General features: G+C 49.7%; 67 protein-coding genes, 1 tRNA gene and 1 riboswitch. Of the genes, 55 read left to right on the plus strand and 13 right to left on the minus strand.

What is annotated here, in order from left to right; genetic code table 11:
• Window positions 1-56 precede the first annotated feature (56 nt).
• Entirely contained in the window at window positions 57-605 is a 549-nt protein-coding gene (orn, locus tag NSCA4_RS0100200) for an oligoribonuclease (protein ID WP_003742860.1), read from the minus strand.
• Window positions 606-807: 202 nt separating this feature from the next.
• On the opposite strand from orn, the gene fabI reads away from it, so the two are divergent.
• On the plus strand, window positions 808-1,596 hold the full coding sequence (gene fabI, locus NSCA4_RS0100205) for an enoyl-ACP reductase FabI (RefSeq protein ID WP_016686291.1): 789 nt from the start codon (window positions 808-810) through the stop codon (window positions 1,594-1,596).
• A 281-nt stretch (window positions 1,597-1,877) separates the two neighbouring features.
• Window positions 1,878-2,330 (plus strand): large conductance mechanosensitive channel protein MscL, encoded by a 453-nt coding sequence (gene mscL, locus NSCA4_RS0100210; RefSeq protein ID WP_016686292.1) that lies wholly within the window; start codon window positions 1,878-1,880, stop codon window positions 2,328-2,330.
• Between the two features lie 233 nt (window positions 2,331-2,563).
• On the opposite strand, the gene hslO is transcribed toward mscL, so the two are convergent.
• Both hslO and NSCA4_RS0100220 read right to left on the minus strand, forming a co-directional pair.
• Window positions 2,564-3,469 (minus strand): Hsp33 family molecular chaperone HslO, encoded by a 906-nt coding sequence (gene hslO / locus NSCA4_RS0100215; protein ID WP_016686293.1) that lies wholly within the window; start codon window positions 3,467-3,469, stop codon window positions 2,564-2,566.
• Window positions 3,470-3,628: 159 nt separating this feature from the next.
• A complete protein-coding gene (locus NSCA4_RS0100220; protein ID WP_016686294.1) occupies window positions 3,629-5,272 on the minus strand; it encodes an ABC1 kinase family protein in 1,644 nt (547 codons plus the stop codon).
• Between the two features lie 169 nt (window positions 5,273-5,441).
• Here NSCA4_RS0100220 and NSCA4_RS0100225 point away from each other — a divergent pair, with 169 nt between their 5' ends.
• The 3 genes from NSCA4_RS0100225 (at window position 5,442) to NSCA4_RS0100240 (ending at window position 8,094) form a co-directional block, all read left to right on the plus strand.
• The gene (locus NSCA4_RS0100225; protein WP_016686295.1) at window positions 5,442-6,101 is read left to right on the plus strand and encodes a C40 family peptidase; all 660 of its coding nucleotides are present in this window, start codon (window positions 5,442-5,444) and stop codon (window positions 6,099-6,101) included.
• Window positions 6,102-6,119: 18 nt separating this feature from the next.
• Window positions 6,120-6,338 carry a hypothetical protein gene (locus NSCA4_RS0100230; protein WP_029609416.1) on the plus strand — a complete coding sequence of 73 codons (219 nt, stop codon included), beginning with the start codon at window positions 6,120-6,122 and terminating at the stop codon, window positions 6,336-6,338.
• A gap of 331 nt (window positions 6,339-6,669) precedes the next feature.
• Entirely contained in the window at window positions 6,670-8,094 is a 1,425-nt protein-coding gene (locus tag NSCA4_RS0100240; RefSeq protein WP_016686296.1) for an alanine/glycine:cation symporter family protein, read from the plus strand.
• 138 nt (window positions 8,095-8,232) lie between these two features.
• On the opposite strand, the gene rsmG is transcribed toward NSCA4_RS0100240, so the two are convergent.
• Both rsmG and NSCA4_RS0100250 read right to left on the minus strand, forming a co-directional pair.
• Window positions 8,233-8,856 (minus strand): 16S rRNA (guanine(527)-N(7))-methyltransferase RsmG, encoded by a 624-nt coding sequence (gene rsmG, locus NSCA4_RS0100245; RefSeq protein ID WP_016686297.1) that lies wholly within the window; start codon window positions 8,854-8,856, stop codon window positions 8,233-8,235.
• Between the two features lie 393 nt (window positions 8,857-9,249).
• Window positions 9,250-10,248 (minus strand): RluA family pseudouridine synthase, encoded by a 999-nt coding sequence (locus tag NSCA4_RS0100250; RefSeq protein ID WP_016686298.1) that lies wholly within the window; start codon window positions 10,246-10,248, stop codon window positions 9,250-9,252.
• 406 nt (window positions 10,249-10,654) lie between these two features.
• Between NSCA4_RS0100250 and NSCA4_RS15385 the strand changes: the two genes are divergently transcribed.
• Both NSCA4_RS15385 and NSCA4_RS0100255 read left to right on the plus strand, forming a co-directional pair.
• Window positions 10,655-10,807: a hypothetical protein gene (locus NSCA4_RS15385; RefSeq protein ID WP_218015735.1), complete on the plus strand. Its 153-nt coding sequence runs from the start codon at window positions 10,655-10,657 to the stop codon at window positions 10,805-10,807.
• Window positions 10,808-10,812: 5 nt separating this feature from the next.
• Window positions 10,813-13,836 (plus strand): Rne/Rng family ribonuclease, encoded by a 3,024-nt coding sequence (locus NSCA4_RS0100255; protein WP_029609417.1) that lies wholly within the window; start codon window positions 10,813-10,815, stop codon window positions 13,834-13,836.
• A gap of 105 nt (window positions 13,837-13,941) precedes the next feature.
• Here NSCA4_RS0100255 and NSCA4_RS0100260 read toward each other — a convergent pair whose 3' ends face one another.
• Window positions 13,942-14,148, minus strand: coding sequence for a hypothetical protein (locus NSCA4_RS0100260; protein WP_016686300.1), 207 nt, complete (start codon window positions 14,146-14,148; stop codon window positions 13,942-13,944).
• A gap of 315 nt (window positions 14,149-14,463) precedes the next feature.
• Between NSCA4_RS0100260 and NSCA4_RS0100265 the strand changes: the two genes are divergently transcribed.
• The 34 genes from NSCA4_RS0100265 (at window position 14,464) to thiE (ending at window position 34,410) form a co-directional block, all read left to right on the plus strand.
• Window positions 14,464-15,678 carry an MFS transporter gene (locus NSCA4_RS0100265; protein WP_016686301.1) on the plus strand — a complete coding sequence of 405 codons (1,215 nt, stop codon included), beginning with the start codon at window positions 14,464-14,466 and terminating at the stop codon, window positions 15,676-15,678.
• Between the two features lie 147 nt (window positions 15,679-15,825).
• The gene (locus tag NSCA4_RS0100270) at window positions 15,826-17,109 is read left to right on the plus strand and encodes an AmpG family muropeptide MFS transporter (protein WP_438284935.1); all 1,284 of its coding nucleotides are present in this window, start codon (window positions 15,826-15,828) and stop codon (window positions 17,107-17,109) included.
• A gap of 301 nt (window positions 17,110-17,410) precedes the next feature.
• Window positions 17,411-18,055 carry a 50S ribosomal protein L3 gene (gene rplC / locus NSCA4_RS0100275; protein ID WP_029609418.1) on the plus strand — a complete coding sequence of 215 codons (645 nt, stop codon included), beginning with the start codon at window positions 17,411-17,413 and terminating at the stop codon, window positions 18,053-18,055.
• Window positions 18,055-18,675: a 50S ribosomal protein L4 gene (gene rplD / locus NSCA4_RS0100280; protein WP_016686304.1), complete on the plus strand. Its 621-nt coding sequence runs from the start codon at window positions 18,055-18,057 to the stop codon at window positions 18,673-18,675. Before rplC ends, rplD begins: the two co-directional genes overlap by 1 nt.
• On the plus strand, window positions 18,672-18,986 hold the full coding sequence (gene rplW / locus NSCA4_RS0100285) for a 50S ribosomal protein L23 (RefSeq protein ID WP_002231529.1): 315 nt from the start codon (window positions 18,672-18,674) through the stop codon (window positions 18,984-18,986). The genes rplD and rplW overlap by 4 nt, the downstream gene beginning before the upstream one ends.
• Window positions 18,987-18,991: 5 nt before the next feature.
• Window positions 18,992-19,825 (plus strand): 50S ribosomal protein L2, encoded by an 834-nt coding sequence (gene rplB, locus NSCA4_RS0100290; protein ID WP_016686305.1) that lies wholly within the window; start codon window positions 18,992-18,994, stop codon window positions 19,823-19,825.
• Between the two features lie 5 nt (window positions 19,826-19,830).
• Window positions 19,831-20,109, plus strand: coding sequence for a 30S ribosomal protein S19 (gene rpsS / locus NSCA4_RS0100295; RefSeq protein ID WP_002215422.1), 279 nt, complete (start codon window positions 19,831-19,833; stop codon window positions 20,107-20,109).
• An 8-nt stretch (window positions 20,110-20,117) separates the two neighbouring features.
• Window positions 20,118-20,447 carry a 50S ribosomal protein L22 gene (gene rplV / locus NSCA4_RS0100300; RefSeq protein ID WP_003675877.1) on the plus strand — a complete coding sequence of 110 codons (330 nt, stop codon included), beginning with the start codon at window positions 20,118-20,120 and terminating at the stop codon, window positions 20,445-20,447.
• Window positions 20,448-20,456: 9 nt separating this feature from the next.
• Complete coding sequence (gene rpsC / locus NSCA4_RS0100305) at window positions 20,457-21,152, plus strand: 30S ribosomal protein S3 (protein WP_016686306.1); 696 nt, start codon at window positions 20,457-20,459, stop codon at window positions 21,150-21,152.
• On the plus strand, window positions 21,136-21,552 hold the full coding sequence (rplP, locus tag NSCA4_RS0100310) for a 50S ribosomal protein L16 (protein ID WP_016686307.1): 417 nt from the start codon (window positions 21,136-21,138) through the stop codon (window positions 21,550-21,552). The genes rpsC and rplP overlap by 17 nt, the downstream gene beginning before the upstream one ends.
• Window positions 21,552-21,743, plus strand: coding sequence for a 50S ribosomal protein L29 (gene rpmC / locus NSCA4_RS0100315; protein ID WP_016686308.1), 192 nt, complete (start codon window positions 21,552-21,554; stop codon window positions 21,741-21,743). The genes rplP and rpmC overlap by 1 nt, the downstream gene beginning before the upstream one ends.
• Entirely contained in the window at window positions 21,743-22,006 is a 264-nt protein-coding gene (gene rpsQ, locus NSCA4_RS0100320; protein ID WP_003707145.1) for a 30S ribosomal protein S17, read from the plus strand. The genes rpmC and rpsQ overlap by 1 nt, the downstream gene beginning before the upstream one ends.
• A 225-nt stretch (window positions 22,007-22,231) precedes the next feature.
• Window positions 22,232-22,600 carry a 50S ribosomal protein L14 gene (rplN, locus tag NSCA4_RS0100325; protein ID WP_002215434.1) on the plus strand — a complete coding sequence of 123 codons (369 nt, stop codon included), beginning with the start codon at window positions 22,232-22,234 and terminating at the stop codon, window positions 22,598-22,600.
• Window positions 22,601-22,611: 11 nt separating this feature from the next.
• Window positions 22,612-22,935: a 50S ribosomal protein L24 gene (gene rplX, locus NSCA4_RS0100330; RefSeq protein ID WP_016686309.1), complete on the plus strand. Its 324-nt coding sequence runs from the start codon at window positions 22,612-22,614 to the stop codon at window positions 22,933-22,935.
• Window positions 22,936-22,944: 9 nt separating this feature from the next.
• Complete coding sequence (gene rplE / locus NSCA4_RS0100335) at window positions 22,945-23,484, plus strand: 50S ribosomal protein L5 (protein ID WP_003684750.1); 540 nt, start codon at window positions 22,945-22,947, stop codon at window positions 23,482-23,484.
• A 2-nt stretch (window positions 23,485-23,486) separates the two neighbouring features.
• Window positions 23,487-23,792, plus strand: coding sequence for a 30S ribosomal protein S14 (gene rpsN, locus NSCA4_RS0100340; protein ID WP_003684736.1), 306 nt, complete (start codon window positions 23,487-23,489; stop codon window positions 23,790-23,792).
• 14 nt (window positions 23,793-23,806) lie between these two features.
• Window positions 23,807-24,199: a 30S ribosomal protein S8 gene (gene rpsH / locus NSCA4_RS0100345; protein ID WP_003742898.1), complete on the plus strand. Its 393-nt coding sequence runs from the start codon at window positions 23,807-23,809 to the stop codon at window positions 24,197-24,199.
• 13 nt (window positions 24,200-24,212) lie between these two features.
• On the plus strand, window positions 24,213-24,749 hold the full coding sequence (rplF, locus tag NSCA4_RS0100350) for a 50S ribosomal protein L6 (RefSeq protein ID WP_003772575.1): 537 nt from the start codon (window positions 24,213-24,215) through the stop codon (window positions 24,747-24,749).
• Window positions 24,750-24,758: 9 nt separating this feature from the next.
• Window positions 24,759-25,112 carry a 50S ribosomal protein L18 gene (gene rplR, locus NSCA4_RS0100355; RefSeq protein WP_009175230.1) on the plus strand — a complete coding sequence of 118 codons (354 nt, stop codon included), beginning with the start codon at window positions 24,759-24,761 and terminating at the stop codon, window positions 25,110-25,112.
• A gap of 17 nt (window positions 25,113-25,129) precedes the next feature.
• The gene (gene rpsE, locus NSCA4_RS0100360) at window positions 25,130-25,648 is read left to right on the plus strand and encodes a 30S ribosomal protein S5 (RefSeq protein WP_003742903.1); all 519 of its coding nucleotides are present in this window, start codon (window positions 25,130-25,132) and stop codon (window positions 25,646-25,648) included.
• A complete protein-coding gene (gene rpmD, locus NSCA4_RS0100365) occupies window positions 25,641-25,826 on the plus strand; it encodes a 50S ribosomal protein L30 (protein WP_003759717.1) in 186 nt (61 codons plus the stop codon). Before rpsE ends, rpmD begins: the two co-directional genes overlap by 8 nt.
• 1 nt (window position 25,827) lies before the next feature.
• On the plus strand, window positions 25,828-26,262 hold the full coding sequence (gene rplO / locus NSCA4_RS0100370; RefSeq protein ID WP_016686310.1) for a 50S ribosomal protein L15: 435 nt from the start codon (window positions 25,828-25,830) through the stop codon (window positions 26,260-26,262).
• A 13-nt stretch (window positions 26,263-26,275) separates the two neighbouring features.
• Window positions 26,276-27,589: a preprotein translocase subunit SecY gene (secY, locus tag NSCA4_RS0100375; RefSeq protein WP_029609419.1), complete on the plus strand. Its 1,314-nt coding sequence runs from the start codon at window positions 26,276-26,278 to the stop codon at window positions 27,587-27,589.
• 4 nt (window positions 27,590-27,593) lie between these two features.
• A complete protein-coding gene (gene infA, locus NSCA4_RS0100380) occupies window positions 27,594-27,812 on the plus strand; it encodes a translation initiation factor IF-1 (protein WP_003684714.1) in 219 nt (72 codons plus the stop codon).
• A gap of 19 nt (window positions 27,813-27,831) precedes the next feature.
• Entirely contained in the window at window positions 27,832-27,945 is a 114-nt protein-coding gene (rpmJ, locus tag NSCA4_RS13375) for a 50S ribosomal protein L36 (RefSeq protein ID WP_003697674.1), read from the plus strand.
• Between the two features lie 65 nt (window positions 27,946-28,010).
• Complete coding sequence (gene rpsM / locus NSCA4_RS0100385; protein WP_003749295.1) at window positions 28,011-28,373, plus strand: 30S ribosomal protein S13; 363 nt, start codon at window positions 28,011-28,013, stop codon at window positions 28,371-28,373.
• Window positions 28,374-28,392: 19 nt separating this feature from the next.
• Entirely contained in the window at window positions 28,393-28,788 is a 396-nt protein-coding gene (gene rpsK / locus NSCA4_RS0100390; protein ID WP_002216249.1) for a 30S ribosomal protein S11, read from the plus strand.
• A gap of 15 nt (window positions 28,789-28,803) precedes the next feature.
• On the plus strand, window positions 28,804-29,424 hold the full coding sequence (gene rpsD, locus NSCA4_RS0100395; protein ID WP_003742907.1) for a 30S ribosomal protein S4: 621 nt from the start codon (window positions 28,804-28,806) through the stop codon (window positions 29,422-29,424).
• Window positions 29,425-29,449: 25 nt separating this feature from the next.
• Window positions 29,450-30,436: a DNA-directed RNA polymerase subunit alpha gene (locus NSCA4_RS0100400; protein WP_016686312.1), complete on the plus strand. Its 987-nt coding sequence runs from the start codon at window positions 29,450-29,452 to the stop codon at window positions 30,434-30,436.
• A 24-nt stretch (window positions 30,437-30,460) separates the two neighbouring features.
• Window positions 30,461-30,838: a 50S ribosomal protein L17 gene (rplQ, locus tag NSCA4_RS0100405; RefSeq protein WP_016686313.1), complete on the plus strand. Its 378-nt coding sequence runs from the start codon at window positions 30,461-30,463 to the stop codon at window positions 30,836-30,838.
• 309 nt (window positions 30,839-31,147) lie between these two features.
• A riboswitch (TPP riboswitch) is annotated at window positions 31,148-31,257 on the plus strand.
• Between the two features lie 107 nt (window positions 31,258-31,364).
• Complete coding sequence (locus tag NSCA4_RS0100415) at window positions 31,365-32,459, plus strand: FAD-dependent oxidoreductase (protein WP_016686315.1); 1,095 nt, start codon at window positions 31,365-31,367, stop codon at window positions 32,457-32,459.
• 67 nt (window positions 32,460-32,526) lie between these two features.
• A complete protein-coding gene (locus NSCA4_RS0100420; protein ID WP_016686316.1) occupies window positions 32,527-32,985 on the plus strand; it encodes a methyltransferase family protein in 459 nt (152 codons plus the stop codon).
• A gap of 142 nt (window positions 32,986-33,127) precedes the next feature.
• Window positions 33,128-33,775 carry a nuclease-related domain-containing protein gene (locus tag NSCA4_RS0100425; RefSeq protein WP_016686317.1) on the plus strand — a complete coding sequence of 216 codons (648 nt, stop codon included), beginning with the start codon at window positions 33,128-33,130 and terminating at the stop codon, window positions 33,773-33,775.
• Window positions 33,776-33,792: 17 nt separating this feature from the next.
• Window positions 33,793-34,410: a thiamine phosphate synthase gene (gene thiE / locus NSCA4_RS0100430; protein ID WP_016686318.1), complete on the plus strand. Its 618-nt coding sequence runs from the start codon at window positions 33,793-33,795 to the stop codon at window positions 34,408-34,410.
• A 116-nt stretch (window positions 34,411-34,526) separates the two neighbouring features.
• Here the strand turns inward: thiE and NSCA4_RS0100435 are convergent, their stop codons facing one another.
• A complete protein-coding gene (locus NSCA4_RS0100435; protein ID WP_016686319.1) occupies window positions 34,527-35,546 on the minus strand; it encodes a zinc-binding alcohol dehydrogenase family protein in 1,020 nt (339 codons plus the stop codon).
• 104 nt (window positions 35,547-35,650) lie between these two features.
• Here NSCA4_RS0100435 and NSCA4_RS0100440 point away from each other — a divergent pair, with 104 nt between their 5' ends.
• The 8 genes from NSCA4_RS0100440 to NSCA4_RS0100475 all read left to right on the plus strand — a co-directional run bounded on the left by NSCA4_RS0100440 (window position 35,651) and on the right by NSCA4_RS0100475 (window position 43,558).
• On the plus strand, window positions 35,651-36,004 hold the full coding sequence (locus NSCA4_RS0100440; protein ID WP_016686320.1) for a winged helix-turn-helix transcriptional regulator: 354 nt from the start codon (window positions 35,651-35,653) through the stop codon (window positions 36,002-36,004).
• A gap of 21 nt (window positions 36,005-36,025) precedes the next feature.
• A complete protein-coding gene (locus NSCA4_RS0100445; protein ID WP_141565451.1) occupies window positions 36,026-36,562 on the plus strand; it encodes a hypothetical protein in 537 nt (178 codons plus the stop codon).
• A 105-nt stretch (window positions 36,563-36,667) separates the two neighbouring features.
• On the plus strand, window positions 36,668-36,862 hold the full coding sequence (thiS, locus tag NSCA4_RS0100450; protein ID WP_003684673.1) for a sulfur carrier protein ThiS: 195 nt from the start codon (window positions 36,668-36,670) through the stop codon (window positions 36,860-36,862).
• Between the two features lie 213 nt (window positions 36,863-37,075).
• Window positions 37,076-37,864 carry a thiazole synthase gene (locus NSCA4_RS0100455; protein WP_016686322.1) on the plus strand — a complete coding sequence of 263 codons (789 nt, stop codon included), beginning with the start codon at window positions 37,076-37,078 and terminating at the stop codon, window positions 37,862-37,864.
• 204 nt (window positions 37,865-38,068) lie between these two features.
• Window positions 38,069-40,858 carry a DNA polymerase I gene (polA, locus tag NSCA4_RS0100460; protein WP_016686323.1) on the plus strand — a complete coding sequence of 930 codons (2,790 nt, stop codon included), beginning with the start codon at window positions 38,069-38,071 and terminating at the stop codon, window positions 40,856-40,858.
• A gap of 57 nt (window positions 40,859-40,915) precedes the next feature.
• Window positions 40,916-41,581, plus strand: a complete 666-nt coding sequence (locus NSCA4_RS0100465; protein ID WP_016686324.1) for a hypothetical protein — start codon at window positions 40,916-40,918, stop codon at window positions 41,579-41,581.
• 375 nt (window positions 41,582-41,956) lie between these two features.
• Window positions 41,957-43,330, plus strand: coding sequence for a Na+/H+ antiporter family protein (locus tag NSCA4_RS0100470; protein ID WP_016686325.1), 1,374 nt, complete (start codon window positions 41,957-41,959; stop codon window positions 43,328-43,330).
• Window positions 43,331-43,558, plus strand: a complete 228-nt coding sequence (locus NSCA4_RS0100475; RefSeq protein WP_003742919.1) for a SlyX family protein — start codon at window positions 43,331-43,333, stop codon at window positions 43,556-43,558.
• Between the two features lie 59 nt (window positions 43,559-43,617).
• On the opposite strand, the gene NSCA4_RS0100480 is transcribed toward NSCA4_RS0100475, so the two are convergent.
• The 3 genes from NSCA4_RS0100480 to NSCA4_RS0100490 form a co-directional block, all read right to left on the minus strand.
• Entirely contained in the window at window positions 43,618-43,944 is a 327-nt protein-coding gene (locus NSCA4_RS0100480) for a rhodanese-like domain-containing protein (RefSeq protein ID WP_016686326.1), read from the minus strand.
• 99 nt (window positions 43,945-44,043) lie between these two features.
• Window positions 44,044-44,700: a protein-L-isoaspartate O-methyltransferase family protein gene (locus NSCA4_RS0100485; protein ID WP_003742923.1), complete on the minus strand. Its 657-nt coding sequence runs from the start codon at window positions 44,698-44,700 to the stop codon at window positions 44,044-44,046.
• 102 nt (window positions 44,701-44,802) lie between these two features.
• Window positions 44,803-45,306 (minus strand): GAF domain-containing protein, encoded by a 504-nt coding sequence (locus NSCA4_RS0100490; protein ID WP_016686327.1) that lies wholly within the window; start codon window positions 45,304-45,306, stop codon window positions 44,803-44,805.
• 205 nt (window positions 45,307-45,511) lie between these two features.
• Here NSCA4_RS0100490 and tpiA point away from each other — a divergent pair, with 205 nt between their 5' ends.
• The 4 genes from tpiA to NSCA4_RS0100510 all read left to right on the plus strand — a co-directional run bounded on the left by tpiA (window position 45,512) and on the right by NSCA4_RS0100510 (window position 47,374).
• Window positions 45,512-46,285, plus strand: coding sequence for a triose-phosphate isomerase (tpiA, locus tag NSCA4_RS0100495; protein WP_003742925.1), 774 nt, complete (start codon window positions 45,512-45,514; stop codon window positions 46,283-46,285).
• Window positions 46,286-46,292: 7 nt separating this feature from the next.
• Entirely contained in the window at window positions 46,293-46,655 is a 363-nt protein-coding gene (gene secG, locus NSCA4_RS0100500) for a preprotein translocase subunit SecG (protein WP_016686328.1), read from the plus strand.
• 13 nt (window positions 46,656-46,668) lie between these two features.
• Window positions 46,669-46,754, plus strand: a tRNA-Leu gene (locus tag NSCA4_RS0100505).
• 221 nt (window positions 46,755-46,975) lie between these two features.
• A complete protein-coding gene (locus NSCA4_RS0100510) occupies window positions 46,976-47,374 on the plus strand; it encodes a tyrosine-type recombinase/integrase (RefSeq protein WP_016686329.1) in 399 nt (132 codons plus the stop codon).
• A 76-nt stretch (window positions 47,375-47,450) separates the two neighbouring features.
• Here the strand turns inward: NSCA4_RS0100510 and NSCA4_RS0100515 are convergent, their stop codons facing one another.
• A complete protein-coding gene (locus tag NSCA4_RS0100515) occupies window positions 47,451-48,074 on the minus strand; it encodes a TIGR01621 family pseudouridine synthase (RefSeq protein ID WP_016686330.1) in 624 nt (207 codons plus the stop codon).
• Window positions 48,075-48,084: 10 nt separating this feature from the next.
• Window positions 48,085-48,657: a TMEM165/GDT1 family protein gene (locus NSCA4_RS0100520; protein ID WP_016686331.1), complete on the minus strand. Its 573-nt coding sequence runs from the start codon at window positions 48,655-48,657 to the stop codon at window positions 48,085-48,087.
• Between the two features lie 334 nt (window positions 48,658-48,991).
• On the opposite strand from NSCA4_RS0100520, the gene NSCA4_RS0100525 reads away from it, so the two are divergent.
• The gene (locus NSCA4_RS0100525) at window positions 48,992-49,579 is read left to right on the plus strand and encodes a YdcF family protein (protein WP_016686332.1); all 588 of its coding nucleotides are present in this window, start codon (window positions 48,992-48,994) and stop codon (window positions 49,577-49,579) included.
• 127 nt (window positions 49,580-49,706) lie between these two features.
• Here the strand turns inward: NSCA4_RS0100525 and ffh are convergent, their stop codons facing one another.
• Complete coding sequence (gene ffh, locus NSCA4_RS0100530) at window positions 49,707-51,077, minus strand: signal recognition particle protein (protein ID WP_016686333.1); 1,371 nt, start codon at window positions 51,075-51,077, stop codon at window positions 49,707-49,709.
• 116 nt (window positions 51,078-51,193) lie between these two features.
• On the opposite strand from ffh, the gene NSCA4_RS0100535 reads away from it, so the two are divergent.
• Window positions 51,194-52,000 (plus strand): cytochrome C assembly family protein, encoded by an 807-nt coding sequence (locus NSCA4_RS0100535; protein ID WP_029609420.1) that lies wholly within the window; start codon window positions 51,194-51,196, stop codon window positions 51,998-52,000.
• Window positions 52,001-52,197 lie beyond the last annotated feature (197 nt).

Genomic DNA, 52,197 nt, shown 5'->3' on the forward strand with positions numbered 1-52,197 from the left:
ATGGGTTTGAGGCTTTCAGACGACCTTTTTGTATTGTTGCTCGTGTTGGCAAGGATTTAAGGCAGTTTCAAGAAGTTTTCGCGGTAGTAGCGCATTTCCTCGATGCTTTCGAGAATGTCGTCCAAAGCCTGATGCGAACCGCGTTTCACCACGCCTTTGGCAACGGGCGGATTCCAACGTTTGGCGAGCTCTTTCAGGGTGGATACGTCCAGATTGCGGTAGTGGAAATACGCTTCGAGGCGCGGCATGTATTTGACCATAAAGCGGCGGTCTTGATGGATGGAATTGCCGCACATCGGCGTGGCTTTTTCGGGAATCCATTGCGCGATAAAGTCCAGCAGTTTTTGTTCCACTTCGGCTTCGGTGAGTTGCGATTCGCGCACGCGCCGGGTTAATCCTGTACGCCCGTGGGTGGCGGTGTTCCATTCGTCCATGCCGTCGAGCAGTTCGTCGCTTTGGTGGACGACATAAACTTCGGACTGCGCCAAGACGTTCAAATCGGAGTCGGTAATAATCATGGCGACTTCGATAATGCGTTCGCGTTCGGGGTCAAGCCCGGTCATTTCCATATCGAGCCAGCAGAGGTTGTTTGCGTTTTGGGTCATTTCAGACAGCCTTTTTCGTTAAAAACAATGGGCGGCATTATAAGGGATTTGATGTGCAAAGGTCGTTTGAAAAGGTTTCAGACGACCTTCGTTTTCCGTCAGGACGACAGGTTATCTCTTGTTTTCTATACCGAAACCGCCCCCAGTTTGCTATAATGCCCAGTTTCATCAAACCGCAATACCACACTTTAAAGGACAAAAAATGGGTTTTCTGCAAGGTAAAAAAATCCTGATCACCGGCATGATTTCCGAGCGTTCCATCGCTTACGGCATTGCCAAAGCCTGCCGCGAACAAGGCGCGGATTTGGCGTTTACCTACGTTGTCGACAAACTGGAAGAGCGCGTCCGCAAAATGGCCGCCGAATTGGGTTCCGAACTCGTGTTCCGCTGCGATGTCGCCAGCGACGACGAAATCAACCAAGTTTTCGCCGATTTGGGCAAACATTGGGACGGCTTGGACGGCCTCGTCCACTCCATCGGCTTCGCACCGAAAGAAGCCTTGAGCGGCGACTTCCTCGACAGCATCAGCCGCGAAGCGTTTAATACCGCACACGAAATCTCCGCATACAGCCTGCCTGCATTGGCAAAAGCCGCCCGTCCGATGATGCGCGGCAGAAACGCCGCCATCGTCGCCCTGAGCTACTTGGGCGCGGTTCGTGCGATTCCGAACTACAACGTTATGGGCATGGCAAAAGCCAGCCTCGAAGCAGGCATCCGCTTTACTGCCGCCTGCTTGGGCAAAGAAGGCATCCGCTGCAACGGCATTTCCGCCGGCCCGATCAAAACCCTCGCTGCCTCCGGCATTGCCGATTTCAGCAAACTCTTGGGACACGTCGCTTCCCACAACCCGCTCGGCCGCAACGTAACCATCGACGAAGTCGGCAACACTGCCGCCTTCCTGCTCTCCGAACTCTCTTCAGGCATTACCGGCGAAATCACTTACGTTGACGGCGGTTACAGCATCAACGCCCTGAACGACGAAGAGGCGTAATGATTTGTAATATTTTGTAGAAAAGACAACTTATTACACAAAAAACCGTCTGAATAAGTGGTGTAAAAAAGGTACACTCCGATTTCAGACGGTTCTTTTTTCATATAAAAGGCGGCATATTTCGGGAATTTTGTCATATATACAAATTTTAACTTTTATAAATTTTGTTTAACGAATAACACGATACCATGCCTGCCGGTTTGGAAAAGCCTGCCCGACCCTTCGGATGCGCTTTTTTAAAAATTTCACTTTATTATCCACAAACATACAGGAGGACATTTATGTCTATTGCTTCAGAATTTAAACAGTTTATTATGCGCGGCAACGTTATTGACTTGGCAGTCGGTATGGTCGTCGGTACTGCGTTCAGCGGCATCGTTAAATCTTTGGTTGACGACGTAATCATGCCCCCTATCGGTCTGTTGATCGGCGGCGTTGACTTCTCGAATTTGTTCGTTACCTTGAAAGACGGCACACCGCCCGCCCCCGAAGCCGGTTACGCCAGCCTGGCGGCGGCTCAAGCTGCCGGTGCCGTTACGCTTAATCTCGGTCTGTTCATCAACTCTGTGATCAGCTTCCTGATTATCGCCGCCGCAATCTTTTCCGTTATCAAAGCATTGAACGCTATGAAAAGAGCAGAAGAACACATTGAAGAAGAAGCCTTAATCCCTAGCGAAGAAGTATTGCTGTTGCGCGAGATCCGCGACTCTCTGAACAAAAAACAATCTTTATAATTGTAAGATTTGAAATCGATGGTCGTCTGAAACCGAATGTTTGGTTTCAGACGACCTTTTTGTATCCATGCGCCTTTTATTTTAAAGCGGGCGAGGTTCGGGTTTTATGGGAAACACACGTTACGGGCTTGTTTCTCCTAAAGCCTGCACCCTATCAATTAAAGAAAAGTCGTCTGAAACCTTCCAAATCGGTTTCAGACGACCTTTGCTTAATGAATATTAAGCGTTGATGTTTATTGCAGACGCTTGGCTTCGTCTAGGACGGCGTTGACGACATCGGCACCGAAGAGGGCGTTGACATCGGTTTCGTCGAAGACGTATTTGGCGTGGCAGAAGTCGCAGTCGATTTGGATGCTGCCTTGTTCGGCGACCACGCCCCCGACTTCTTCGCCGCCCAGCATGAGCAGCATATCGCTGACTTTTCCGCGCGAACAGGTGCAGGCGAATTCGATATTTTCGGGATCGAAGACGCGCGGAGGGGTTTCGTGGAAGAGACGGTAGAGGACGTGTTGTGCGTCCAGCCCGGTCAGTTCTTCGGGAGTCAGGGTTTGAGCCAGCGTGCCGACGTGTTCCCATGATGCCGCGTCAGGTTCTGTCTCAGGCAGGCGTTGCACCAAAAGTCCGCCGCAGGCATCGTCCGATGAGGCAAGGACGATTTGGGTATCGAGCTGTTCGGAGCGTTTGGTGTAGTTGATAAGCATTTGGGCGATGCTGCCGCCTTCGAGCGGGACGACACCCTGCCAAGGTTCTGCGTCTTTGGGCTGAAGGGTGAGGACGAAGACGCTGTTGCTGCCGAGAAGGTCGGTCAGGCTTTCGTCGTCGTTGATGTCGGCGGTTTCGTCCCAACGTGCGGTGGCGCGGACGGTTTGGTCGGAAGTAGCCTCGACGACGAGCATTTTCAGACGACCTTGTCCTTGAACTTGAACGATGAGCGTGCCGTCGGTTTTGAGGTTGCCGGACAGGAGCGCGCCTGCGGCAAGGAGTTCGCCCAAGGCGCGGCGGATGGCGGGGGGATAGTGTTTTTGTCCGACGATGTGTTTCCATACGTTTTCAAGGCGGACGTGCAAACCGCGAACGGGCATATCGTCGAAGATGAAGCGGGTGCGGATGTCGGCGTGGTTGATCTGGGTTTGCGGCATAAATTCCTCTGTTATATCTGGATGACGGGTTGACGGCTATATGGTTGCGTCCGCAGGGAAATCAAGGTCGTCTGAAAACGTTTTGGCGAAACCTGCGCCCTTGGTTTTCAGACGACCTTTTTGTTCTTGTGCTGATTGATGATTTGAGCAAACGTGAGGCTAGTGTTTCCCCGACCGCCACACCGACCAGATAATCCACAGGCTGTTGGCGAAGGCGATAAGGTAGCCGACGAAGCCGATAAACTTGGGGCCGGTGTCTATGCTCATGACGATGGACGAACCGATAATCAGGGCGGCGGTAACGATGCCCATGGTCAGGCGGTTGGCGGCGCTGTCGATTTGATGGCTGATGCGTTCTGACTGCTTGAGGTCTAGGGTGATGCCGAATTTGCCTTTTTGCAGCATTCTGGTCAGCCTGAAGAAGTCTTGCGGCAGCGACTCCGCCATTTGCAACAGGGTGCGCAGTTGCGTTTTGGCGTTGCGGGCGATGTGGGCGGCAGAGGCTTGTTCTTTGACGGCGGCTTCGGTGATGGGTTTGGCGCGTTCGAGCAGTTCAATACTGCCGTCGAGCCGTTTGACGACGCCTTCGAGGGTGATGAGGGTTTTGAAGAGCATCACGAGGTCGCCGGGCAGGGTCAGCCCGTGGCGGCGCATGATGGAGGTGATGTCGTTAATGACTTGGCTGACGCGCAGGTCGCGGATGGGCGTGTGTTCATAGTTGAGCAGCATTTCCAAGACGTCTGCGCCGAGCAGGTTTTCGTCGGGCAAATCGCCCTGAGCCCAGTCGCTGAGGACGTATTGGATGAGCAGCGCGTCGTTGTTGGTCAGGGCGTTGATGAGGTTGAGGATTTCGCGGCGGCGGGTGTTGCCTAGGTGTCCGACCAGCCCGAAGTCGATGAAGGTGATGCCGCCGTTGTCGTTGATGAAGATGTTGCCCGGATGGGGGTCGGCATGGAAAAAGCCTTGCCGCAGCATCATGGTGAAGAGCGTGTCGGTAATCCGTCCGGCAAGCCCGTTGCGCAAGGTGTGGGGCATGGTTTCTAGGTCGGCGTCTTTCAGGAGCGTGCCGTCGATGTAGTCTTGTACGAGGATGTGCCGGTTGGAAATGTCGGGATAGACGGCGGGGATGCGGACCAAGGGGTCGTCTGAAAAGGTCTGACCGAAACGCTGCATATAGCGCAGCTCTACTGATAAATCGGTTTCTTTTGCCAGACTTTTGGCAAAATAGGCGACCATCAATACGGGCTGGTAACGGCGCACTTCGGGGATTTCGGATTCCATCAGTCTGGCGAGGTGGTTCAAAATCCGCAGATCCGCCTGAATGACCGGCTCGATGTCGGGGCGTTTGACTTTGACGGCGACGGCGGTTCCGTCTAAAAGTTCGGCGCGGTGCACCTGTGCCACCGACGCGCTGCCTGCGGGTTTCGGGTCTATGCTGCGGAACACTTCGGAAACGGGTTTGCCCAAATAGGCTTCGACCAAAGTATAGATTTCAGACGACGGTATCGGCGCAACGTTGCTTTGCAGTTGTTCAAACTCTTCAATCCACTCCGCCCCGAAAATATCGACCCGCGTGGACAATACCTGACCGAGTTTGACGAAGGTCGGCCCCAGCTCTTCAAACGCTTTGCGGAAGCGTCGCGGCGTACTCATATAACGGCTGTCGGGATGCACTTCGTCCCCGCCCGCTGCGCCCAAACGGATACGCTGCACAAAGCCGCCCAAGCCGTATTTCGTCAGTACGGTAATAATTTCGCGCATTCTGGAAAAGTCGCGCATGGCGAGCAGAGTGGGTATCATCATCAGTTGAGTGTCTTCGCAAATTTTTTATAAACAACGCTTTAACGCAATATAACAGACGCTTTTTTGCCAAACATCCTGTTTTTTATATACAATCGCCTGCATATCCTAGATACAGAATAACATAATAGCAGGCGGCAGACAGGTCGTCTGAAAATGGAATCAGTCAAACATGAAAGCCTTATCCAGGCTGGCGGCACTATTGGTTTCGGCCTGTATGCTGTCCGGCATTCATTTTGCAAACGCCGACGAACTGGACGTGTTCGTTAAAAACAGGCAGCAGGTTTTAAACCAATTTGAAGATGCAAAACAGCCTGCTCCCGCACAGGCTCCGCAGATAAATTTCCAACCCGCGCGCGCGGCAACTCCTGTTGTACATTCCATTCCTTCAGCTTCGGCAGCACCCGTCCGTGCATCGAGAAGTTCAGATAGTGCCGACGAACTCATCGGTAGCGCGATGGGGCTTTTGGGCGTTGCCTACCGTTACGGCGGTACGTCAGCATCCACAGGTTTCGACTGCAGCGGATTCATGCAGCATATCTTCAGACGCTCAATGGGGCTGAACCTCCCCCGTACCTCCGCCGAACAGGCAAGAATGGGCGTCGGCGTATCCCGCGGCGAATTACAGCCGGGCGATATGGTATTTTTCCGCACGATGGGACGCGGCAGGATTTCCCATGTCGGACTCTACATCGGCAACGACCGTTTCATCCACGCTCCGCGTACCGGCAAACGTATTGAAATCACCAGCCTCAGCAACAAATACTGGAACGCCAAATACGCCTTTGCACGCCGCGTGAAGAAAAACGATCCGTCCCGTTTTCTCAACTAAGTCTAGGAAAGCAACAACGTGAGTATGCCTGAAATGCCCAAATGGTACGACGACGACGGGCAAATCGTATCCTGCACTGAAAAAGTGAAAGTCATGACGGAAAACATGACCGAGCTTTATCAAGCAGCACAAGATGCATTTGAAGACGCGCTTCTGATGGGCTGCAGTGAAAAACAGTTGCGCGAATACCTGCAAGCCTTGATTGAAGGTGTGGAAAACCCCTATCGGAAAGCTTAGTCGGCAATATATTCCCTACAACGGTATGGCTTTTGCCATGCCGTTTTTTATGGACCGTAAAACAGCAAGGTCGTCTGAAAGCTGCAATATGCTTTCAGACGACCTTTTTTGCTTGCCCAAATCGGAGCCTGTGTCGTGTAATGCAAGGAAACTCTATGATATTTATCAAGATTATGCCAATGCTGAAACTGTAAAGTTTTTTCAGTTTGTCAACAGTCTGCTAGAATAGCGCGTTTTGGCGTCGGGTGTTGTCCCGATGTCGTCTGAAAACAGCTTTGCGGCACTTTGACAGGATCATCCCTTCGGAGAGCCGTATCTAGAAAGGCTTTTTATGGATAACTTTACCGAATCGCTGCACCAATTGGTTCAGAAAATCAATGATCCGATGTGGACAGGGCTGGTGTATGTCCTGCTGGGTGCAGGGCTGTTTTTCACAGTTGCCACCGGTTTCGTACAATTCCGCCTGCTCGGACGCAGTATCAAAGAGATGCTCGGCGGCCGCCAACAAGGCGATGATCCGCACGGTATTACGCCGTTTCAGGCTTTCGTTACCGGACTTGCCAGCCGCGTGGGCGTGGGCAACATCGCGGGCGTGGCGATTGCCATCAGCAGCGGCGGCCCGGGCGCAGTATTTTGGATGTGGATCACCGCATTAATCGGTATGAGTTCGGCGTTTGTCGAATCTTCACTGGCGCAGTTGTTCAAAATTCGCGATTACGACAACCATCATTTCCGCGGCGGTCCTGCTTACTATATTACCCAAGGCTTGGGTCAAAAATGGTTGGGCATCGTATTTGCATTGAGCCTGATTTTCTGCTTCGGATTCGTTTATGAAGCCGTTCAAACCAACACCATCGCCGTAACCGCCAAAGCCGCGTGGGGCTGGGACGAACATGCGGTCGGCGTCGCATTGGTCATCATGACTGCGCCGATTATTTTCGGCGGTATCCGCCGCGTTTCCCGCTTTGCCGAAATGCTTGTTCCGCTGATGGCGACTTTGTATCTGCTGATGGCGCTCTACATCATCATCACAAACATCAGCCTGATTCCCCATGTCTTCGGTCAGATTTTTGACAGCGCGTTCAACTTTGAAGCAGCCGGCGGCGGCCTGCTCGGCGGCTTGATTTCGCAAACCATGATGATCGGTATCAAACGCGGCCTGTATTCCAATGAAGCAGGTCAAGGTTCTGCACCTAACGCCGCAGCGGCAGCCGAAGTCAAACACCCTGTTTCCCAAGGTATGATTCAAATGCTGGGCGTATTCGTCGATACGATTATCGTATGTTCCTGCACGGCGTTTATTGTTTTGGTTTACCAACAACCTTACGGCGATTTGAGCGGCGCAGAGCTGACCCAGGCGGCGATTGTCAGCCAAGTCGGTGCATGGGGTGCGGACTTCTTGGCAATCATTCTGTTTATGTTTGCCTTCTCTACCGTCATCGGCAACTATGCCTATGCCGAATCAAACGTGCAGTTCATCAAAAATCATTGGCTATTGACCGCCCTGTTCCGTATGCTCGTTTTGGGCTGGGTGTATTTCGGCGCAGTCGCCAACGTGCCGCTGGTTTGGGATATGGCGGATATGGCGATGGGTACGATGGCATGGATCAACCTTGTCGCCATCCTGCTCCTCTCTCCGCTTGCCTTCCTGCTGTTGAGGGACTACACGGCGAAACTGAAAATGGGCAAAGACCCTGTCTTCAAACTTTCCGAACATCCGGGTTTGAAACGCAAAATCAAATCCGATATTTGGTAAATCAAAAAACCGCCCTGCAAGTAGGGCGGTTTTTTATGGCGGACTGAAATGGCAAAATGCCTACGCTTATGCTTGCGCATACATACAAGGTCGTCTGAAAAACCCTGTTTCGGGTTTTCAGACGACCTTTTTCAATATTCAAACCTTCTTCAAAATCACCATATGCCGTTCTGCATCCAAGCCGGGGACTTGGAGGGCTTCGACGCGTTCGACGGCGACGGTGTCGGGGAGTTTGGCGATTTCTTCTTCGGGGTACACGCCTTTCATGGCGACCCAGCGGCCGCCGTCTTTCAGCAGATGTGCCGTCCAGTTGACGAAGTCGGCGAGTTCGGCGAAGGCGCGGCTGGTGATGATGTCGGCTTGGAAGTCTTGAACGGCTTCGACGCGGCCGCTGACGACGCGGACGTTGGCGAGTCCGAGTTCGATGACGGCTTGTTGCAGGAAGGCGGTTTTTTTGGTGTTGGCGTCTAGGAGGGTGATGTTGAGGTCGGGACGGCAGATGGCGGTGGGAATGCCGGGCTGTCCGCCACCGGAGCCGACATCCAGCATGGTGTGCGCGCCTTGGAGGTAGGGGAGCAGGGTCAGGCTGTCGAGCAGGTGGTGGCTGACCATTTGCGCTTCGTCGCGCAGGGCGGTGAGGTTGTAGGTCTTGTTCCACTTTTTGAGCAGGCCGGTATAGGCGAGCAGTCGGGTTTGCTGTCCTGCGGATAGGTCCCAACCTAATGCCTGTATGCCTGATTGGAGTTGCTGTGTCGGGGTCATGGTGTTTGTCCGTGTTGTGTCGGGCATTATGGTAGCGGAAAAAAAGGTCGTCTGAAAGGCGTGGTTATTAAGGGATTAGGTTCTCAGGGCGGCGGAGTTGTAGCGTGGGCTTTGCCCGCGAAACTTGTTGTCTGACAATTTGAAACCGTCTTTATTTTCACATTTATTTCGTGGGCAAAGCCCACGCTACGGGTTTCAGACGACCTTTGGGTGTTTTTGGGAACGGTTGGTATTTAATTTTCCGAGCGAGCCGTAATGTGGCGACGCTGGCTGAAAATATGGAAAATTTTTTCAGTTGTAGCGTGGGCTTTGCCCACGACATCTTCGGTCTGGCAATCTGAAACCGTCTTTATTTTCACACTCATTTCACGGGCAAAGCCCACGCTACGGGTTTCAGACGACCTTCTTTGCGTTTTCCAACATCAGGACGAATTGTGCCAAATCTTGCGGCAGCGGGGCTTTTAAGATGAGTTTTTCGCCTGTCAGCGGGTGGTCGAGGTGCAGCTCGGCGGCGTGCAGGAACATCCGTTTCAAACCGAGTTTCTGGAGGCGTTTGTTGGCTTGGTAGTCGCCGTAGCGTTCGTCGCCGGCGATGGGGCATTGCTGGGATTGGAGGTGCACGCGGATTTGGTGGGTGCGGCCGGTTTTCAGGGTGGCTTGCACGAGGGTGAGGTGCGAGAGGCCGACTTGGTGCAGGAGGTCGTCTGAAAAGCGGTTGAGCACGCGGAAGATGGTGTGCGCGGATTGTCCGTCTTCGCTGACGCGCACCATTTTTTCGCCTTGCGCGCCGGTGTATTTGAACAGGGGCAGTTTGACGTGGAAGCTGTCGTTCGGCAGTTTGCCTACGCCCAGCGCGAGGTAGATTTTTTTGGGGTGGTCGTTGCGGATGGCTTCGTGCAGTTTGACGAGCGCGCTGCGTTTTTTGGCGATCATCAAGAGGCCGCTGGTGTCTTTGTCGAGGCGGTGGACGAGTTCGAGATAGTGGGCTTCGGAGCGGGCGCGGCGGATTTGTTCGATGACGCCGAAGCTCACGCCGCTGCCGCCGTGAACGGCGACGCCTGCGGGTTTGTCGATGACGAGTAACGCGTCGTCTTCGTAGATGATGTCGAATTCGCGCGCGGGTACGGCTTGGGCGCAGTTTTCAGACGACCTTTGTTTTTCGGCGGTGCGCACGGGCGGGATGCGGAGCAGGTCGCCGGTTTGGATACGGCTGTCGGGCTTGCAACGTTTTTTGTTCAGGCGCACTTCGCCGGCGCGGATAATGCGGTGGATATGGCTTTTGGGTACGCCTTTGAGGATTTTTATCAGATAGTTGTCAAGGCGTTGGCCGGCTTCGTGTTCGGCGACGGTAATCAGGCTGACTGAATCTTTGCTTATTGCGTGCGTTTTCATCTATAATCCGAACATCCGTTTCGGCAGAAACCTGTACAAACAGGCCGTATGGGACGGATGGTATTGTTAAAACGAGATTTTATATTAAAAACGCACTCTGCAAAGCATTTTCCCTGCGTTTATGCCAAAGCCCGTAAACGCAGGAGCGTAATTAAGTTTGATTTGATTTTGCCGATTTGACCGGGCATAAGACGAGGGGCGGGTGTTTGACAAACCTGCCGCGCCGCACCGTTCGAAACTTCCGGCATAACGATAATAAGAAGATGTCGGCTACCTGTTTTCTAAGCCGGACCTGTACCGTCCGGACTTCGGCGGCGGACGGAGCGTTCCGCCGCATTGTTCTTTATTGCCTTCTTTATCCGTACCCTTCCGCACACGGCCGCATTGTTTTGGGCGGCGTGCAACCTTGCGGACTTCAACTCAAAAACTGATTGCTCATCCGGGTTTCTGCATCCCGCGCCGAAAAGGGGCGCGGGCTATGCCCAATCCCGCCCGCCTCGCAGAGTGCCTGACAGAGCAGGCAGGTCGTCTGAAAAGGCTGCCCGCCTGTGCGAGGTAATTATTATGAAAAGAATGTTGTTCAATGCAACGCAAGCCGAAGAGCTGCGCGTTGCCATTGTCGATGGGCAAAACCTTTTGGATTTGGACATCGAAACGCTGGGTAAAGAGCAGCGCAAAGGTAATATTTACAAGGGTATCATCACCCGTATCGAGCCGTCGCTGGAAGCGTGTTTCGTGGATTACGGAACCGACCGCCACGGCTTTTTGCCGTTTAAGGAAGTATCGCGTTCGTATTTCCGCGATTACGAAGGCGGCAGGGCGCGTATTCAAGACGTGCTCAAAGAAGGCATGGAAGTCATCGTTCAAGTCGAAAAAGACGAACGCGGCAACAAAGGCGCGGCGCTGACCACCTTCATCAGCCTAGCCGGACGTTATCTGGTATTGATGCCGAACAACCCGCGCGGCGGCGGCGTATCCCGCCGTATCGAAGGCGAAGAGCGTCAAGAACTCAAAGCCGCTATGGCAGAACTCGACATTCCGAACGGCATGAGCATCATCGCGCGTACCGCCGGTATCGGCCGCAGCGCGGAAGAGTTGGAATGGGATTTGAACTACCTCAAGCAACTTTGGCAGGCGATCGAAGAAGCAGGCAAGGCACACCACGACCCTTACCTCCTCTTCATGGAAAGCTCGCTGCTCATCCGCGCCATCCGCGACTATTTCCGTCCCGACATCGGCGAAATTCTGGTGGACAATCAAGAAGTTCACGATCAAGTTGCCGAGTTTATGAGCTACGTCATGCCGAGCAACGTAGGTCGTCTGAAACTCTATCAAGACCACACGCCGCTGTTCTCCCGCTTCCAAATCGAACACCAAATCGAAAGCGCGTTCGCCCGCAGCGTCAGCCTGCCTTCAGGCGGCGCGATTGTGATTGACCACACTGAAGCCCTGGTTTCCATCGACGTCAACTCCGCCCGCGCCACCCGCGGTGCGGACATCGAAGACACCGCGTTCAAAACCAATATGGAAGCCGCCGAAGAAGTCGCCCGCCAAATGCGTTTGCGCGACTTGGGCGGTTTGGTCGTCATCGACTTCATCGACATGGAAAACCCCAAGCACCAGCGCGATGTTGAGAACGTCCTGCGCGATGCGCTCAAAAAAGACCGCGCCCGCGTACAAATGGGTAAATTGTCCCGCTTCGGCCTCTTGGAATTAAGCCGCCAACGCCTGAAACCCGCTTTGGGCGAAAGCAGCCACGTCGCTTGTCCGCGCTGCGCCGGTACCGGCGTCATCCGCGGCATCGAATCGACCGCCCTGCACGTTTTGCGCATCATTCAAGAAGAAGCGATGAAAGACAACACCGGCGAAGTGCACGCCCAAGTACCCGTCGATGTCGCTACCTTCCTGTTGAACGAAAAACGCGCCGAGCTGTTTGCGATGGAAGAGCGTTTGGACGTCAACGTCGTCCTGATTCCGAATATCCATTTAGAAAATCCGCACTACGAAATCAACCGCATCCGCATCGATGACGTAGAAGAAGACGGCGAACCGAGCTACAAACGCGTTGCCGAGCCGGAAGAAGACGAATCCGCCAAACCTTTCGGCAGCGAACGAGCCAAAGCCGCCCGTCCCGAACCTGCCGTCAAAGGCGTGCGCCACACCCAGCCTGCCCCGACCGTAGCCGAGCAGAAGAGCGGTTCATGGTGGGATAGCTTCAAAGCATGGCTCAAACGCATTTTCGGCGGCAATACCGCAGCCGAAACCGCGCCTGTTGCCGAAGTGGCAGAAAAACGCACTTCAAGCGGCAACAACCGCAACGGCAATTCCGGCAACCGCCACGCAAACAACCGCCGCCAAAACCCGCGCCGCAACAACAGGCACGACGGCAGCAAGGTAGAAGTGCGCGAAGTGGCGGACTTCAAAGACAAAGCAGCAGACAATCAGGCAGCGGAAAACGAAACCCGCAACGCCAAAGACAACCGCCGCAGCCGCAACCGCCAAAACGAGCGCAACGCCGCAGCGGAAGCCGAAAACCTCGAAGTACAAGCACTTGCCGCCGCAACGTCGTCTGAAAACGAATCCCGTTCAGGCGAGCAGGCGCAAGGCAACAAACGCCGCCGCAACAACAACCGCAACGAACGCAACCGCGGACAAGCGGACATCCGCGCGGAAGAAACCCTGTCCGAAACAGTGGACAACGTGGCGGAAGAGGGCGTGCAAACCGCCGATACCGATGCGCTGAAAGGCAACGACCGCCGCCAACGCGAGCGCAACAACCAACGCGACCGCCGCGAGCGTAACAATCAGCGCGACCGCCGTCAAAACGGTAAAAAACGCAATATTCCGTCTGCCGCCAAAATCGAGCAGTACCTGAATATTCATGATACCGCCGACAAAGTCCTCTTCGCTGCTGCGCACGTTATGGGCAATACCGTCGAAGAAGAGCCGTTTGCCGTGACCATCCCCGTTCCCGAGGATAGCGGCGAGCCTTTGGTTGTCGTGGTTTCCGAACCCGTTACCGTTGCTGAAGAAGCGTTCGTGTTCTCCATCGAAGGCGAAGATGTGGATAGCGACATCCTGATCGAAGACAGCACCGACGACGAATGCAGCATCATCGACTCCGCTATCGGCAGTGTTGGAGAAACTTCGACTTCCGTATTCGCCATCGAAACCGAAGACGGCTACCAACCGATGACCGCCGTCCCAGCCGAAGGCGAGGTCGAAGCCGTTGCCGAAATGGAGGAAGAACTGGTCGTTTGGAAAGCCGAACGCGAAGCCGCCGCCGCCATCGAAGCCCTTGCCGCAGCAGCGGCCGCCGTCCAAGCAACGGAATCCGAGCCACAGACTGTGCCGAAAGCAGGCCAAGCGGAAGCGACCGAGCCGGAAGAAACTGCTCTCGCCGCTGCCGCGATGCCCGACTTAGGCGGTTTGGTGTTTGTCGAAACCAATCCCGAAGCCGTTGCAGCCTTTGCCGAACAGGTTCAGCCCGAACCCGAATCCGGCCTGCGCCGCTCGGACGTGCCGAAGGTTGAAGCCGAACCCGTCGCCGCTGCCGAAATGGTCTTGGTGGAAACGCGCAAAGACTAAAGGCTGAAAGAAGAGGGTATCGTGAGTGTAGATGCCTGAATCGATAAAAAGGTCGTCTGAAACCGTAAATCCGGTTTCAGACGACCTTTTTGTATGCAGTCCAACCTATTTTCTTTTTTTGAAATGTTTATAGGCAATCCAGACAGCAAGAAGCAGCGGCAACAAAAAACGGGCATAGGGATACCAAGGATGATCGATGTGCCAGTATCCGTGCCGTCCTTGCGGAACGGTGTCGTAGCGGTAACGGTCTGGATAAAAATTAATCCAAACCGTTATCGCTATCCATAGTGTAATATCCCTGATTGTTTTCATGCTGCTCCTTCTTAATCAACAATCATCTGTCCGAGAACGTTATTTCGAGCCGAAGGCACGGATTGGTTAGGTGTTTGTGGTCGAAGGTCGTCTGAAAATAAGGTTTCAGGTTTTCAGACGACGTTTTTTCATATATGGTTATCTCGGCTCTTATTCCATGATTTGCCGCGCAAATAGAAAAAACGGACAAAGTCTCGGAGGTTTTGGCTATATCCAAAGCATCAGGAGTTATTTAGCCTGCCCAGCCCATTTGTTAAAATCCATCGTTTTGCCGGTTGATTGAACGGCATTTTCCAATAGAAACAAACCATAACCATGACACACATACAGCAAAAACCCCCTAACCTTTGGCTGGTTATCGCCGCTGCCGCCTCCATCCTGCTGATTACCATCGGTATGCGCATGACTATGGGGCTGTTTGTCCGTCCGGTCGTCGACTCTACCGAGCTGAGTATCCAAGAGTTCAGCCTGATTATCGCTGTTTTCCAGTTGATGTGGGGCTTGTCCCAGCCGCTTTCCGGCGCGCTTGCCGACCGCTTCGGCGCATTTAAGGTGTTGGGCGGCGGTGCGTTGCTGTTGGCATCTGCCTGTCTGATGGTGCCGCAGATGCCGACTTATTGGGGGCTGATGCTGGCAATCGGGCTGCTTTTTGCATTCGGAACGGGCGCGGGCGGTTTCTCCATCATCATGGGGCAGGTCGCGGCGAAAGTACCGCCGCACAAACGCGGTTTGGCTTCAGGGCTGGTCAACGCGGGCGGTTCGGCGGGGCAGTTTCTGTTTGCGCCGCTGGTGCAGGGTTTGTTGATATTGCCCGCCGTCGGCTGGACGGGGACGTTTTACGTTTGGAGCGGCATCGCACTTTTAATCCTACCGATTTCGTGGTGGCTGGCGGGCGGCAAAAACGCTGTCGCCACGCACCACACGTCGTCTGAAAACGGGCAAACGCTGGGGCAGGCGGTTAAAGCGGCGTTTAAAGACCGCAGCTACATCCTGCTGCACTTGGGCTTTTTTACCTGCGGTTTCCACATTGCGTTTTTGGTAACCCACCTGCCCAACGAAATCGCGCTCTGCGGCCTGCCCGCTTCGGTCGCTTCGACTTCGATTGCGATTATCGGCCTGGCGAACATCGCGGGCTGCATTTTTTCAGGCTGGTGTACGGGGCGGTTTTTGGGCAAATACGTTTTGTTCGGACTCTACGCCTCGCGCGTGGCGATGGTGCTGATCTACCTTGCCGCCCCGAGAACCGACATCAATTTCTACATTTTCGCCGCCGCGCTGGGCTTCACTTGGCTCGCCACCGTCGCCCCCACCGCTGCGATTACGGGCAAGCTGTTCGGCACGCGCTATCTGGCGACGCTGTTCGGGCTGACCATGTTGAGCCACCAAATCGGCGGCTTTTTAGGCTCGTATATCGGCGGCATCGTGATTTATCAATTCAACGATTACGGCTGGATGTGGTATGCCGACGCGGTGTTGGCGGGGATGGCGGCTTTGCTGAACCTGCCGATACGCGAAAAGAAAACGGCGTAAACCGCTTAAACAAAGCAAAGAACAAAGGTCTTCTGAAAACGGAAAAATGGTTTTCAGACGACCTTTTTGATTATTATGCATAGTTTAAAGTTTGTTTGAACAGGATTTGTTACAATGCGCCTTTCTTTTTGATGTTGCTGACCTATTATGACTGCTTCACAACCAAGCACGATGCAGCGGATTTTTTCGCGCAATATGCTGATTTGTATTTTTACGGGCTTCACATCGGGACTGCCGCTTTATTTCCTATACAGCCTGATTCCGGCGTGGCTGCGCAGCGAACATGTTGATTTGAAGACCATAGGCCTGTTTGCCCTGATCGGTTTTCCCTACACTTGGAAATTTATCTGGTCTCCGCTCATGGACTCTGTACGCCTGCCGTTTTTAGGTTTGCGGCGCGGTTGGATGCTGGTGATGCAGATCGCGCTTTTGCTGCTTTTGGCTGCTTATGCGTTTGTCCGTCCACAAGAACATTTGTCGATTATTTTGGGGCTGTCTTTGGTAGTGGCGTTTTTTTCCGCCAGTCAGGATATTGTGATCGATGCTTTCCGCCGAGAAGTGTTATCCGATGAAGAGTTGGTTTTGGGTAACTCGCTGTATGTGAATGCTTATCGTATTTCCTCGCTGATTCCGGCTTCATTGAGTTTGATTTTGGCCGACAGGATGCCTTGGTCGTCCGTCTTCATTATTACTGCACTGTTCATGGTTCCGGGGTTGCTGGCCACTTTATTCGTAGCCCGAGAACCGGCCCGTCAACCCGTCGGTGCAAAAGGACTGAAAGATACCGTTATCGAGCCGTTCCGTGATTTCTTTACCCGTCAAAGCGTTACACAGGCATTGATTATTTTGGCGTTTATCTTGCTGTATAAGCTGGGCGACAGCATGGCAACCGCCTTGGCAACACCGTTTTATATCGACATGGGTTTCTCCAAGACCGACATCGGACTGATTGCGAAAAACGCGGGATTGTGGCCGGCGGTGATTTTCGGGATTATCGGCGGCATTTGGGTAAACAAATTAGGCGTGAACCGTGCATTGTGGCTTTTTGGTTTGGTGCAATGGGTGACGATTTTAGGTTTTGCGTGGCTGGCAAGTTTCGGACATTTCGAGCATGTGGGTGCATCAGAACGAACCATGTTGGCAGTCGTCATTGCTGCCGAGGCAGTAGGTGTCGGCTTGGGTACGGTGGCATTTGTGTCGTATATGGCGCAACAAACCAATACCGCATTTACCGCCACGCAGTTTGCGCTGCTGTCCAGCCTATCCGCCGTACCGCGTACGTTTATGAATGCGACAGCAGGGTTTCTGATTGAGGCGATGGGCTACGTCAACTTCTTTTGGCTGTGTTTCATGTTGGGGATTCCGGGGATGTTACTGCTATTTAAAGTTGCGCCTTGGAACGGTGACAAAGCGAAGCAGTCCGCCGTTTGAATGTATCGGTAGGATAAAAGGTCGTCTGAAAACCTATGATTGTGGGTTTCAGACGACCTTTTGTTAAATATGGAGGGTGATTTGTGTGTAAACAACACGCCGCTTCCCTCGGGTATATAGACGGCGAAATATCAATTTATAGGGATAAAAAGCACGAGTAAGCCCCTGTGTTAAAAAAAGATTGGTATTTGCTTGATTTGTCGATTATAATGGCGGACTTGGTACATTTGTGCCAAGTTTTATCATTGTCCGAAGGCAGGCCAATCGTAGCCCGCCCCTTTACTTTAAAAGGAAAATAATCATGACTTTAGGTCTGGTTGGACGCAAAGTTGGTATGACCCGCGTGTTCGACGAACAGGGTGTTTCTGTTCCGGTAACCGTTTTGGATATGTCTGCCAACCGCGTTACACAAGTAAAATCCAAAGATGCTGACGGCTATACTGCCGTTCAAGTTACCTTTGGTCAGAAAAAAGCTAACCGTGTCAACAAAGCCGAAGCTGGACACTTTGCAAAAGCAGGTGTTGAAGCCGGTCACGGTTTGATTGAGTTTGCTTTGACTGAAGAGAAACTGGCTGAATTGAAAGCCGGTGACGAAATCACCGTTTCTATGTTTGAAGTCGGTCAATTGGTCGATGTAACCGGTACCTCTAAAGGTAAAGGTTTCTCCGGTACGATCAAACGTCATAACTTCGGTGCCCAACGTACTTCCCACGGTAACTCCCGTTCTCACCGTGTGCCAGGTTCTATCGGTATGGCGCAAGACCCAGGTCGCGTGTTCCCCGGTAAACGCATGGCCGGTCAATACGGCAACACCAAAGCAACTGTCCAAAAACTGGAAGTTGTACGTGTTGATGCAGAACGCCAACTGCTGTTGGTTAAGGGTGCTGTTCCGGGTGCGGTCAACAGCGATGTTGTAGTTCGTCCTAGCGTGAAAGTAGGTGCGTAATGGAATTGAAAGTAATTGACGCTAAAGGACAAGTTTCAGGCAGTCTGTCTGTTTCTGATGCTTTGTTCGCTCGCGAATACAATGAAGCGTTGGTTCATCAGCTGGTAAATGCCTACTTGGCAAACGCCCGCTCTGGTAACCGTGCTCAAAAAACCCGTGCCGAAGTAAAACACTCAACCAAAAAACCATGGCGTCAAAAAGGTACCGGTCGTGCCCGTTCCGGTATGACTTCTTCTCCGCTGTGGCGTAAAGGTGGTCGTGCGTTCCCAAACAAACCCGACGAAAACTTCACTCAAAAAGTAAACCGTAAAATGTACCGTGCCGGTATGGCGACTATCCTGTCCCAATTGGCCCGTGACGAGCGTTTGTTTGCTATCGAAGCGTTGGCTGCTGAAACTCCTAAAACCAAGGTTTTTGCCGAACAAGTGAAAAATCTGGGTCTGGAGCAAGTGCTGTTTGTAACCAAACAGCTCGATGAGAATGTTTACTTGGCTTCACGCAACTTGCCAAACGTGTTGGTTTTGGAAGCTCAACAAGTTGATCCTTACAGCTTGCTGCGTTACAAAAAAGTAATCATCACTAAAGATGCAGTTGCACAATTAGAGGAGCAATGGGTATGAATCAACAACGTTTGACTCAAGTGATTTTGGCACCTATCGTTTCTGAAAAAAGCAACGTATTGGCTGAAAAACGCAACCAAATGACGTTTAAAGTTTTGGCAAATGCAACCAAACCTGAAATCAAAGCTGCTGTTGAGCTGCTGTTCGGTGTTCAAGTTGCTTCTGTAACTACCGTTACCACTAAAGGTAAAACTAAGCGTTTTGGTCGTACTTTGGGCCGCCGCAGCGATGTTAAAAAAGCTTATGTAAGCTTGGCTGCCGGTCAAGAGTTGGATTTGGAAGCCGCTGCTGCAGCTGCAGATAAGGAATAAACAAAATGGCAATCGTTAAAATGAAGCCAACTTCTGCAGGCCGTCGCGGCATGGTTCGCGTGGTAACAGAAGGTTTGCACAAAGGTGCGCCTTATGCACCTTTGCTCGAAAAGAAAAATTCTACTGCCGGTCGTAACAATAATGGTCATATCACCACCCGTCACAAAGGCGGCGGTCATAAACACCACTACCGTGTTGTAGACTTTAAACGTAACAAAGACGGTATCCCTGCAAAAGTAGAGCGTATCGAATACGATCCTAACCGTACTGCCTTCATTGCACTGTTGTGCTATGCAGACGGCGAACGTCGCTACATCATCGCTCCTCGCGGTATTCAAGCCGGTGCTGTATTGGTTTCCGGTGCTGAAGCTGCCATCAAAGTAGGTAACGCTCTGCCGATCCGCAACATTCCCGTTGGTACGACTATCCACTGTATCGAAATGAAACCTGGTAAAGGTGCACAAATTGCACGTTCTGCCGGTGCTTCTGCGGTATTGCTGGCTAAAGAAGGTGCATACGCCCAAGTCCGTCTGCGCTCTGGCGAAGTTCGTAAAATCAACGTAGATTGCCGTGCAACCATCGGTGAAGTCGGTAATGAAGAGCAAAGCCTGAAAAAAATCGGTAAAGCCGGTGCCAATCGTTGGCGCGGTATTCGTCCGACCGTTCGTGGTGTTGTCATGAACCCTGTCGATCACCCGCATGGTGGTGGTGAAGGTCGTACCGGTGAAGCTCGCGAACCGGTTAGCCCATGGGGTACTCCTGCTAAAGGCTACCGCACTCGTAATAACAAACGCACGGATAACATGATTGTTCGTCGTCGTTACTCAAATAAAGGTTAATTAGTATGGCTCGTTCATTGAAAAAAGGCCCATATGTAGACCTGCATTTGCTGAAAAAAGTAGATGCTGCTCGTGCAAGCAACGACAAGCGCCCAATTAAAACTTGGTCTCGTCGTTCTACCATTCTGCCTGACTTTATCGGTCTGACCATTGCTGTACACAACGGTCGCACTCATGTGCCCGTTTTTATCAGTGATAATATGGTTGGTCATAAATTAGGCGAATTCTCATTGACCCGTACCTTTAAAGGCCACTTGGCTGATAAAAAGGCTAAAAAGAAATAAGGTGAATCATGAGAGTAAATGCACAACATAAAAATGCCCGTATTTCAGCTCAAAAAGCTCGTTTGGTAGCTGATTTGATTCGTGGTAAAGACGTTGCCCAGGCTTTGAATATCTTGACTTTCAGCCCTAAAAAAGGTGCTGAACTGATTAAAAAAGTATTGGAATCAGCTATTGCAAATGCCGAGCACAATAACGGTGCCGACATTGATGAGTTGAAAGTGGTAACTATCTTTGTTGACAAAGGTCCAAGCTTGAAACGTTTCCAAGCTCGTGCCAAAGGTCGCGGTAACCGCATTGAAAAACAAACTTGTCATATCAACGTGACAGTGGGCAACTAAGGAAAAGCTATGGGACAAAAGATTAATCCTACAGGCTTTCGCCTGGCGGTAACTAAAGACTGGGCTTCAAAATGGTTTGCTAAAAGCACCGACTTTTCTGCTGTTTTGAAACAAGACATTGATGTTCGTAACTACCTGCGTAAAAAATTGGAGAATGCTTCTGTTGGTCGCGTAGTTATTGAACGTCCTGCAAAATCTGCACGCATTACCATCCACTCTGCCCGTCCGGGTGTTGTAATTGGTAAAAAAGGTGAGGATATCGAAGTTTTGAAACGTGATTTGCAAGCCCTGATGGGTGTGCCTGTTCATGTCAATATCGAAGAAATCCGTAAACCTGAATTAGATGCGCAAATTATTGCTGATGGTATTGCACAGCAATTAGAAAAACGTGTTCAATTCCGCCGTGCTATGAAGCGCGCAATGCAAAATGCTATGCGTTCAGGTGCAAAAGGCATCAAGATTATGACCTCAGGTCGTCTGAACGGTGCAGATATTGCCCGTAGCGAATGGTATCGCGAAGGTCGTGTACCGCTGCATACTTTGCGTGCAAACGTAGATTATGCAACTAGCGAAGCTCATACTACTTATGGCGTGCTGGGTTTGAAAGTTTGGGTCTATACTGAAGGCAATGTAAAGACTTCAGCTAAGCCTGAGCATGAAAAGAAACAAAGAAAGGCAGGTGGACGTAATGCTGCAGCCAACTAGACTGAAATACCGCAAGCAACAAAAAGGTCGCAATACTGGTATTGCTACTCGCGGTAACAAAGTAAGTTTCGGTGAGTTCGGTTTGAAAGCCGTTGGTCGTGGTCGTTTGACTGCCCGCCAAATCGAAGCTGCTCGTCGTACAATGACTCGCCACATTAAACGTGGTGGTCGTATTTGGATTCGTGTATTCCCTGATAAACCAATTACTGAAAAACCTATTCAAGTTCGTATGGGTGGCGGTAAAGGTAACGTCGAATATTACATTGCCGAAATCAAACCAGGCAAAGTGTTGTATGAAATGGACGGTGTTCCAGAGGCATTGGCTCGCGAAGCATTTGAATTGGCTGCTGCCAAATTGCCTATTCCTACGGCCTTTGTAGTAAGACAGGTAGGTCAATAATGAAAGCAAATGAATTGAAAGACAAATCTATTGAGCAATTAAATGCAGATTTGTTGGACTTGTTGAAGTCTCAGTTTGGCTTACGTATGCAAAACGCAACTGGTCAATTGGGTAAACCAAGCGAATTAAAACGTGTACGTCGCGATATTGCTCGTATTAAAACCATTTTAACTGAAAAAGGTGCTAAGTAATGAGCGAAAATAAAAATGTTCGTACTTTGCAAGGCAAAGTGGTAAGCGACAAAATGGACAAAACTGTCACAGTGTTGGTTGAGCGTAAAGTAAAACATCCTCTGTACGGTAAAATTATCCGTTTATCAACTAAAATCCATGCCCATGATGAAAATAATCAATATGGAATTGGTGATGTAGTAGTAATTGCGGAATCACGTCCACTGTCAAAAACCAAATCTTGGGTTGTTAAAGAACTTGTTGAGAAAGCACGTACTGTTTAAAATTTAAGACGGTTAGCTTTAATAAGAAACGAAGTGTTGCGCCAAAGTGAATTTGCGTGTAAACTTCGTTTCTTATCTTTCAGTTTCTTCTGGAAGTTTCTTCCCTTCGGGATCCAAGACTGGTTTACTAGAACCGTGATGGTTTCATTTAATTAGCTCAATTTAAATAAGTGAGCGAGTTATATGAAAATGGTAAATTAAGTTGGTTAATTTAAAGGTACTAATATGATTCAAATGCAGACCATCTTAGATGTGGCTGATAACTCTGGTGCGCGTCGCGTGATGTGTATCAAAGTGTTGGGCGGATCTAAGCGTCGCTACGCTTCTGTTGGCGATATTATTAAAGTCGCAGTTAAAGATGCGGCCCCGCGTGGTCGCGTCAAAAAAGGTGATGTGTACAATGCAGTTGTTGTTCGTACTGCTAAAGGTGTACGTCGTCCTGATGGTGCGTTGATTAAATTTGATAACAACGCAGCCGTGCTGTTAAACAATAAACTTGAACCCCTGGGTACTCGTATTTTTGGGCCGGTAACCCGCGAGTTGCGTACTGAGCGATTTATGAAAATCGTTTCATTGGCGCCTGAAGTATTATAAGGAATAGCGCGATGAATAAAATCATTAAAGGTGACCAAGTTGTTGTGATCACTGGTAAGGATAAAGGTAAGCAAGGTCAAGTGGTTCGCGTATTGGGTAGTAAAGTTGTTGTTGAAGGTGTTAATGTTGTTAAACGTCACCAAAAACCTAATCCGATGCGTGGTATTGAGGGTGGTATTGTTTCGAAAGAAATGCCGTTGGATATTTCTAATGTTGCAATCCTGAATCCTGAAACTAATAAAGCAGACCGTGTTGGTATTAAACTGATTGAAAATGAAGGCAAAGTGAAGCGCGTTCGTTTCTTCAAATCAAATGGCTCTGTTATTGGAGCATAAGGAGATAACATGGCTCGTTTGAGAGAGTTCTATAAAGATACAGTTGTTCCTGAATTGGTTAAACAGTTTGGTTACAAGTCAGTAATGGAAGTTCCTCGTATTGAAAAAATCACTTTAAATATGGGGGTTGGAGAGGCTGTTGCTGATAAAAAAGTTATGGAGCATGCGGTATCTGATTTGGAAAAAATTGCTGGTCAAAAACCAGTAGTTACTGTTGCTCGTAAATCTATCGCTGGCTTTAAAATTCGCGATAATTATCCTGTGGGTTGCAAAGTAACACTGCGTCGTGATCAAATGTTCGAATTTTTGGATCGTTTGATTACTATTGCATTACCTCGAGTGCGTGACTTCCGTGGTGTAAGTGGCAAATCTTTTGATGGCCGTGGTAATTACAATATGGGTGTTCGCGAGCAAATCATTTTCCCGGAAATTGAATACGATAAAATTGATGCTTTGCGTGGTTTGAATATTACTATTACAACTACTGCAAAAACTGATGAAGAAGCTAAAGCTTTATTGTCACTGTTCAAGTTTCCGTTTAAAGGATAATCATGGCTAAGAAAGCACTTATTAATCGTGAACTGAAACGTCAAGCTTTGGCGAAAAAGTTTGCAGCCAAACGTGAGGCAATTTTTGCTGTTATTAATGATGCGAATGCAACTGAAGAAGAGCGTTTTGAAGCTCGTCTGAAGTTTCAATCTATTCCGCGTAATGCAGCTCCTGTACGTCAACGCCGTCGTTGTGCTTTGACAGGTCGTCCGCGTGGTACTTTCCGTAAATTCGGTTTGGGTCGTATTAAAATCCGTGAAATCGCTATGCGTGGCGAAATTCCGGGTGTTGTTAAAGCTAGCTGGTAATAGGAGTATTAATAATGAGTATGCATGATCCTATTTCCGATATGTTGACTCGTATTCGTAATGCGCAACGTGCCAATAAGGTAGTAGTTGCCATGCCTTCTTCCAAATTAAAGTGTGCAATTGCAAAGGTCTTGAAAGAAGAAGGTTATATCGAGGATTTTTCGGTTTCTGCTGATGCGAAGCCGGTATTGGAAATTCAATTGAAATACTATGCAGGTCGCCCTGTGATTGAGCAAATTAAACGTGTTTCACGTCCAGGTTTGCGTATTTACAAAGCTTCTAGCGAAATTCCTAATGTTATGAATGGCTTGGGTATCGCTATTGTTAGTACTTCTAAAGGTGTGATGACTGACCGCAAGGCTCGTTCTGAGGGTGTTGGTGGTGAGTTGTTGTGCATCGTAGCCTAGTGGAGAAAAGTAAATGTCACGTGTCGCAAAAAACCCAGTGACTGTTCCTGCTGGTGTAGAAGTAAAATTTGGAACAGAAGCATTGGTTATCAAGGGTAAGAATGGCGAGTTGTCCTTTCCTTTGCATTCTGATGTAGCCATTGAACTGAACGATGGCAAATTGACTTTTGCTGCAAAAAATGACAGTAAGCAGGCAAATGCTATGTCAGGCACTGCTCGTGCATTAGTTAATAATATGGTCAAAGGTGTTTCAGAAGGTTTTGAGAAAAAACTACAATTGATTGGCGTGGGTTATCGCGCTCAAGCTCAAGGCAAAGTTTTGAATTTGTCTCTGGGTTTTTCTCATCCAATTGTATATGAAATGCCAGAAGGCGTTTCTGTTCAAACTCCTAGCCAAACAGAGATCGTTTTGACTGGTGCAGATAAACAAGTAGTTGGTCAAGTCGCTGCTGAAATTCGTGCATTCCGTTCTCCTGAACCTTATAAAGGTAAGGGTGTTCGTTATGTAGGTGAAGTAGTAGTGATGAAAGAAGCCAAGAAAAATAATTGAGGTTCACTAATGGATAAACATACAACCCGACTCCGTCGTGCACGCAAAACCCGTGCGCGTATTGCGGACTTGAAAATGGTAAGATTATGTGTGTTCCGTAGCAATAATCATATTTATGCTCAAGTAATTAGTGCTGAAGGTGATAAAGTATTGGCTCAAGCCTCTACATTGGAAGCTGAAGTGCGTGGTAGTCTGAAATCTGGTAGCAACGTCGAGGCAGCTGCAGTAGTAGGAAAGCGCATTGCTGAGAAAGCTAAAGCAGTAGGTGTAGAAAAAGTTGCTTTTGATCGTTCAGGTTTCCAATATCACGGTCGTGTGAAAGCTTTGGCTGAAGCTGCACGTGAAAATGGTTTAAGCTTCTAATAATTGGAGACTTTCAGATGGCAAAACATGAAATTGAAGAACGTGGTGACGGCCTGATTGAAAAAATGGTCGCAGTTAATCGCGTAACTAAAGTAGTTAAAGGTGGTCGTATCATGGCTTTCTCTGCGCTAACAGTTGTTGGTGATGGCGATGGTCGTATTGGTATGGGCAAAGGTAAGTCAAAAGAAGTGCCGGTAGCTGTTCAAAAAGCAATGGATCAGGCTCGTCGCTCTATGATTAAAGTACCTCTAAAAAATGGTACGATTCATCATGAGGTTATTGGACGTCATGGTGCTACCAAAGTTTTTATGCAACCTGCTAAAGAAGGTAGTGGTGTAAAGGCAGGTGGTCCTATGCGCTTAGTCTTTGATGCTATGGGTATTCATAACATTTCTGCTAAAGTGCATGGTTCTACAAATCCTTATAACATTGTACGAGCTACATTAGACGGCTTGTCTAAGTTGTATACACCTGCAGATATTGCTGCTAAACGTGGCTTAACTGTAGAAGACATTTTAGGAGCAAGCCATGACTGAGCAAAAAAAGATTAAAGTTACATTGGTGAAGAGCCTGATTGGTACAATTGAATCTCATCGTGCATGTGCTCGTGGTTTAGGTTTGCGTCATCGTGAGCATACAGTAGAGGTTTTAGATACCCCTGAAAACCGTGGCATGATCAACAAAATCAGCTACTTGTTGAAAGTGGAGTCTTGATATGTTTCTAAATTCTATTCAGCCTGCTGAGGGTGCTACCCACGCCCGTCGTCGTGTGGGTCGTGGTATTGGTAGCGGTTTAGGTAAAACCGGTGGTCGTGGCCATAAAGGTCAAAAAAGCCGTTCTGGTGGTTTTCATAAAGTAGGTTTTGAAGGCGGTCAAATGCCTTTACAACGTCGCCTGCCAAAACGTGGTTTTAAATCATTGACTGCTGCTGCAAATGCTGAGATTCGTTTGAGTGAATTGAACTTACTTGCTGTAAATGAGGTTGATGTATTGGTTCTCAAGCAAGCTGGGTTGGTTCCTGCAGCTGTTTCTAATGTGAAAGTTATTGCCTCTGGTGAGCTTTCAAAAGCTGTTGTCCTGAAAGGCATTAAGGCCACTAAGGGTGCTAAAGCAGCGATTGAAGCTGCTGGTGGTAAAGTGGAAGAATAAGGCTTGCATTATAGTGGCTAATCAACAATCTTTATCAGGCTTGTCCAAATTTGGAGATCTGAAAAAACGCCTAACGTTTCTTTTAGGGGCGTTAGTTGTTTTTCGTATTGGTGCTCATATCCCAGTACCTGGCGTAGATGCTGTTGCTTTAGCTAAATTATACGAAAGCGCTGGGAACGGAATACTAGGCATGTTGAACATGTTTTCTGGTGGTTCGTTAGAGCGCTTTAGTATATTTGCAATTGGCATCATGCCATATATTTCAGCATCAATAATTGTTCAGTTGGCTTCTGAAATTATTCCTTCTTTAAAGGCATTAAAAAAGGAAGGTGAGGCTGGTCGAAAAGTTATTACGAAATATACAAGGTATGGTACGGTACTATTGGCCATCTTACAGAGTTTTGGTGTAGCTACCTTTGTATTCCAGCAAGGTGTAGTTGTTACTAATTCTTTGGAGTTCCATATTTCTACTGTAGTCAGCTTGGTCACAGGTACAATGTTCCTGATGTGGTTAGGTGAGCAGATTACAGAGCGTGGGATTGGGAATGGTATTTCCTTGATCATTACTGCTGGTATTGCTGCAGGTATTCCTTCCGGTATCGCGAGATTATTAGCTTTAACTAGTCAAGGGTCAATTGGTATGCCGACAGCTGTGTCAATTGTTATTGGTGCGTTACTGTTAATTTATATTGTTGTATATTTTGAAAGTGCTCAGCGTAAAGTTCCCGTGCATTATGCAAAACGCCAAGTTGGCAGTGGTGTAATGCAAGGTTCAAATACGCATATGCCCTTTAAGTTGAATATGGCAGGCGTAATACCTCCCATTTTTGCATCAAGTATTATTTTGTTTCCATCCACTTTGTTAAGTTGGTTTGGTTCTAGTGATACAGGCAGTTTGTTGCATAAAATTGCTGGTTTGCTTCAGCATGGACAAGCTTTGTATATTTTGCTATTTACAGTGGCAATTATTTTCTTTTGCTATTTTTATACAGCCTTAGTTTTTAGCCCAAAAGAAATGGCAGAGAATTTAAAGAAAAGTGGTGCTTTCGTGCCAGGAATTCGACCAGGTAAGCAAACTTCGCAATATCTGGAACAGGTTGTGTTGCGCCTCACTTTGTTTGGTGCATTATATATTACAACTATTTGTTTAATTCCAGAGTTCTTGACAACAGCTTTGAATGTTCCTTTTTATTTGGGTGGTACATCTTTACTAATTTTAGTTGTAGTGACAATGGACTTTAGTACCCAAATTAACTCTTACCGCATGACTCAACAATATGAGAGTTTAATGAGCGGTCTTGATATGAAATCTTTATCACGTAAGTAGAATTATGGCTAAAGAAGATACCATACAAATGCAGGGGGAGATTCTTGAAACTCTACCTAACGCAACTTTTAAAGTAAAGCTTGAGAATGACCATGTTGTATTAGGTCATATTTCCGGGAAAATGCGTATGCACTATATCCGGATCTCTCCTGGGGATAAGGTGACGGTAGAACTGACACCTTATGATTTAACTCGAGCTCGGATTGTCTTTCGAGCTAGATAGAATGATATAAGGAAATATAATGCGTGTACAACCGTCTGTAAAGAAAATTTGCCGCAACTGTAAGATTATCCGTCGTAATCGAGTAGTTCGTGTAATTTGTACTGATCCTCGTCACAAGCAGCGTCAAGGCTAAGGGAACTTTTCTTTTAGTAAGACTTTGTGGTATAGTGACGAACTTTGCCGTTTAAAGGAAAAAATATGGCTCGTATTGCAGGGGTGAATATCCCTAATAATGCACATATCGTAATTGGCTTGCAGGCTATTTATGGTATTGGTGCTACTCGTGCTAAATTGATTTGCGAGGCAGCAAATATTGCTCCCACTACTAAAGCAAAAGATTTGGACGAGGCTCAATTAGACGCTTTGCGTGAACAAGTTGCTAAATATGAAGTGGAAGGTGACTTGCGTCGTGAAGTAACGATGAGCATCAAACGATTGATGGACATGGGTTGTTATCGTGGTTTCCGTCATCGTCGCGGTTTGCCTTGTCGTGGTCAACGCACTCGCACAAATGCTCGTACCCGTAAAGGTCCGCGTAAAGCGATTGCTGGTAAAAAATAATTTTTAAGGAATTTTATTAATGGCTAAAGCAAACACAGCTTCGCGTGTACGTAAAAAAGTACGTAAAACCGTAAGCGAAGGTATTGTGCATGTACATGCTTCTTTCAACAATACCATCATTACAATCACTGACCGTCAAGGCAATGCATTGTCTTGGGCTACCTCTGGCGGTGCTGGTTTTAAAGGTTCTCGTAAAAGTACACCATTTGCAGCTCAGGTAGCTGCAGAAGCAGCTGGTAAAGTTGCCCAAGAATATGGCGTTAAAAATTTAGAAGTTCGTATAAAAGGTCCTGGCCCTGGTCGAGAATCTTCTGTACGTGCACTCAACGCTCTTGGTTTTAAAATTACCAGTATTACTGACGTTACTCCGTTGCCTCATAACGGTTGCCGTCCGCCTAAAAAACGTCGTATTTAAAGGAGTGATTGAAACATGGCACGTTATATTGGCCCTAAATGTAAATTGGCACGTCGAGAAGGCACCGATTTATTTTTGAAGAGCGCTCGTCGTTCTTTGGATTCTAAATGTAAACTTGATTCAGCTCCTGGTCAGCATGGTGCAAAGAAACCACGTTTGTCTGACTATGGCTTGCAATTGCGTGAAAAGCAAAAGATTCGTCGTATTTATGGCGTTTTAGAACGTCAATTCCGTCGCTATTTTGCAGAAGCAGATCGACGTAAAGGCTCTACCGGTGAATTGCTGCTGCAATTGTTAGAGTCTCGTTTGGATAATGTAGTATATCGCATGGGATTTGGCTCGACTCGTGCTGAAGCACGTCAGCTGGTTTCTCATAAAGCAATTACCGTTAACGGTCAGGTTGTAAATATTCCTTCTTTCCAAGTTAAAGCAGGGGATGTAGTAGCTGTTCGTGAGAAAGCTAAAAAACAAGTTCGTATTCAAGAAGCTTTAAGTTTAGCAACTCAAATTGGTCTGCCAAGCTGGGTTTCTGTTGATGCAGACAAATTGGAAGGTGTATTTAAAAATATGCCGGATCGTTCAGAGTTAACTGGCGATATTAATGAACAGCTGGTGGTAGAATTCTACTCTAAATAATGCTAGCTCAGTGAGGGACAGTTAAATGCAAAATAGCACAACCGAATTTTTGAAACCTCGTCAAATTGATGTCGATACTTTATCTACAACTCGTGCAAAAGTATCTATGCAGCCGTTTGAGCGCGGTTTTGGTCATACTTTAGGTAATGCTTTGCGTCGTATCTTACTGTCATCCATGAATGGTTTTGCTCCTACCGAAGTTGCCATCTCTGGTGTGTTGCACGAATACTCTACTGTTGATGGCGTTCAAGAAGATGTTGTTGATATTTTATTGAATGTCAAAGGTATTGTATTTAAGCTGCATGGACGCGGACAAGTTCAGTTAACTTTGAGAAAGTCAGGTGCCGGTGCAGTTGCTGCCGGTGATATCGAATTGCCACATGATGTGGAAGTTTTAAATCCTGAGCATATTATTTGTCATTTGGCTGAGAACGGTCAAATTGAGATGGAAATCAAAGTTGAGCAGGGTCGTGGCTACCAATCTGTTTCCGGTCGTCGTGTTGTCCGCGATGAGAACCGTCAGATTGGTGCAATTCAGTTGGATGCGAGCTTTTCGCCCATCAGTCGTGTTAGCTTTGAAGTTGAACCTGCACGCGTAGAGCAACGTACGGATTTAGATAAGTTGGTTTTGGATATTGAAACCGATGGTTCTATTGATCCTGAAGAAGCTGTACGTAGTGCCGCTCGTATTTTAATTGATCAAATGTCTATCTTTGCTGATTTGCAAGGTACTCCAGTAGAAGAAGTTGAAGAAAAAGCTTCTCCTATTGATCCTATCTTGCTGCGTCCGGTAGATGATTTGGAGTTAACTGTACGTTCAGCTAATTGTCTGAAAGCTGAAGATATTTATTATATCGGCGATTTGATTCAACGTACTGAAACAGAGCTTCTTAAAACTCCGAATTTGGGTCGTAAGTCTTTGAATGAAATCAAAGAGGTGTTGGCGTCTAAAGGATTGACACTGGGTTCCAAATTGGAAGCTTGGCCGCCTGTAGGCTTAGAAAAGCCGTAAGTTTGAAGATTAAAGGATAATGACATGCGTCATCGTAATGGTAACCGCAAATTAAACCGTACAAGCAGCCATCGCGCTGCAATGCTGCGTAATATGGCGAACTCATTGTTGACTCACGAGACTATCGTGACAACTTTGCCTAAAGCTAAAGAATTGCGCCGCGTAGTAGACCCCTTGATTACATTGGGTAAAAAACCTTCCTTAGCAAACCGTCGTTTGGCATTCGACCGCACTCGTGATCGTGATGTTGTGGTCAAATTGTTTGATGAATTGGGTCCACGTTTTGCTGCCCGAAATGGTGGCTATGTTCGTGTGCTGAAGTATGGTTTCCGCAAAGGCGATAATGCCCCGTTAGCACTCGTAGAATTAGTTGATAAAGCTGATAATACAGTTAGCGAATAATTGCTTCGAAATTAAGTGTCATCCGCATTGCGGATGACACTTTTTATTGTTAATTCAAGATTTTGAATTGTATGCTATAAATTATTTTTTAGTTTAGGTAATTATTTATTTATCGTTATTTGTTTGTGTTTGAAGTTTTTTCATTTTTCGTGTTTTGAAACAAATTTCTTTACTTTAATAGAGCGTTTCATTTTGGACAAAGTGCTAAGATTGATTTGGAAAATTACTTTTGTAAAGTATTTTGCTTTATGAAAACTTGTATTTTTAGACGATCTTTTGCCAAAATAAACAGATCTGTATAAACTTGATATTTTCTTGTCGGAGTGCTGTTTGTTCCCGCAAACAGCTGAGACCGCGCCAGCGGAATCCGTAGAACCTGTCGGGGTAATGCCTGCGTAGGAAACAAGCTGTCAAACGCCTTTTCAGGCTTCTGGTCCCTTTCCCGCATTTCCCGCCATTCGGTGGATTCCGCTTCCATCTCATCTTTCGTCCTCACGACTGCCCAAATACTGCAAAGGAATCCACCATGCCCCGTATCGCCATTTTCGGCGGCGGCCTCTGCGGCCGCTTGACTGCCTTACAACTTTCAGAACAAGGTTTATCGGTTGCCCTCTTTGACAAAGGCGGACGCAAAGGTGAAAACGCCGCCGCTTATGTTGCCGCCGCCATGCTCGCACCTGCGGCTGAAGCGGTCGAGGCTACGCCTGAAGTCATCAAACTGGGCAGGCAGAGCATTCCGCTGTGGCGCAACATTAGAGGTCGTCTGAAAACACTGACCATGATGCAAGAAAACGGCAGCCTGATTGTATGGCACGGTCAGGACAAGCCATTATCCGGCGAGTTCGTGCGCCATCTCAAACGCGGCGGCGTGGCGGATGACGAAATCGTCCGTTGGCATGCCGATGAAATCGCCGAACGCGAACCGCAACTCGGCGGACGTTTTTCAGACGGCATCTACCTGCCAACCGAAGGTCAGCTCGACGGGCGACAGATGTTGTCTGCACTTGCCGACGCTTTGGACGAACTGAACGTCCCTTGCCACTGGGAACACGAATGCGCCCCCGAAGACCTGCAAGCCCAATACGACTGGCTGATCGACTGCCGCGGCTACGGCGCCAAAACTGCGTGGAACCAATCCCCCGAACACACCAGCACCTTGCGCGGCATACGCGGCGAAGTGGCGCGGGTTTATACACCCGAAATCACACTCAACCGCCCCGTGCGCCTCCTGCACCCGCGTTATCCGCTCTACATCGCCCCGAAAGAAAACCACGTCTTCGTCATCGGCGCGACCCAAATCGAAAGCGAAAGCCAAGCCCCCGCCAGCGTGCGTTCCGGGCTGGAACTCTTGTCCGCGCTCTATGCCGTCCACCCCGCCTTCGGCGAAGCCGACATCCTCGAAATCGCCACCGGCCTGCGCCCCACGCTCAATCACCACAACCCCGAAATCCGTTACAGCCGCGCCCGACGCCTGATTGAAATCAACGGCCTTTTCCGCCACGGCTTCATGATTTCCCCCGCCGTAACCGCCACCGCCGTCAGATTGGCAGTCGCCCTGTTTGACGGAAAAGATGCGCCCGAACGTGATGAAGAAAGCGGTTTGGCGTATATTGAAAGATAAATTTGAGGTCGTCTGAAAACGCCGCGCTATCAGTTTTATACGCTATCAGTTTTATAAAGGTAACAATATGAATTTAGAAACCAAAATTCCGCCGCCGGCGATATGTTTTATTTGTGCGTTGTTGATGTACGTCTTTGCCCAAGTGTCGGCGTTGGCCGGCATACTGCCGCGCTTTCCTATATTGTTGTCGGTTGTTTTGATGGTGTTTGGGACGGCATTGGGCGTATTAGGTGTGCGGGCGTTTCGTCGTGTGCGCACGACCATCAGCCCGTTCAACCCCGAACAAACCGAACACTTTGTTTCAGACGGCGTGTACCGTTTCAGCCGCAACCCGATGTATGCGGGTATGGGCTGCTGGCTGGTTGCATGGGCGGGCTATTTGGCGCACCCGCTGCCGTGGTTGTTTTTGGCTGCATTTGTTGTCTATATGACACGCTTTCAAATCATGCCCGAAGAACGCGTTTTGGCGCAGAAATTCGGTGCAGAGTACGAGTCTTACTATCGGCGCGTCCGCCGTTGGTTATAAAAGCGGGAGCTTCCCATCAAGTATCATCCGTCTTCTACTTTACGGCATAAATATGAATACTCGATGTTTTCAGACGACCCCATTAGATGGCTATACCAAGCTGCTCACTTTCATTAAACAATAAAACAAAAAGGAAAACGTCATGATTGAACAAGCAATAGGAAACCTGTCAGGTATCTTTTGGATTTTCCTGCTCGTCATTCCCCTGCTTTTCTTGAAAGCATTTCTCCAAAATCCCAAAGTAAAAGGACGCATAGGCGAACGGGCAGTCCGTTCAGTAATCGGAAAAGATTTGGATGAAGAAACCTATATCGAATTTCACGATTTGATTATTCCGTCCCGCAGCGGCACGACGCAAATCGACCATATTTATGTTTCAATTTTTGGGATATTTGTCATAGAAACCAAAAATTACACAGGTTGGATTTTCGGCAACGAGAAGCAATCGAAATGGACTCAAGTCGTCTATAAGCAGAAACACTACTTTCAAAATCCGTTACGCCAAAATTACGCACACATCAAAGCATTATCCGAACTGCTGCAACTGCCGGAAGAAAAATTTCATTCGATGGTGGTTTTCCTCGGCGATTGTGAGTTGAAAACGCAAATGCCGCCGAATGTCTGCCGTATCAGACAGGCAGCATCCTATATCAGACGTTTTCAGACGACCTTATTGCTGCCACAGGAAATAGAAGCAACAACCGCCGTGCTGTCTTCAAACGAATACCAAGCCGATGGAGAAAAACTGCGGGCGCATACCGAACGCCTGCAAGAACGCCATCAGCGATAACTTAAAAGGACACCCCCATGACCTTCCCACCCCTAAAATCCCCGCTTAAATTCTACGCCGTCGTTCCCACAGCCGATTGGGTGGAACGCATGGTCAAAGCAGGTGCCGACACGGTGCAACTGCGCTGTAAAACCCTGCACGGCGATGAATTGAAACGCGAAATCGCCCGCTGCGTCGCCGCCTGTCAGGGCAGCCGTACACAGCTTTTTATCAACGACCACTGGCGCGAGGCGATAGAAGCAGGCGCATACGGCGTGCATCTCGGACAAGAAGACATGGACACCGCCGACCTTGCCGCCATTGCCGCCGCCGGTTTGCGTTTGGGTTTGAGTACACACTCCGTCGCCGAACTCGACCGCGCCCTGTCCGTACATCCCAGCTACGTCGCCAGCGGCGCGATTTTCCCGACCACGACCAAGCAAATGCCCACCGCCCCGCAAGATTTGGACAAACTGCGCGAATATGTGAAACAGGCAGGCGGCACGCCCGTCGTCGCCATCGGCGGCATCGATTTGAACAACGCCCGAGCCGTCCTTGCTACCGGCGTTCCCTCTCTCGCCGTCGTCCGCGCCGTTACCGAAGCGGCAAATCCCGAAGCCGTGGTTAAAGCGTTTCGGGCTTTGTGGAATGAATAAGGTCGTCTGAAAACCAAATTTCAGACGACCTGCTCAATTAGGATATTCGATTGCCGTTATTTCGGATGCCATACAGGCACCAGCGGGCATAACGGCGTAAAGAATAATCGGCGGATTTAATTGTCCCAGCCTTCGATCACCAGCTTCCCTACCATATCCCCGCTTTCCAGCATCTCATGGGCGCGGCGCAGGTTGGCAGCATTGATGCCGTGCAGGATTTGGGTGGCGGTCGGACGGATGATGCCTTCGTCCACCAGCCGAGCGGTTTCGGCAAGGATTTCGCCCTGACGTTCGATGTCCGCCGTTTCGCTCAGCGGGCGGGTAAACATAAATTCCCAATGCAGCGACAGGCTTTTGCCTTTGAGCGGGTTCACGTCCAACGTTTCGGGGTCGTCAATCAGCGCGATTCTGCCTTGCGGGGCGATAAGCTCCACGATTTGCGGCAGATGGCGGTCGGTATGGTTGGTGGAAAAAACGAACGATGGCGCGCCGATATTTAACGCGGCAATCTGTTCCGCCATGTTTTCATGATGGTTGATGACGAAATCCGCACCCAATTTCTCCACCCACGCACGGCTTTCAGGGCGGGAGGCGGTGGCGATGACTTGGATGTCGGTCAGCTTTTTCAGAAACTGGATGGCAAGCGAGCCGACCCCGCCTGCGCCGCCGACTAAGAGCAGCGCATTTGCGCCGCCTGCCACGGGTTTGTTCACGTCCAAGCGGTCGAACAACGTTTCCCATGCAGTAATTGCCGTCAGCGGCAGCGCGGCGGCTTGGGCAAAATCCAGCGAACACGGCTTTTTGGCAGCAATGCGCGCGTCGACCGCTTGTAATTGTGCGTTTGAACCTTGACGGTTGAGGGCGCCCGCATAATACACTTCGTCGCCGACTTTGAAATTCCGCACTTCGCTGCCGACTGCCTGAACGATGCCTGCCGCGTCGTAACCCAATACGCGGTACGCTCCTGCCTCAGACGTATGCGCCGCCCGAACTTTCACATCGACAGGATTGACCGAAACCGCCTGCACGGCAACCAAAATATCGTGCGGCCGCAGTTCGGGTTCGGGCAAATTGATGTCGAGCAAGGTCTCAGGGTTGGAAACGGGTAAAGGGCGGGTGAAACCGATGGCTTTCATAATGTTTTCCTAATAGGTCGTCTGAAAGCGTGTATCATGTGCCCGAAACATATCATTAACAAGAACGCACATATTTTTCAGATAGTTACTTAAAGGATACCACCATGTCCCGCACACCGCACCCAAGCTACGACTGCGCCGAAGGCTGCTCGGTGGAAGCCGCGCTTTCCGTCATCGGCGGCAAATGGAAAGGCACGATACTCTACCGCCTGCACACGGACGGCACGCTGCGCTTCAACCAAATCCGCCGCATCCTGCCCGATGTGTCGCAGCGCACGCTGACCGCGCAACTGCGTGCATTGGAGGCTGCCGGCATCATTTTGCGCACTGTGTATCCCGAAGTCCCGCCGCGCGTGGAATACCGCCTGACCAACTACGGCAAAACGCTTGCCCCCGTACTGACGGCATTGAAGGAATGGGGCGACGGGTTCAAGCAAGAGCAGGCGCATCGCGAATAAAGAAACTTATAGTGGATGACCATGAAAAAATTGCTCAACGGATTATTGATCGGAGCTTTATCTTTCAGTTTCATATCGACAGCTTCAGCCGCAAGTCACAAGGAAGAACCGCAGAAAAAAGAACTGTATCTGCTTTGCGGCGTACTGACCGGCGCGCTTGAACATATGAATAAAGATGGAGGAGCCCCCGACCGATTTATAGAACAAAAAATGAAAAACCTTCCGGCAGACAGGGTTAAGACGGTAGAAAAAAAATTCAATGAAATGTACAGCCCTGACGGCATGGCAATAGCACTTTTTGTTATTCACTGGTATTTGAACAATGAAATCAGTGATGCTCTACAAAAGATGCCGTCATTGAGCAATCGTGAGGCGGAAGATATTCGCCGTAACTGGATAGCCACATTGAAACAGGGTGATGACTTATTCAGCAAAGTGAATGATGACAATGTTGCATACATCAATACATTCGAATTTATTCGACAAGAAGGTCTGATGTTGCAACAAAAAGGCGTAGATTTAAAGCAATGTGGTAATTTTTTTGATTTGTATCATTAGGACAAAAAATAATTTGCCCCTGCAAGTGTTGTAGGTTGAATTGAAACCCAACCTTTGCCAAAGGTCGTCTGAAAACCTCTATAAACACCGAAATATCGAGAAACCATGAACATCATCTTAAACGGCGAACCCGCCGAACTTCACGGCACGACCGTTGCCGACCTCATCGCCCAAACCGCGCCGCAAAAGCCTTTTGCCGTCGCCGTGAATACCGGATTTGTCGCCAAAGGCGCGTATGCGGAAACGGTTTTGAACGAAAACGACAAAGTCGATATTGTGCGGCCGGTGGTCGGCGGCTAGGCGGTTTTGCCTTTTCAGACGACCCCTGTCCCAAAAACAACGTTATAGTGGATTAACAAAAATCAGAATAAGGCGACGAAGCCGCAGACAGTACAAATAGTACGGAACCGATTCACTTGGTGCTTCAGCACCTTAGAGAATCGTTCTCTTTGAGCTAAGGCAAGACAAAGCCGTACTGGTTTGAAGTTAATCCACTATACAAAGGAACCCATCATGCTCACCCTATACGGAGAAACTTTCCCTTCTCGGCTGCTGCTCGGCACGGCTGCCTACCCGACCCCTGAAATTCTCAAAAAATCCATCCAAACCGCCCAGCCTGCGATGATTACCGTCTCTCTGCGCCGCGCGGGAAGCGGAGGCGAGGCGCATGGTCAGGGGTTTTGGTCGCTGTTGCAAGAGAGCGGTGTGCCCGTGCTGCCGAACACAGCAGGCTGCCAAAGCGTGCAGGAAGCGGTAACGACGGCGCAGATGGCGCGGGAAGTGTTTGAAACCGATTGGATCAAACTCGAACTCATCGGAGATGACGACACGTTGCAGCCCGACGTGTTCCAACTCGTCGAAGCAGCGGAAATCCTGATTAAAGACGGCTTCAAAGTGCTGCCTTATTGCACCGAAGACCTGATTGCCTGCCGCCGCCTGCTCGACGCGGGCTGTCGGGCATTGATGCCGTGGGCGGCGCCCATCGGCACAGGTTTGGGCGCGGTTCACGCCTATGCACTAAAAGTCCTGCGCGAACGCCTGCCCGACACGCCGCTGATTATCGACGCGGGCTTGGGTTTGCCCTCGCAGGCGGCGCAAGTGATGGAATGGGGTTTTGACGGCGTATTGCTGAACACCGCCGTTTCCCGCAGCGGCGACCCCGTCAACATGGCGCGCGCCTTCGCACTCGCCGTCGAATCCGGGCGGCTGGCATTTGAAGCCGGACCGGTCGAAGCGCGAACCAAAGCGCAAGCCAGTACGCCGACCGTAGGCCAGCCGTTTTGGCATTCGGCGGAATATTGATGGATGCTGCATTGACGGTATGCAAAAAGGTCGTCTGAAATTTCAGACGACCTTTCTACGGCAATGTCTAACGGCCTGGTCGCAAAAAGGAAGGGCGTTTTGAGTGGAACGTGTTATGCCATGAAAACTTGCTTTCAGACGACCTCTTGCCTTTTCCTTTATAATCCATCCATCTATTTTTCACTTATTTCAAGCAGGTTCACCATGTCCAAACCCACTCTCCTCCTCGTTGACGGCTCTTCTTATCTCTACCGCGCGTATCACGCAATGGCGCAATTGACCGCGCCTGATGGTGCGCCGACGGGTGCGCTTTACGGCGTGTTGAACATGCTACGCCGGCTGCGTGCGGATTATGTGCATGACTATTGCGCGGTGGTGTTTGATGCGAAGGGTAAGAATTTCCGCCACGAGATGTTTCCCGACTACAAGGCGACGCGTCCGCCGATGCCGGACGATTTGCGCCCGCAGGCGGAAGCCTTGCCGGATTTGGTGCGGCTGATGGGCTGGCCGGTGCTGGTGATTCCGCAAGTGGAAGCGGATGACGTTATTGGCACGCTGGCGGCGATGGGCGGCGAAGCGGGTTGGAATGTGGTGGTGTCCACCGGCGATAAGGACATGGCGCAGCTGGTGAACGAGCGCGTGACGCTGGTGAACACGATGAGCGGCGAAACGCTGGACATTGAAGGCGTGAAGGAGAAATTCGGCGTGCGCCCCGACCAAATCCGCGATTATCTCGCGCTGATGGGCGACAAAGTGGACAATGTGCCGGGCGTGGAGAAATGCGGTCCGAAAACGGCGGTGAAGTGGCTGGAAGCCTACGGCTCGCTGGCTGGTGTGATGGAACACGCTGCGGAAATCAAAGGCAAGGTCGGCGAAAACCTGCAAGCCGCGCTGCCCCAACTGCCGCTTTCGTATGATTTGGTAACGATTAAAACGGATGTGGATTTACACACCGAGCTTTCAGACGGCCTCGAAAGCCTGCGCCGCACTTCGCCGAAATGGTCGCAGCTTGCGGTCGATTTCAAACGCTGGGGCTTCCGCACTTGGTTGAAAGAAGCGGAAAGCCGTATGCACGAAGCGGCGGACGGCGATTTGTTCGGCAGCGATACGATAGGCGAGCAGGCGGCACTGGACATGGAAACGTCGTCTGAAAAAATCATAGAACATGCCCCCGCCCCCGAAAAGCTGGATTATCAAGCCGTTACCACCGAAGCGCAGTTTGCCGCTTTGTTGGACAAACTGTCGCAGACGGACACAATCGGCATCGATACAGAAACCACGTCATTAGACGCGATGAACGCTGCGCTGGTCGGCATCAGCATCGCGTTCCAAGCAGGCGAAGCGGTTTACATCCCCGTAGGACACAGCCTGACTGCCGCGCCTGAACAGCTTGATTTGCAAGACGTATTAGGTCGTCTGAAAACATATTTGGAAAACCCCGCTCTGAAAAAAATCGGGCAAAACCTCAAATACGACCAACACGTTTTCGCCAACTACGGCATCGCCCTGAACGGCATTGCCGGCGACGCCATGCTCGCTTCCTACATCATCGAGAGCCATCTCGGACACGGCTTGGACGAATTGTCCGAACGCTGGCTCGGCTTGGAAACCATTACCTACGAATCGCTGTGCGGCAAAGGCGCGAAGCAAATCGGCTTTGCCGATGTCGCCATCGAGCAAGCGACCGAATACGCCGCACAAGACGCCGATTTCGCCCTGCGCCTCGAAGCGCACCTGCGCGCGCAAATGGACGCCAAACAGCTTGAAATGTATGAAAAAATGGAGCTGCCCGTCGCGCAGGTATTGTTTGAAATGGAACGCAACGGCGTACAAATTGACCGCGCCGAACTCGCTCGCCAAAGCGCGGAACTCGGCGCCGAGCTGATGAAGCTCGAACAAGAAGCCTACGCCGCCGCAGGCCAGCCGTTCAACCTCAACTCGCCCAAACAGCTGCAAGAAATCCTGTTCGACAAAATGGGCATCCCCACCAAAGGTCTGAAAAAAACCGCCAAAGGCGGCATTTCCACCAACGAAGCCGTGCTCGAACAGCTCGCGCCCGACTACCCACTGCCCAAAATCATCCTGCAAAACCGCAGCCTGGCGAAACTCAAATCCACCTACACCGACAAACTGCCCGAAATGATCTCCCCCAAAGACGGCCGCGTGCATACCACCTACGCCCAAGCCGTCGCCATCACCGGCCGCCTCGCCAGTAACAACCCCAACCTGCAAAACATCCCTATCCGCACCGCCGAAGGCCGCCGCGTGCGCTGCGCCTTCACTGCACCGCAAGGCAGCGTCATCGTTTCCGCCGACTACTCCCAAATCGAGCTGCGCATCATGGCGCACCTCTCCGGCGACAAAACCCTCATCGCCGCGTTCCAAAACGGTGAAGACGTACACCGCCGCACCGCCGCCGAAGTATTCGGCATCGCCCCCGAAAACGTCTCGCCCGAACAACGCCGCTACGCCAAAACCATCAACTTCGGCCTCATTTACGGCATGGGCCAATACGGTCTCGCCAAATCGCTGGGCATAGACAACCTGTCCGCCAAAACCTTCATCGACCGCTACTTCGCCCGCTATCCCGGCGTTGCCGAATACATGCAGCGCACCAAAGAACAAGCCGCCGCCCAAGGCTTCGTCGAAACCCTGTTCGGCCGCCGCCTCTACCTGCCCGACATCCGCAACAAAAACGCCAACGCCCGCGCCGGAGCCGAACGCGCCGCCATCAACGCCCCCATGCAAGGCACCGCCTCCGACCTCATCAAACGCGCCATGATAGACGTGTCCCGCTGGCTTTCAGACGACCTCTTGCAAAGCAAACTGATTATGCAGGTGCATGACGAACTGGTGCTGGAAGTACCCGAAGCCGAACTGGATTTAGTCAAAGAAAAACTGCCGCAGATTATGGCGAAAGTGGATGAGGGGATGTTGAACGTGCCGCTGGTGGCGGAGGTTGGCGTGGGAATGAATTGGGAAGAGGCGCATTGAGAACGCACAAATATTCAACTGTTACGTTTTTGATTTATCCAAATTTAAGGAAGTAAAATGCTTGATTCGAATGATTTGAAATCAATAGCCTTAAACATTGTTTGCGGTATTGTTACAGCTATTATTATAGGTATATTTACCAGCTTATGGAAAAAATCTAGATATAAATGTGAAGAAGGGATATCTAGAGATTCTGCTCGGATACCTACTCAAGATACGTCCTCTTATCCTAATGATATAAAAGCCAAGAGGAGATCTGAAGTAAAAAAATTTATTGGGGAAGTGTCTTTCTATACATTTACTTATTTTATCATATTAGCATCTTTTTCAATGCCAATTATATTAAACACCTTCTTTGATAAAAATCAGGTTTATTTAAATCAAGCTAAATATGTTGGAATGTATTTGCCTGAAATACCAATGACTGGTGGATATGCTAATATTTTTGTATGGTTCATTGTGCTTATATTATATGTTCCAATTTTTTGGCTATCTAAATTAATGACAAAACATTTATGGTGTCCACTTGTAAGTATATTTTGGGACTATAACGAAAATCTAGACAAGATGGGATTTCTAATTTTTATTTCCCTGAAATCGTTATTTATATCAGCTTGTGTACAGTGGCTATTTTTTGATACAGAATTTTTACAGGCATTAAAAAATGTCTTAATTTTAACCTTTTTCGCGATTGTTTTTGCGTTCTCTCAAAATCGTCGCTAGGGTTATAAGAAGTAAGTTATGTATCTCTCTCCAACCATGTGTGCGCAGCCGTAGGTCGGATACTTGTATCCGACAAAAGCCGCTGCCATCTCAAATAGCCGTTGGATTCGAGAATCCGACCTACTGAAACTGGGCATCGGGTGTAGGGTGTATGCGGTACGCACGCACGCACGCGGTGCTTGCAACCCAAAACCCACCCAAGGTCGTCTGAAAACTTGTTTCACTTGTTTTCAGACGACCTTTATTTTAGGCAGCGGGATAAGGCGGGTCGTCTGAAAGGCGGCTTGCCCTAGCGTGTTAAATCATGTTAGGTTATGATGTTTCTTTTAATATATAAATAGATGGCCGACAGGTCGTCTGAAATGGAGAAAAGGCATGAATGCCGTAGTGATTGCAGTAATCGTGATGCTCGTGTTGTCCCTGTCGCGGGTACACGTCGTATTGAGCCTGACTGTCGGTGCGTTCGTCGGCGGCTTGGTGGCGGGAATGCCGCTGGAAAACATCGTGGATACCGCAGGCAATGTTACGCAGTCGGGGATTATTCCCGTGTTTAACGAAGGTTTGAAGGGCGGCGCGCGGATCTCTTTGTCTTACGCGATGCTCGGTGCGTTTGCGATGGCGATTACCTATTCGGGGCTGCCGCAGCAGCTTGCGGGCGGCATTATCCGCAAACTCAATGGCAGTCAGGATGCAGTAAAAGGCGAGAGTTCGGTGAAATGGACGCTGCTGCTGATTATTCTGGCGATGGGCATCATGAGTCAAAACGTCGTGCCTATCCATATCGCCTTCATTCCGATGATTATTCCGCCGCTTTTGCTGGTGTTTAACCGTTTGAAAGTTGACCGTCGATTGATTACTTGCGTGATTACGTTCGGATTGGTTACGACTTATATGTTCCTGCCTTTCGGCTTCGGCGCGATTTTCTTGAACGACATCCTCTTGGGCAACATCAAATCTGCGGGTATGGACGTCAAAGACATCAGCGTCATGCACGCGATGGCTATTCCTGCTTTGGGCATGGTTTCAGGGCTGATTTTGGCGTTTATCCATTACCGCAAACCGCGTTTTTATCAAACCAATACCGTTGATACCGAGGACAATCGCGAAGCATCCGAACAGCCCCAACCTTCGGCTTACCGCAGTCTAGTGGCGGCAATCGCAATCGGCGTGTGTTTTGCGATTCAGTTGATGTATGAAGATTCGCTGGTGTTGGGCGCGATGCTGGGTTTTGCCGTCTTCATGATGCTCGGCGTGATGAACCGCAATGCCGCCAGCGACGTGTTCGGCGAAGGCATCAAAATGATGGCGATGGTCGGTTTCATCATGATTGCAGCACAAGGCTTTGCAGCAGTCATGACCGCGACAGGCGAAATCAAACCGCTGGTCGAACACAGTATGCAGCTTTTCGGTGGCAATAAAGGTATGGCGGCATTTGCCATGTTGTTGGTCGGATTGTTGGTCACCATGGGTATCGGCTCTTCTTTTTCCACTTTGCCGATTATTACCGCGATTTATGTGCCGCTGTGTATCAGTCTCGGCTTCTCGCCGCTGGCAACCGTCGCCATCGTCGGCACGGCGGGCGCGTTGGGCGACGCAGGTTCGCCCGCGTCCGACTCGACGCTCGGCCCGACCATGGGTCTGAACGCCGACGGACAACACGACCACATCCGCGACTCCGTCATCCCGACCTTTATCCACTACAATATCCCGCTGATGATTGCGGGCTGGGTTGCCGCAATGGTGCTGTAAATGAGTGAAATGGACGAATTGGAACACCGTATCACCGAGCTGGAAATCCAAACTGCGCTTCAGGAAGACTTAATCGGCAGCCTGAACGATACGGTGGCGAAAATGCAGCAGACGCTGGATTTGCAGCAGGCGCAGTTGAGGCTGCTTTATCAAAAAATGCAGGACAAAGGCGCAAACGGAGAGCGCGAACCTTACAGCCTGCGTGATGAAATTCCGCCGCATTATTGAAGCGGGAATATGAAAGAAGGTCGTCTGAAAAATGGTTTTCAGACGACCTTTTAGCGTTATCAATATCTCGCCATCGCTCCATCCACCTGCAAAGCCCAAGCATCAATCCCGCCTTGCAGGTTAAACAGATTTTCAAACCCCGCGTCCGCCAGATACATCGCCGTATGCAGGCTGCGGATGCCGTGGTGGCAGTAAACCACAATCGGCAAATCGTCATCGGGCAGCTCGTTTTGGCGCAGCGGAATCAGGTTCATCGGAATATGGATGGCATCGGGCAGGACGCAGACGGCGGTTTCCTCGTCGGTGCGTACATCCAGCAGATGGAATGCGCGGCCTTCTTGCTGCCATTGTCGCAGTTGCAACGGAGTGAGTTGTGGAATTGTCATGATGTTGTGTGTGTGAAATGATGGAAACGATGAAAGGTCGTCTGAAAACGTTTCGCCATGTCCGGCTAGTTTTCAGACGACCTTTGAGTTCAAAAAAGATTAAAAATCGAAATCGCCGAAAGGACGGTTTTCTTTATCGTCCAAATGCGCGACCAGCGTGTCAAACAAGACTTTTTCTTCAAATTGGTCGCCCTTACGCGTAATCAGCAGCGCGCGTTGTACCGGCTGACGACCGACGATGACTGCCATGCGACCGCCGTCTTTCAGCTGTTCTTTCAACACTTCAGGCACGCGGTCCACCGCGCCGCCGACGTAAACCGCATCAAACGGCGCGCCCGCGGAAGGCTCGGTCAGCCCGTTGTTTTGCACATAATCGATATTGTTCAAAGCCAAGCCGTCCAACACTGCTTTGGCGCGGTTTTGCTGCTCGGCATCGAGGTCGTCTGAAACCACTTTACCCGCCAGTTTCGCCAAGAGCGCGGTCGCATAGCCCGAACCCGTACCGATTTCCAAAACCGTATCGGTTTTGGTCAGCTTCAAACCCTGCGCCAACCGCGCCACGACTTTCGGCTCGAGCATCTTATGACCGTTGGCAAGCGGCAGCTCCATGTCGGCATACGCCAATCCCTGCAAAGACTCGTTCACGAAACGCTCGCGCGGAATCTCCTCCAAAGCGTCCAAAACGTCAAAATCCAATACATCCCACGGACGGATTTGCTGCTCGACCATGTTGAACCGCGCTTTTTCAAAATCCATTTTGTGCTCCGTTAAATAATTGTTTTATCAATGGCAGACATTATAAAACCACACTCCCGCCGCGCCAACTTCAGCGCGCGCCGCCCGCCTGTTTTTTCAGTCTCAAGCCGCCTGACGCGAAGCCTTAAACCGCTTCTCCAAAATCTTCGCCAGTTCGCCCAAATACAAAGCATCTGTCTCATCAAACTGCGCCAGATGTTCGCTGTCCACGTCCAACACGCCGATGCAAAGGTCGTCTGAAAACAGCGGAACCACTATTTCCGAACGCGACAAAGACGAGCAGGCAATATGGTCGGGATGCGCGTTGACATCCTTGACCACCATCGTCTCGCCCTTCGCCCAAGCCTGACCGCACACCCCGCGTCCGAACGGAATCCGCGTACACGCCAAAGGCCCCTGAAACGGCGCCAAAACCAATTCGTCCGCACGCGTATCGACCAAATAAAAACCCACCCAAAACCAGCCGAACGCTTCCTTCAAAACCGCCGCCGTGTTCGCCAAATTCGCCACCCAATCCGTCTCATCCGCCACCACAGACTCAATCTGCGGCAACACTTCCCGATAAAGAGCAGCCTTGTCCGAAGCCGAAAAATGAAGCACGTGCATAGCCATGTCCTATATATGTGTATATCAAGCAGTTATTATAGAACAGGTCGTCTGAAACAGCATTTCAGACGACCCCAAGCAACCATCGCGTATCCAAACATTCCGCCCGTTTCAAGTTGCGAACCCGTCGCATATCCACTAAACTTCACGTTACATCACGCTACACGCAGCGTGCAACCAAGAAACACAACACGGAGCAAAAAAGATGCATCACCAAATCGGAATGTGGGATCAAAAATGGGTCATCGGCAACTGGAAAATGAATGGCCGACTCCAAAACAACAACGCACTCATGCACCGCTTCCGCATCATGCCCACCGCCGAACGCGTCCTCATCGGCCTCGCCGCCCCGACCGTTTACCTGTTGCAACTGCACAACGCCATGCAGATTGTCCTCAACAACCGCATCCTCACCTGCGCCCAAGACGTCAGCCGCTTCCCCAACAACGGAGCCTACACAGGCGAAGTTTCCGCAGAAATGCTCGCCGACATCGGCACAGACATCGTCCTCATCGGACACTCCGAACGAAGCCTCTATTTCGGCGAGAAAAACGAAATCCAACGCCGCAAAATGGAAAACGTCCTCAACGTAGGTCTCATTCCCCTATTGTGCGTCGGCGAAAGCCTCGAAGAGCGCGAAGCCGGCAAAGAACACGAAGTCATCGCCCACCAACTCTCCGTATTGCAAGGGCTGGACACCAAAAACATCGCCGTCGCCTACGAACCGGTATGGGCAATCGGTACCGGCAAAGTCGCCACCGTAGAACAAATTGCCGACATGCACGCATTCATCTACAAAGAAATCTTGTCTTTGTGCGGAAGCGATGTTAAAATCCGCGTTCTTTACGGCGGAAGTGTGAAAGCAGATAATGCAGCCGACATCTTCGCAGTACCTCATGTAGACGGCGCATTGGTTGGCGGCGCGTCATTATCATATGACTCATTTACCGCCATCATCAACGCAGCACAAGCCTCGTAGAAAACATATGGAAGCCTTTAAAACCCTTATCTGGATTATTAATATTATTTCCGCTTTGTCAGTGGTTGTGTTAGTATTGCTGCAACACGGCAAAGGCGCAGACGCAGGCGCGACCTTCGGGTCAGGCAGCGGCAGCGCGCAGGGCGTATTCGGTTCCGCAGGCAACGCAAACTTCCTGAGCCGCGCAACCGCCATCGCAGCGACTTTCTTCTTCGCAACCTGCATGGCAATGGTTTATATCCATACCCATACAAACAAACACGGTTTGGACTTCAGCAACGTACAACAAACCCAGCAGGCACCTAAGCCCGCCGCTCCCGCTGAAAACCAACCCGCACTTGCTGCACCCGCTCCTCAGCAGCAGAAATAACAGTTTTTCAAATGCCGACATGGTGAAATTGGTAGACACGCTATCTTGAGGGGGTAGTGGCCGTAGGCTGTGCGAGTTCAAATCTCGCTGTCGGCACCAACACACAAAAACGCTTAGAAATTCTAGGCGTTTTTTTTTCGTTTAATCCTGTCTAATACCATCAACCAATCTCAATAAATACAAGGCTTTCAGACTGATTGCTATCCTATAGTCTTCTTCCTGATTGTATAATTCCGTCTAATTCAGCTTAATTGAAGCAACCTAAAATTTACGGTATCTTTTGCGGTATCTGAAAAATACCTCGAAAAAATACCGTAAAAATGAAGCTGAACGACCGACAAATCAAAAACTCCAAGCCTGCCGAAAAACAGTTTAAGCTGAATGACGGCAAGGGCTTGTATCTGTATATCAATACGAGCGGCGGGAAGTTATGGCGGTTTGACTTTTCGCATAACGGCAAACGTAAAACGCTTTCAATCGGCAAATATCCAACCATATCACTGGTAGAAGCCCGCCAAGCCGCTGAAAACGCCCGCCGTTTGCTTGTATCGGGGCAAGACCCCAGCGAAGCCAAGCAACAGGAAAAGCGCGAACGGCAAGCCGCCGCCTTAAATACCTTTGAATCAATCGCCCGCCGCTGGCATACCGACAATCTACACCGCTGGAAAGAAAACCACGCCACCCGTATTATTTTCGACTTTGAAAAGGTGTTGCCCTAACTACCCGCTTTCTTAGCGGTTTTTTTATTTCCGATTATCTGATGCGATACACGAAACCTTGTCAGATATTTTGGATTTATTCATGAATGAAATCCAATGGAGGCCATTCCTCACTCAAGGGCGCGATGATTTCGAACGCCTGATCTTGATAATCAAATTTGATTTTCCAGGAATGAAGGAACATCCTCGATGCAGGCTTCCCGCCGTAGAGCGTATCGCCCAAAATCGGACTGCCCAAGCTTTTCATGGCGACACGAAGCTGGTGGGTTTTGCCCGTATGCGGATGTAGGACGAACAAACGCAAGCCGGGTTCTAAACTATGGCTGTTAAACTCGGTCACGGCGGGATTTTCCATACTGCGCATCAGTTTCCATGTGCCGCGCCGCGATTTTTCCATATCGCCTTTGATCCAACCTTGCTTCTTAGACGGCTTGTCCGTTGCCAGTGCCAAATAAGTTTTACGTATGGTTTTGGTGGCAAATTGCTGCGCCAGCTCCGACGCGCTTTGCGAGTTCAGGGAAAACAGCAGCACGCCGCTGGTCAGCTTGTCCAGTCGGTGCAGCAGCCAAACCTGCTCAAGACCAAGCTGCGCCGCCAGCGTCTGCGTCAAGCTGACTTCGCCCTCTTCTTGATGTACGGATACGCCTTGCGGCTTGTTGATGGCGACAAAATCCGGATGTCGAAATAAGATTTCCCACATTTCAGACGACCTATTTCAACATAATGCCGCCACCGGACAAAGTGATGGCGCCCAATACGCAAAACAGTACGCAGGCGGAAATCCGCACGGCTTTGGCGGGGATTTTTTTCATCAGCATATCGCCCAGATAAACCACAGGGACGGTTGCCAACATCAGTCCGGCGACGCTGCCGAGTACGACCATGGATAAGGATTGGTATTTTGCCGCCAGTAAAACCGTGGCGATTTGGGTTTTGTCGCCGATTTCCGCCATGAAAAACAGGAAAACCGTCGCTCCGAACGCGCCGTATTTGAGCCATCGGCTGTCGGGGTTTTCATCTTTATCGGGCAGGAGCAGCCACAAGCCGACTGCGATGAAGCTGATGCCGACGACCCATTTGACGGTCTCAGGAGAAATGGCTTCCGCCAGCCATACGCCGACAAATGTGGAAACCAAATGATTCAGTAAAGTGGCAATGAAGATGCCGGAGACTACCGCGTTTTTCTGGGCGAAACGTGCGGCAAGGAAAAGAGCGAGCAGTTGCGTTTTATCGCCGATTTCGGCAATGGCAACGCCCAACATTGAAGAAAAAAATGCTTCCATAAGATACTCAACCGAAGCGGGCAAAAACAAAAAGCGTTGCACATACCGCCCGCAAGGGTATGGACAACGCTTACGTCTTGCCTGTCTTCCAGTGTTGTCAGGAAGATGCCGCCACCATGACCGATCTTTGTAGAACTCGGTCAATTATGTTGATAACGGCTCTGATTGTCAGTGAAATCAGATGGCTACTCCCGTAAGAGTGTGCGCATTATAAAGATGGAAGGGGAGGGATGCAATAAGTAATCGGCGGCCAAGGGGCGTCGTCTGAAACCTTGGAAGATGGTGAAAGAGATTATGCTATGATGACCCAAGGTCAAAATCTACCGGAGTATTAATGCAAAAGTATTGGATATTGTGCATCGTTTGTTTTTTGGTATGGTGTGCTGTTTTGAGCTGGCTGCATCTATGTGCAGCCAATGTGAAAAAAAGGTCGTCTGAAAACCTGTCTTCTGCCGATATTGCCGTTGTTTTAGGTAATGCTGTTAACCGCAGAGGAAAACCGAATCCTTGTTTGCGCTCGCGGGTTGAAGCAGGTGTCAGGCTGTATCGGCAAGGTAAAGTGGGTGAATTGCTGATGAGCGGAGGAACGGACGGGGACGGCAGCAATGAAGCTCAAACTATGCGCGATATGGCCGTGGAAATGGGCGTACCGTCCGAAAAAATACGGTTGGAAGAACATTCAAAAAGTACATATGAAAATATCGTGCTGAGTGTACCGGATCTACGGGATGCGAACAAAATCATCATTGTCAGCGATGCTTTCCATCTTGCGCGTGCCTCTTGGCTTGCTAAGCGCTACTGGCAGGGTAAAACTGTTGAATTGTATGCTTCAGGGGCGTGCGGTGATTCGACGGTAAATTACTTGCGCAAACTGTCTCGCGAGGTGCTTGCATGGGTAAAAGCGGTTGCACTTTACAGTTAGGGGATGACTATTATTTTTTTGTAATAATAGATTGCCATGCTTTTGACTGACTAGAATCTCAATACGAAGAGGTCGTCTGAAAACCCAATTTCAGTTTTCAGACGACCTCTCTTAGATTTCCTGATGATTACATTCCGGGGAACATTCCTTTCATGCCCTTCATGCCTTTTGCCATACGCATCAGCTTGCCCAGTCCTTTTCCGTTGAACATTTTCATCACTTGTTGCGATTGTTCGAACTGTTTGAGCATTTTGTTGACTTCCTCCACGCTGGTGCCGGCGCCTGCGGCAATGCGGCGTTTGCGGCTGGCTTTGAGCAGGTTAGGGTTAGCGCGTTCTTTAGGCGTCATAGAATTGATGATGGCTTCAACTTTGCCCATGGCTTTTTCTGCCGTGCCTTCGGGAATTTGTTTGGAAATCTGACCCAGTTCGCCCGGCATTTTTGACATCAGGCTTTCCAGTCCGCCCATATTGCGCATTTGCTGGATTTGTTCTTTAAAGTCATTGAGGTCGAAGCCTTTGCCTTTTTGCAGCTTTTTCGCCATTTTAGCGGCGGCTTCTTCGTCTATACCTTTTTGGACATCTTCAATCAGGCTCAACACGTCGCCCATACCGAGGATGCGGCTGGCGATACGGTCCGGATAGAAGGGCTCGAGACCTGTGATTTTTTCACCAATACCGATAAATTTGATAGGTTTTCCGGTAACGTGGCGCACAGACAATGCCGCACCGCCACGAGAATCGCCGTCCATTTTGGTCAGGATGACGCCGGTCAACGGCAAGGCTTCGTTGAATGCTTGTGCGGTGTTCACGGCGTCTTGACCCAACATAGCATCGACGACGAATAAGGTTTCTATCGGATTGACGGCTGCGTGCAGCGCTTTGATTTCATTCATCATCTCTTCGTCAATTGCCAAGCGTCCGGCGGTATCGACCATCAAGACGTCGTAAAAGTGTTTTTTTGCATAATCAATCGCAGCAGTGGCAATTTCGACAGGCTTTTGGTTGGAATCGGAAGGGAAAAAGTCAATGCCGACTTGCTCAGCCAAAAGGCGCAACTGTTCAATAGCAGCAGGGCGGTATACGTCGGCTGAAACGACCAAGACTTTTTTCTTCTGTTCGTTTTTCAGCAGGCGGGCGAGTTTGCCGACAGTGGTGGTTTTACCGGCACCTTGCAGACCCGCCATTAAAACGACAGCAGGCGGTACGGCTGCCAAATCTAAAGAGGAATTTTCTTTGCCCATCAATTCGATCAGGGCTTGGTTGACTACGCCGATAAAGGCTTGGTCGGGAGTCAGGCTGCCGGTAACTTCTTGTCCGAGCGCTTTTTCTTTGACGTTGTTGACAAATTCTTTTACGACGGGCAGGGCTACGTCCGCTTCGAGCAGGGCAAGGCGGACTTCCCGCAGCGCCTCTTTGATGTTGTCTTCTGTCAGTTTTGCTTGACCGCGGATATTTTTGAAAACTTTACTAAAGCGGTTGGTTAAGTTGTCTAACATGCTTGTCCTTGGTAATGATAATAGCTGCCCTGTTCGGGGCATTCTTTGCTAAAATAAAATTGAGATCATTTTACACTATCGCGTGCGGTTATGTATGCGCGCCAAGAAAGTTTGTTATGCCGACTATCCTGATTTGCCTGATACTGGTGTATGCCGGATTGGGTATATTCGTTTGGTTCAACCATAAGACCCGAGATATTAAAGATTATCCCCTCAAAGCCGAACTGGCAGTTTTAGGTACCGCACTAACCGTGCACGGTGCCGTATTACTCATGCCTGTCATTCAAGACAAAGTATTGATTATGGGCTTCGGTTATTCCGTCAGTTTGATTGTATGGTTAATGCTGCTGGTGTATTTCGTTGGTAGTTTTTTCTATCGTCTGCGCGGATTGCAGCTACTTTTATACCCTTGTGCAGCGTTTACCTTATTATTGGGCGCGCTGTTTCCGGGTAAATATGTCGGTTACCAAATCAATGATCTGCCGTTTATGTCGCACATTGGTACATCGCTGCTGGCATACGGTTTATTCGGTATTGTGACTTTATTTGCCGTTTTAATTTTACTGTTAAACCGTAATCTACATAGAAGACGTGTTTCCAGTTTGTCCGGTTTTCTGCCGTCTTTACTGAGTTTGGAAAAACTCATGTTCCAAGGGATGTGGGTAGGTTTTATTTTATTGACCTATTCAGTTGTCAGCGGGACTTTTTTTGCGGAGGCTGTATTCGGTAAACCCGTTACATTTACCCATAAAACAGTATTTGGCATCCTCTCATGGTTAATTTACGGTGCTTTGCTGCTTAAGCACAGTATGACTGCATGGCGGGGCAAAAAGGCAGCTGTTTGGACAATTATCGGGTTTGTCAGTCTAATGTTTGCTTATGTAGGTAGTAAGTTTGTATTGGAAATCTTGCTACAGCGTTAAATTGACAATTATCTGTTTGTGACTGTGTTTGGATTAGCAAAGGTCGTCTGAAAAAGATTTCAGACGAACTTTGTTTCTGAAAAAGATTTCAGACGAACTTTGTTTCTGAAAAAGATTTCAGACGACCTTTGGTGTTGTTGAGGTAGGTTGTTGAGTTTGGTTTGAGAATGGTTTTGAAAGTTTCGAAATAAAAGCTG

It is taken from the genome of Neisseria sicca 4320 (genome assembly GCF_000193735.1).
GTDB lineage: Bacteria > Pseudomonadota > Gammaproteobacteria > Burkholderiales > Neisseriaceae > Neisseria > Neisseria sicca_E.

Excerpts from the sequence above, each read along its gene's own strand:
- NSCA4_RS0100415 (WP_016686315.1), top strand. The coding sequence starts at position 31,365 with ATGCCCCGTATCGCCATTTTCGGCGGCGGCCTCTGCGGCCGCTTGACT.
- orn (WP_003742860.1), bottom strand. The coding sequence starts at position 605 with ATGACCCAAAACGCAAACAACCTCTGCTGGCTCGATATGGAAATGACC.
- rplD (WP_016686304.1), top strand. The coding sequence starts at position 18,055 with ATGGAATTGAAAGTAATTGACGCTAAAGGACAAGTTTCAGGCAGTCTG.
- infA (WP_003684714.1), top strand. The coding sequence starts at position 27,594 with ATGGCTAAAGAAGATACCATACAAATGCAGGGGGAGATTCTTGAAACT.
- NSCA4_RS0100265 (WP_016686301.1), top strand. The coding sequence starts at position 14,464 with ATGACACACATACAGCAAAAACCCCCTAACCTTTGGCTGGTTATCGCC.
- rplW (WP_002231529.1), top strand. The coding sequence starts at position 18,672 with ATGAATCAACAACGTTTGACTCAAGTGATTTTGGCACCTATCGTTTCT.
- rplE (WP_003684750.1), top strand. The coding sequence starts at position 22,945 with ATGGCTCGTTTGAGAGAGTTCTATAAAGATACAGTTGTTCCTGAATTG.
- rplQ (WP_016686313.1), top strand. The coding sequence starts at position 30,461 with ATGCGTCATCGTAATGGTAACCGCAAATTAAACCGTACAAGCAGCCAT.
- NSCA4_RS0100445 (WP_141565451.1), top strand. The coding sequence starts at position 36,026 with ATGAAAAAATTGCTCAACGGATTATTGATCGGAGCTTTATCTTTCAGT.
- rpsC (WP_016686306.1), top strand. The coding sequence starts at position 20,457 with ATGGGACAAAAGATTAATCCTACAGGCTTTCGCCTGGCGGTAACTAAA.
- rplF (WP_003772575.1), top strand. The coding sequence starts at position 24,213 with ATGTCACGTGTCGCAAAAAACCCAGTGACTGTTCCTGCTGGTGTAGAA.
- tpiA (WP_003742925.1), top strand. The coding sequence starts at position 45,512 with ATGCATCACCAAATCGGAATGTGGGATCAAAAATGGGTCATCGGCAAC.
- NSCA4_RS0100535 (WP_029609420.1), top strand. The coding sequence starts at position 51,194 with ATGCCGACTATCCTGATTTGCCTGATACTGGTGTATGCCGGATTGGGT.
- rpmD (WP_003759717.1), top strand. The coding sequence starts at position 25,641 with ATGACTGAGCAAAAAAAGATTAAAGTTACATTGGTGAAGAGCCTGATT.
- rplB (WP_016686305.1), top strand. The coding sequence starts at position 18,992 with ATGGCAATCGTTAAAATGAAGCCAACTTCTGCAGGCCGTCGCGGCATG.
- NSCA4_RS0100520 (WP_016686331.1), bottom strand. The coding sequence starts at position 48,657 with ATGGAAGCATTTTTTTCTTCAATGTTGGGCGTTGCCATTGCCGAAATC.
- NSCA4_RS0100435 (WP_016686319.1), bottom strand. The coding sequence starts at position 35,546 with ATGAAAGCCATCGGTTTCACCCGCCCTTTACCCGTTTCCAACCCTGAG.
- hslO (WP_016686293.1), bottom strand. The coding sequence starts at position 3,469 with ATGCCGCAAACCCAGATCAACCACGCCGACATCCGCACCCGCTTCATC.
- secG (WP_016686328.1), top strand. The coding sequence starts at position 46,293 with ATGGAAGCCTTTAAAACCCTTATCTGGATTATTAATATTATTTCCGCT.
- NSCA4_RS0100465 (WP_016686324.1), top strand. The coding sequence starts at position 40,916 with ATGCTTGATTCGAATGATTTGAAATCAATAGCCTTAAACATTGTTTGC.
- NSCA4_RS0100490 (WP_016686327.1), bottom strand. The coding sequence starts at position 45,306 with ATGCACGTGCTTCATTTTTCGGCTTCGGACAAGGCTGCTCTTTATCGG.
- rplR (WP_009175230.1), top strand. The coding sequence starts at position 24,759 with ATGGATAAACATACAACCCGACTCCGTCGTGCACGCAAAACCCGTGCG.
- mscL (WP_016686292.1), top strand. The coding sequence starts at position 1,878 with ATGTCTATTGCTTCAGAATTTAAACAGTTTATTATGCGCGGCAACGTT.
- NSCA4_RS0100470 (WP_016686325.1), top strand. The coding sequence starts at position 41,957 with ATGAATGCCGTAGTGATTGCAGTAATCGTGATGCTCGTGTTGTCCCTG.
- thiE (WP_016686318.1), top strand. The coding sequence starts at position 33,793 with ATGACCTTCCCACCCCTAAAATCCCCGCTTAAATTCTACGCCGTCGTT.
- NSCA4_RS0100220 (WP_016686294.1), bottom strand. The coding sequence starts at position 5,272 with ATGATGATACCCACTCTGCTCGCCATGCGCGACTTTTCCAGAATGCGC.
- rplN (WP_002215434.1), top strand. The coding sequence starts at position 22,232 with ATGATTCAAATGCAGACCATCTTAGATGTGGCTGATAACTCTGGTGCG.
- NSCA4_RS0100225 (WP_016686295.1), top strand. The coding sequence starts at position 5,442 with ATGAAAGCCTTATCCAGGCTGGCGGCACTATTGGTTTCGGCCTGTATG.
- NSCA4_RS0100455 (WP_016686322.1), top strand. The coding sequence starts at position 37,076 with ATGCTCACCCTATACGGAGAAACTTTCCCTTCTCGGCTGCTGCTCGGC.
- rpmJ (WP_003697674.1), top strand. The coding sequence starts at position 27,832 with ATGCGTGTACAACCGTCTGTAAAGAAAATTTGCCGCAACTGTAAGATT.
- fabI (WP_016686291.1), top strand. The coding sequence starts at position 808 with ATGGGTTTTCTGCAAGGTAAAAAAATCCTGATCACCGGCATGATTTCC.
- NSCA4_RS0100515 (WP_016686330.1), bottom strand. The coding sequence starts at position 48,074 with ATGTGGGAAATCTTATTTCGACATCCGGATTTTGTCGCCATCAACAAG.
- NSCA4_RS0100250 (WP_016686298.1), bottom strand. The coding sequence starts at position 10,248 with ATGAAAACGCACGCAATAAGCAAAGATTCAGTCAGCCTGATTACCGTC.
- NSCA4_RS0100440 (WP_016686320.1), top strand. The coding sequence starts at position 35,651 with ATGTCCCGCACACCGCACCCAAGCTACGACTGCGCCGAAGGCTGCTCG.
- rpsH (WP_003742898.1), top strand. The coding sequence starts at position 23,807 with ATGAGTATGCATGATCCTATTTCCGATATGTTGACTCGTATTCGTAAT.
- NSCA4_RS0100420 (WP_016686316.1), top strand. The coding sequence starts at position 32,527 with ATGAATTTAGAAACCAAAATTCCGCCGCCGGCGATATGTTTTATTTGT.
- NSCA4_RS0100400 (WP_016686312.1), top strand. The coding sequence starts at position 29,450 with ATGCAAAATAGCACAACCGAATTTTTGAAACCTCGTCAAATTGATGTC.
- rplO (WP_016686310.1), top strand. The coding sequence starts at position 25,828 with ATGTTTCTAAATTCTATTCAGCCTGCTGAGGGTGCTACCCACGCCCGT.
- rplV (WP_003675877.1), top strand. The coding sequence starts at position 20,118 with ATGAGAGTAAATGCACAACATAAAAATGCCCGTATTTCAGCTCAAAAA.
- NSCA4_RS0100270 (WP_438284935.1), top strand. The coding sequence starts at position 15,826 with ATGACTGCTTCACAACCAAGCACGATGCAGCGGATTTTTTCGCGCAAT.
- rpsD (WP_003742907.1), top strand. The coding sequence starts at position 28,804 with ATGGCACGTTATATTGGCCCTAAATGTAAATTGGCACGTCGAGAAGGC.
- NSCA4_RS0100510 (WP_016686329.1), top strand. The coding sequence starts at position 46,976 with ATGAAGCTGAACGACCGACAAATCAAAAACTCCAAGCCTGCCGAAAAA.
- rpsK (WP_002216249.1), top strand. The coding sequence starts at position 28,393 with ATGGCTAAAGCAAACACAGCTTCGCGTGTACGTAAAAAAGTACGTAAA.
- NSCA4_RS0100480 (WP_016686326.1), bottom strand. The coding sequence starts at position 43,944 with ATGACAATTCCACAACTCACTCCGTTGCAACTGCGACAATGGCAGCAA.
- rpmC (WP_016686308.1), top strand. The coding sequence starts at position 21,552 with ATGAAAGCAAATGAATTGAAAGACAAATCTATTGAGCAATTAAATGCA.
- rpsE (WP_003742903.1), top strand. The coding sequence starts at position 25,130 with ATGGCAAAACATGAAATTGAAGAACGTGGTGACGGCCTGATTGAAAAA.
- NSCA4_RS0100240 (WP_016686296.1), top strand. The coding sequence starts at position 6,670 with ATGGATAACTTTACCGAATCGCTGCACCAATTGGTTCAGAAAATCAAT.
- NSCA4_RS0100525 (WP_016686332.1), top strand. The coding sequence starts at position 48,992 with ATGCAAAAGTATTGGATATTGTGCATCGTTTGTTTTTTGGTATGGTGT.
- rpsS (WP_002215422.1), top strand. The coding sequence starts at position 19,831 with ATGGCTCGTTCATTGAAAAAAGGCCCATATGTAGACCTGCATTTGCTG.
- NSCA4_RS0100260 (WP_016686300.1), bottom strand. The coding sequence starts at position 14,148 with ATGAAAACAATCAGGGATATTACACTATGGATAGCGATAACGGTTTGG.
- rpsN (WP_003684736.1), top strand. The coding sequence starts at position 23,487 with ATGGCTAAGAAAGCACTTATTAATCGTGAACTGAAACGTCAAGCTTTG.
- rplP (WP_016686307.1), top strand. The coding sequence starts at position 21,136 with ATGCTGCAGCCAACTAGACTGAAATACCGCAAGCAACAAAAAGGTCGC.
- rplC (WP_029609418.1), top strand. The coding sequence starts at position 17,411 with ATGACTTTAGGTCTGGTTGGACGCAAAGTTGGTATGACCCGCGTGTTC.
- thiS (WP_003684673.1), top strand. The coding sequence starts at position 36,668 with ATGAACATCATCTTAAACGGCGAACCCGCCGAACTTCACGGCACGACC.
- NSCA4_RS0100485 (WP_003742923.1), bottom strand. The coding sequence starts at position 44,700 with ATGGATTTTGAAAAAGCGCGGTTCAACATGGTCGAGCAGCAAATCCGT.
- rpsQ (WP_003707145.1), top strand. The coding sequence starts at position 21,743 with ATGAGCGAAAATAAAAATGTTCGTACTTTGCAAGGCAAAGTGGTAAGC.
- rplX (WP_016686309.1), top strand. The coding sequence starts at position 22,612 with ATGAATAAAATCATTAAAGGTGACCAAGTTGTTGTGATCACTGGTAAG.
- polA (WP_016686323.1), top strand. The coding sequence starts at position 38,069 with ATGTCCAAACCCACTCTCCTCCTCGTTGACGGCTCTTCTTATCTCTAC.
- ffh (WP_016686333.1), bottom strand. The coding sequence starts at position 51,077 with ATGTTAGACAACTTAACCAACCGCTTTAGTAAAGTTTTCAAAAATATC.
- NSCA4_RS0100255 (WP_029609417.1), top strand. The coding sequence starts at position 10,813 with ATGAAAAGAATGTTGTTCAATGCAACGCAAGCCGAAGAGCTGCGCGTT.
- rsmG (WP_016686297.1), bottom strand. The coding sequence starts at position 8,856 with ATGACCCCGACACAGCAACTCCAATCAGGCATACAGGCATTAGGTTGG.
- NSCA4_RS0100475 (WP_003742919.1), top strand. The coding sequence starts at position 43,331 with ATGAGTGAAATGGACGAATTGGAACACCGTATCACCGAGCTGGAAATC.
- rpsM (WP_003749295.1), top strand. The coding sequence starts at position 28,011 with ATGGCTCGTATTGCAGGGGTGAATATCCCTAATAATGCACATATCGTA.
- NSCA4_RS0100425 (WP_016686317.1), top strand. The coding sequence starts at position 33,128 with ATGATTGAACAAGCAATAGGAAACCTGTCAGGTATCTTTTGGATTTTC.